Genomic DNA, 55817 nt, shown 5'->3' with positions numbered 1-55817 from the left:
CGCAGCGACCCAGATCACAGCGCCGGGACAGTACGGGCACAGAACGGAAGGGCAGGTTCAGGGCATGAGCATCATCAGCTGGATCATCCTCGGCCTGTTGGCCGGAGCCATCGCCAAGTTCCTGCTGCCGGGCCGTGACCCGGGCGGCTTCGTCGGTACGACGGTCATCGGGATCGTGGGCGCCTTCCTCGGCGGCTGGATCTCGGCCCGTTGGCTGGACCACCCGATCAGCAAGGACTTCTACGACGGCGCCACTTGGGCGGCGGCGATCGGCGGCTCGCTCGTCCTCCTCGTCGTCTACCGCCTCCTGTTCGGCAACTCACGCGACTGAGCGCGCCCCGACAGGCTTGCAGGACATCTGCCACGAGGTACTGCCCGCGGCGGCCGGACGTGCGGCCGATCGGTTACGCCCGGCGCGTGCTGCACGAGGTGCTCGCCGGGGAGCGGGTAAGGCTTCGACGGTACGTCCGGGCGCATCGCCCCGGAACTGCTGGCGGCGTCCGCCGACTTCGACGCTGAGTACGCCTAGTACGCGGACCCCGCGGAGCACGCCGGGCCCCAGCAGCGCCAACTCGAGCGTGAGAGCCGCCGCTCCGCTTCGCCCCCGCGGCCCATGGCCCCTGACACTCCGGCCGACTCTGTTGCCACCTCTACCTCCCAAGCCCCCGAAGAGGCCACGGAAACCGCTTCGCCACCAGCGTGACACCACGATCGACGACAGACCGTCGGCTCGTGCCAATTGCTGACGTTTCCGCGGCAGTTGACGAGGAGCGGACAGCGAAGGGCCGAACGGACCGGGGGAACCCGGGGAGAAGGAGGAAGAGGGTGCGACGAGGGCGAGCAGCCCAGGTCACACCCTCCGGTGATCACTCAACGGTGGCTACCGGTAGTTCACGAACTGCAGGGCGAAGTCGAAGTCCTTGCCCTTCAGGAGGGCGATGACGGTCTGCAGATCGTCGCGGCTCTTCGAGCTGACCCGCAGCTCGTCGCCCTGCACCTGGGCCTTGATGCCCTTCGGACCCTCATCGCGGATGATCTTCGCCACCTTCTTCGCGTTGTCCTGGGAGATGCCCTCCTCGATCGACGCGAAGATCTTGTACTCCTTGCCGGAGAGCTGAGGCTCACCCGCGTCCAGCGCCTTCAGCGAGATCCCCCGCTTGATCAGCTTGGACTGGAACACGTCGAGGATGGCCTTCACCCGGTCCTCGGAGTTCGCCTCCATCAGGATCTTGTCGCCGGACCACGAGATCGAGGCACCCACGCCCTTGAAGTCGTAGCGCTGCGAGATCTCCTTGGCGGCCTGGTTGAGGGCGTTGTCGACCTCCTGCCGCTCGACCTTCGAGACGATGTCGAAACTGGAGTCGGCCATGTCCTGTGGCTCCTTGTATCGGGGTGCGTATAGGGGTGCGTACAGGTACGTATCGGCGTACGTGGGGGCGGGCGCCGAGCCCGGCAGTCCCGGGCCGCATCCGGACAAGCCTAGCCACCCACCGGCGTCCGAGCGCAGATCAATCGGGTGGCGAAGCACCCCACCGCATCGGGTATTGTTTACGTCGTTGCCACGGAGCGCCGCCGAAAAGCGGTTCGAAGGGCAGCAACCCCGGCGGTGTGCCCGAGCGGCCAAAGGGAGCAGACTGTAAATCTGCCGGCTCAGCCTTCCCAGGTTCGAATCCTGGCGCCGCCACGCTGAGAAAGGACCCCTCCGATCTGCGGAAACGTAGATCGGAGGGGTCCTTTGCGTGCCGTGCCGCGTGGTCGGCGTCGAGGATTCGGCGTCCCCGGTGCCGTCGTCCGAGGCGCACCCGCGCGACGCCCCCCATCGCAGCCCCAGAGCAGACCACCACCCGCAGACCACCACCCGCAGACCACTCCACTGAAGTCGCCCTGCGAACCCGCGCACCCGAAGTCACACAACCCCCCGCTCCCACCAGCCCCAGCCCCCACCCGCGCCGGGCACACTGATCCCATGTCCACCCGCCGCAGACACTGTCCCGAATGCCGTCGCGAGATCGCCGTCGTCGCCGGCCGCTTCGCCCGGCACGACCCGCCCGGCGCACGGGGGAGCGGGGAACTCGTCTCCTGCCCCGGCTCCCGGCGGCAGGCCGAACTCGGGGCGGCGCAGCCCACGTTGGACGGCTACACCGTCCCGGAGTTCCCCGGTCAACTCCCCCTGTTCTAGGCGGGGTTCACGGGTGGACTCGCGGATCCCGCGGGCCCGCCCCGCACGTCCATCCGCGTCACCAGCCCGTCCCCACCGAAGCGGTACACATGCTCGACCGTGCCGGCCCAGTGCTCCCCGTCCGCGTCCCGCATCCCCTGCCGAACAGTCGCCACCACCGCCTCGCCGTCCCCGTCGAGCCGCAGCCCCTCCAGCCGTACGAGGGGATGACCAGCCGCGAACTGCCGTGACCAGTACGCCCGTACCTCGTCATGTCCTCGCAGCCGGACCCCGTCCAGTACGTTCGGCCAGTCCACATCCGGCGCCAGGCAGCGCGGCACGAACGTGTCCCGCTCGTCGGTCGAGAAGACCTCGTACATCCGCCGCAACAGCGCCTCCCGCGCCGCCGGCACCCCATTGTCGGTCAACGTCAGTTTCCTGCCACCGACTTGACCGCCACCGACACCGGCGTCGATCCACCGACCAGCTCCAGGACCAGACCGGCCGTCGCCGACGTGTCCAGCAACTCCGCCAGTACGGCGGCCACGTCGTCGCGCGTCACCGCGCCCCGCCCCGTGTGCGCCTCCAGCCGTACGAGTCCGGTACCGGCGTCGTTCGTCAGCGAACCGGGACGCAGGACCGTCCAGTCCAGGCCGTCCAGACCGGTCACGTACGCGTCGGCCTCGCCCTTGGCCCGCAGGTACACGTCGAACACCCCGTCGCCCTGGTGCGCCGGATCCGCGCCCATGGACGACACGACGACATAGCGCCGTACACCCGCCCGAACCGCCGCGTCGGCGAACAGCACCGCCGCACCCCGGTCCACCGTGTCCTTGCGGTCCACCCCGCTGCCCGGACCGGCACCCGCGGCGAAGACCACCGCGTCCGCGCCCCGCAGGCGCTCCGCGACCTCCTCGACCGAGGCCGACTCCAGGTCCAGCAGCACCGGTTCGGCGCCCGCCTGCCGCAGATCGTCGCCCTGTTCGGCGCGGCGGATGATTCCCGCGACCTCGTCCCCGCGCGCGGCGAGCAACCGCTCCAGCCGTAGCGCGATCTGACCATGACCACCAGCGATGACAATGCGCATGTTTCCGACCGTACGCCCGCCCGCCCGCCTCCGCCGCACAACCTCGGCCACACCTCAGCGGGCACACACAAACCACACACCCACGATCCCCACGCCCTACGGCAACTGCCCGCGCCCCTGCCTCGGCAGCCCCGACTCCGTCGCCGCGGCCGAGTCGCAGTACTCCCGTACCGCGCTGGTCCGCGCCACCACCCGCCCCCGATGGATCACGATCCGGCTGTACGCCAGCGACAACGCCCCCGCCAGCCGATCGCCCCGCAATGCCAACAGCTCGGCCGGGAAACCGGCCTCCACCCGAACCCTGGGCAGCCCCAGCACCGTGCGCGCGGACGCGCTCACCGCGTCGTACGCGTCCTCGGGCCGCAGACCCTGGCGGGACGCCAACAGGTACGCGGCCTCCAGTGGATCGCCGCGCCCCACCGGATTCGACACGTCCCTCAGAGCCCCGCTTCCGGCAGCCACTCGCACCCCGGCCGCACGCAACAGCCGTACCGGAGCCGTGCCCCGCCGTTCCGCACCCGCGCAGCCGCCCTGTGGCAGGCACACCACCGCCACGCCGGCCGCGGCCAGCTGGTCGGCGGTCCGGCAGGCCACCTCGGTGGGCAGCCGGTCCAGCCCGCCGCACGGAGCGAGGGCCACCCCGGGGCGCAGCCCACCGGCCATCGCCGAGATCCGGGCCAGCCGAGCCGGGTCGGTGGCGTCGGTGTGCAGATCGACCGGGCAGCCGTGCTCGGAGGCCACCTCCAGGACCGCCTCCACATAGCCGGTCGGATCGGGGTCCAGATCCGGACAGCCACCCACCACGGACGCGCCCATCTTCATCGCGTCCCGCAGCATCGCGAGCCCGTCGGCACCGGCCACCCCGGTCAGCACCCTCGGCATCGCCACGGTCGTCAGCTCGGTCAGCCCGCGCAGCGAACGCCGTGCCCGCAGGACGGCGGCCAGCGCGCCGAGCCCCTGGACGTCGCCCACCCGCACATGCGCCCGTACCGCGGTCGACCCGTGCCCCAGCTGCAGCAGGGCCGCCTCCGTGGCCCGGCGCTGGACGTCCTCGGCGTCGTACGAGACCGGTCCCTCGTCGTCCGCCGACAGGGCGGTGTCGCTGTGGGCGTGCGGCTCGGCCGGGGCCGGCAGGAGCAGATAGCCACCCAGGTCCATCCGCGTGCCGAACGGACGCGTGCCACGCGCCGCGAGGCTCCCGACCGTACCGACCGCCTCGATCCGCCCGCCGACCAGCCGTACGTCCACGGTCCGGCCGTCGGCGAGTCGCGCCCCGCAAAGCAGGAGGGCCGCGCCCTCGGCCGAGCCCTGGCGGGATGAGGCCCCTGACGAGAAGCCCGACGAACCGGACGCGGAGCCCGACGACGAGTGGGGCGGCTGCGGCTGGCTGTCGGGCATCGCGCTCCAGGGGCTCGGGCTGCGCAAGCTCGGGGACTGCGCAAGGGACGCAAGATCACTCAGAGTGAGTCGAGCCTAGGGCGGGGCCACGCTGCCGACGGGGAGGAGCGCAATAGTCGTACCGGTGTGGTCCGCCGTGCCGAAGAGGCCTCCGAGGCTCCTGTGAGGAGCGTGGAACAGCCCGTCACGAGGGCCGCGAAACGGATTTGGGCGAACGGCTGCCGAGCGTGTAATGTCTTCATCGCTCGCCCCAATAGCTCAGTCGGCAGAGCGTCTCCATGGTAAGGAGAAGGTCTACGGTTCGATTCCGTATTGGGGCTCTGGTGTGAATGGTTCCCGTCGAGAGGCGGGGGCCGATCGCATCTCAGCGGTGTAGCTCAGTCGGTAGAGCAAGCGGCTCATAATCGCTGTGTCACCGGTTCAAGTCCGGTCACCGCTACTGACAGTAGCCGATTGTGGGGTCGGTCCTTCGATCGGCTACTCTTCTATGTGTTAATGCCTTAATCGTCCCATCCGTTCGTCAAGGAGCACTCCTGTGGCTGCCACCGACGTCCGCCCGAAGATCACGCTGGCCTGCGTGGAGTGCAAGGAGCGGAACTACATCACCAAGAAGAACCGGCGTAACAACCCGGATCGAATGGAGATGAAGAAGCACTGCCCGCGTTGCAACGCGCACACCGCGCACCGCGAAACGCGATAATTCAGGCTCGTACGTGAGGCCGCCCCCGCAGTCGGGGGGCGGCCTCACGTCGTTCCGGTCCCGGTTACCGGCCGGTCAACCACAGCAGACACAGGAGGTGCCGGGGCATGGCGCTCGACCAGTCCTTCGTGGGGCGGACCTATCCGCCCACCGAGCCCTACGAGGTGGGCCGGGAGAAGATCCGCGAGTTCGCCGAGGCCGTGGGCGAGACCAACCCGGCGTACACGGACCCGGAGGCCGCCAAGGCGTTCGGGCACCCCGATGTGATCGCCCCGCCGACCTTCGTGTTCTCGATCACCTTCAGGGCCGCGGGCCAGGTCGTCCAGGACCCCCAGCTCGGCCTGGACTACAGCCGGGTGGTGCACGGCGACCAGAAGTTCGCCTACGTGCGCCCCGTGCGGGCCGGCGACCGGCTCACCGTCACCTCGACCATCGAGGCCGTCAAGTCCATGGCGGGCAACGACATCCTGGACATCCGCGGCGAGGTCCACGACGAGGCCGGCGAGCACGTCGTGACCGCCTGGACCAAGCTGGTCGCCCGCGCGGCCGAGGAGGCGTGAGCATTCGATGACGGCGAAGATCGCTTACGAAGATGTCGAGGTCGGCACCGAATTGCCCGCCCAGTCCTTCCCTGTGACCCGCGACACCCTCGTCCGGTACGCGGGCGCCTCCGGGGACTTCAACCCGATCCACTGGAACGAGAAGTTCGCCAAGGAGGTCGGGCTGCCGGACGTCATCGCGCACGGCATGTTCACCATGGCCGAGGCGATCCGCGTGGTCACCGACTGGACCGGCGACCCCGGCGCGGTCGTCGAGTACGGCGTCCGCTTCACCCGCCCCGTCGTCGTCCCGAACGACGACCAGGGCGCCACGATCGAGGTCAGCGGCAAGGTCGCGGTCAAGCTCGACGACAACACCGTCCGCGTGGACCTCACGGCCACCAGCGCCGGCCAGAAGGTACTGGGAATGTCCCGGGCGGTCGTACGCCTGGCCTGAGCGAGCGCGCGAAGGAAGTCCGGAGGCGGGCCCCCTGACTCATCCGGCCCCCGCGCCGACGCGAGCGCCCCTGGGGGCTCCGCCCCCAGACCCCCGCTTCTCGCCCACCACACCCACCCGTCTCGGTGGGTCAAGAAGTGGGCCTCGGACCCGGGACAGTGGTCGCCGGTTGTCGTACTCGCGGACGGCGCGAAGGGGACGGGTCGGGGGTGTCCGCCCGCAGCGGTTGTCGCGTCAACACCGCCCGCCCCCCAAGAAACCGATTCCGCGACGTTCCGAGGACGGACACCCCCGACCCGGCCCCGACCCACCCCCGAACCGCAGGCGCAACACACACCCGCACCCCCGCCGCCAGCGTCTCGTAGTCTTGGGCCCGTGCAGGAACTCCACGACGCCCCCCTAGCCCCCCTGACCACCTTCCGCCTGGGCGGCCCGGCCACCCGGTTGGTCACCGCGCAGACCGACGCCGAAGTGATCGCCGTCGTCCGCGAGGCCGACGACACCGGAACGCCGCTGCTGATCATCGGCGGCGGCTCCAACCTGGTCATCGGCGACAAGGGCTTCGCCGGCACCGCACTCGTCATCGCCACGAAGGGCTTCACCCTCGACGGCACGAGCCTGGAGCTGGCCGCCGGCGAGGTGTGGACCGACGCCGTCGCCCGCACCGTCGACGCCGGACTAGCCGGCGTCGAGTGCCTCGCCGGGATCCCCGGCTCAGCCGGCGCGACCCCCATCCAGAACGTCGGAGCCTACGGCCAGGAGGTCTCGTCGACGATCACAGAAGTGATCGCCTACGACCGCACCACCCACACCACGGTCACCCTCACCAACGACGAGTGCGCCTTCTCCTACCGCCACAGCCGCTTCAAGGCCGACCCCCAGCGCTACGTCGTCCTGCGCGTCCGCTTCGCCCTGGAGAACGCGAACGGCCTCTCCGGCCCCATCAGGTACGCCGAGACCGCCCGAGCCCTCGGCGTCGAACCCGGCGCCCGCGCACCACTGTCCGCCGCCCGCGAGACCGTGCTCAAGCTCCGCTCCGGCAAGGGCATGGTCCTCGACCCCGAGGACCACGACACCTGGTCCGCCGGTTCCTTCTTCACCAACCCGATCCTCACCGACGAGGAGTTCGCCGCGTTCCGAGCCCGCGTCCGGGACCGGCTCGGCGAGGACGTACAGCCGCCCGCGTACCCGGCCGGGGACGGCCACACCAAGACGAGCGCCGCCTGGCTGATCGACAAGGCCGGCTTCACCAAGGGCTACGGCACCGGCCCCGCCCGCATCTCCACCAAGCACACCCTCGCCCTCACCAACCGAGGCAAGGCAACCACCGAGGACCTCCTCACCCTGGCCCGCGAGGTCGTCACCGGCGTCAAGAACGCCTTCGGCATCACCCTGGTCAACGAACCGGTGACCGTAGGCGTAACCCTCTGAAAGCAGCCCGGCAGCCCGCTTCAGCCGACCGGCGGCCCGCTCAACCAGGCGTCGATCCCCGCCAACAGCCCGCCCCGCACATCATCCGGCGCCGCCGAAGCCCGCACCGACTGCCGCGCCAGTTCCGCCAGTTCCTGGTCGGTGAAGCCATGGTGCTCCCGCGCGATCTCGTACTGGGCCGCGACCCGTGAGCCGAACAACAACGGGTCATCGGCGCCCAGCGCCATCGGAACACCCGCCTCGAAGAGCTTCCGCAGCGGAACGTCCTCGGGCTTCTCGTAGACGCCCAGGGCCACATTCGACGCCGGGCACACCTCGCACGTGACCCCCCGGTCGGCGAGCCGCTTCAGCAGGCGCGGATCCTCCGCCGCCCGCACCCCGTGGCCGATCCGGTGCGCGTGCAGGTCATCGAGGCAGTCCCGCACCGACGAGGGTCCGGTCAGCTCCCCGCCGTGCGGCGCCGACAGCAGCCCACCGTCCCGCGCGATCCCGAACGCCCGGTCGAAGTCCCGCGCCATGCCCCGGCGCTCGTCGTTCGACAGACCGAAGCCGACGACCCCCCGGTCCGCGTACCGCACCGCCAGCCGGGCCAGCGTCCGCGCGTCCAGCGGGTGCTTCATCCGGTTCGCGGCGACCAGGACACGCATCCCGAGCCCGGTCTCCCGCGTCGTCGTGTCCACCGCGTCCAGGATGATCTCCAGAGCCGGGATCAGACCGCCCAGCCGTGGGGCGTACGACGTCGGATCCACCTGGATCTCCAGCCAGCCCGAGCCGTCGCGCAGGTCCTCCTCGGCCGCCTCCCGCACCAGGCGCTGAATGTCCTCGGGATCCTGCACGCACGAGCGTGCCGCGTCGTACAGCCGTTGGAAACGGAACCAGCCGCGTTCGTCCGTGGCCCGCAGTCTCGGCGGCTCCCCGCTGGTCAGCGCCTCGGTCAGGGAGTCGGGCAGCCGCACACCGTGCTTGTCGGCCAGTTCCAGCACGGTGGTGGGCCGCATCGACCCGGTGAAGTGCAGGTGCAGATGGGCTTTCGGCAGCTCAGAGACATCACGTACACGCTCCATCCCAAGATCCTGCCGTACACCCCCACCGTCCCGATAGCACTTTCCCCTTTAGTGGCATTGCTCGCACAAGCGCACCCCCCACCACCCGCACCCCCACACCCGCACCCCACCCACCCCCAACAAAAAGCAGGACCCCGCCTACGACAACACGTAGCCGGAGCCCTGCGACGGGTGATACGGGTCAGTCCCGCGCCTCCGCCAGCAACTTCTGGATCCGCGAGACACCCTCGACGAGGTCCTCGTCCCCCAGGGCGTACGACAGACGCAGGTACCCCGGCGTGCCGAACGCCTCGCCCGGGACGACCGCCACCTCGGACTCCTCCAAGATCAGCGCGGCCAGCTCGACCGTGTCCTGCGGACGCCTGCCGCGGATCTCCTTGCCGAGCAGGCCCTTCACCGACGGGTACGCGTAGAAGGCGCCCTCGGGCTCCGGGCAGACCACGCCGTCGATCTCGTTGAGCATCCGCACGATGGTCCGGCGCCGCCGGTCGAAGGCCTCACGCATCTCGGCGACGGCGTCCAGCCCACCCGACACCGCGGCCAGCGCCGCGACCTGGGCCACGTTCGACACGTTCGACGTGGCGTGCGACTGGAGGTTCGTCGCCGCCTTCACCACGTCCTTCGGGCCGATGATCCAGCCGACCCGCCAGCCCGTCATCGCGTAGGTCTTCGCCACTCCGTTGACCACGATGCACTTGTCGCGCAGCTCCGGCAGGATCGCCGGCAGCGAGGTGAACGTCGCGTCGCCGTAGACGAGGTGCTCGTAGATCTCGTCGGTCAGCACCCACAGGCCGTGCTCGACGGCCCAGCGACCGATCGCCTCGGCGTCCTCGGCGCTGTAGACCGCGCCGGTCGGGTTGGACGGCGACACGAAGAGGACGACCTTCGTCTTCTCCGTACGAGCCGCCTCCAGCTGCTCCACGCTCACCCGGTAACCGGTCGTCTCGTCCGCGACGACATCCACCGGGACACCGCCGGCCAGCCGGATCGACTCCGGGTACGTCGTCCAGTACGGCGCCGGCACGATGACCTCGTCGCCCGGGTCGAGGATCGCGGCGAAGGCCTCGTAGATCGCCTGCTTGCCACCGTTGGTGACGAGGATCTGCGACGGGTCGACCTCGTAGTTCGAGTCGCGCAGCGTCTTCGCGGCGATCGCGGCCTTCAGCTCGGGCAGACCACCGGCCGGGGTGTAGCGGTGGTACTTCGGGTTCTTGCAGGCCTCGACGGCCGCCTCGACGATGTAGTCCGGGGTCGGGAAGTCGGGCTCACCGGCGCCGAAGCCGATCACCGGGCGCCCGGCGGCCTTGAGTGCCTTGGCCTTGGCGTCCACGGCGAGGGTGGCGGACTCGGAGATCGCGCCGACTCGGGCGGAGACCCGGCGCTCGGTGGGAGGGGTTGCAGGGCTCATGGACCCCATCGTTCCAGACCGGAAACTTCCCCGGCACGCGGGTTTCACAGACTGAACAACCGCTGAACAACCGTCCGGATCCGGGCCTCACGCTGGGCGATCTTCCGCGATCAACGTCCCTACGCGCACTTTCTGTTCGACCTCCGGCCGCGGAACACGTACACTCTCACCTCGTTGGCCTTCAGCGGGCTGCGCTCAACCGGTGCACACCGAGCACTCGGGCGGATGCGGTACGTTGGGTGGCACACAAAGGGTCGTAGCTCAATTGGTAGAGCACTGGTCTCCAAAACCAGCGGTTGGGGGTTCAAGTCCCTCCGGCCCTGCTACACACACCTTCGCCAGGATGTGTGCACGCATGTACGTACAGCAATGCACCGCCGTGCGGCTCAGACCGGGCGCGGCACGGCCACGACCCGGAATCAGGTGAGGACGAGTGACGGACGCCGTGGGCTCCATCGACATGCCTGATGCCCAGGACGAGGCGCCGGAGTCCAAGAAGACTCGTAAGGGCGGCAAGCGGGCCAAGAAGGGTCCGCTGAAGCGTCTCGCGTTGTTCTACCGCCAGATCGTCGCGGAGCTCCGCAAGGTCGTCTGGCCGTCACGCAGCCAGCTGACGACGTACGCGACCGTGGTGATCGTCTTCGTGCTCGTCATGATCGGACTTGTGACCGTGATTGACTATGGTCTCAACCACGCCGCCAAGTACGTATTCGGCTGAGCACAGAGCGAAGGGCGCCGCGGTTACCGGCGCCCGTTTTCGCATGTTCCACCCCTATGTATCCAGGAAGAAGCAGCCACCGTGTCTGACCAGAACCTGAACGACGCCATCGAGCCACACGGGCAGGACGTCGAGTCCGTGGAAGACGAGCTCGAGATCGTCGAGGGTGCGGACGAGGACCTGGACGAGGTCGAGGCTGCCGACGCCGACGCGGGCGAGCCCGCGGAGGAAGCCGCGCTCCACGCCGAGGACGAGGGCGACGAAGCCGCCGAGGACGACGAGGCCGCCGCCGACACCGACGGTGAGCTCACGGACGAGGCCGGGGAAGAGGCCGAGGACGAAGAGCCGGCCGAGCCCGTCGACCCCGTGGCCGCCCTGCGTGAGGAACTGCGCACCCTCCCCGGCGAGTGGTACGTCATCCACACCTACGCCGGCTACGAGAACCGCGTGAAGACCAACCTGGAGCAGCGCGCCGTCTCGCTGAACGTCGAGGACTACATCTTCGCGGCCGAGGTTCCGCAGGAAGAGGTCGTCCAGATCAAGAACGGCGACCGCAAGACCATCCGGCAGAACAAGCTCCCCGGCTACGTGCTGGTGCGCATGGACCTGACGAACGAGTCCTGGGGCGTCGTCCGCAACACCCCCGGCGTCACCGGCTTCGTGGGCAACGCCTACGACCCGTACCCGCTGACCCTGGACGAGATCGTCAAGATGCTCGCCCCGGAGGCCGAGGAGAAGGCCGCCCGTGAGGCCGCCGAGGCCGAGGGCAAGCCGGCTCCGGCCCGCAAGGTCGAGGTCCAGGTCCTGGACTTCGAGGTCGGCGACTCGGTCACCGTCACCGACGGCCCGTTCGCCACGCTGCAGGCGACCATCAACGAGATCAACGCCGACTCGAAGAAGGTCAAGGGCCTCGTGGAGATCTTCGGCCGCGAGACGCCGGTCGAGCTGTCCTTCGACCAGATCCAGAAGAACTAAGCTCCTCGGGGTCTTCTGGGCCTACCGCTTCCGACCAGGTCAGACGGGCTGCCAAAAGCTTGTCTGACCTGCTCGGTTTTTGGCCGCGCAACTATACCCGTTATCGTTGTGCGGTATGCCTTCATCCGGGACGCGACCCGGACGCAGGCACATCCGATTCGAAAGGACCCGGAGAGCAATGCCTCCCAAGAAGAAGAAGGTCACGGGGCTCATCAAGCTCCAGATCCAGGCCGGTGCCGCCAACCCGGCTCCGCCGGTCGGCCCCGCGCTGGGTCAGCACGGCGTCAACATCATGGAGTTCTGCAAGGCCTACAACGCCGCGACCGAGTCGCAGCGTGGCTGGGTGATCCCGGTGGAGATCACGGTCTACGAGGACCGCTCCTTCACCTTCATCACCAAGACGCCGCCGGCCGCCAAGATGATCCTCAAGGCTGCGGGCGTGGAGAAGGGCTCCGGCGAGCCGCACAAGACCAAGGTCGCCAAGATCACCCAGGCGCAGGTCCGCGAGATCGCCACGACCAAGCTGCCCGACCTCAACGCCAACGACCTGGACGCCGCCGCGAAGATCATCGCGGGCACCGCGCGTTCCATGGGCGTCACGGTCGAGGGCTGAACCCCAGCCCCGTAGCACCTTCGTAGAACCAATGCGGTCTCGGCCGCACGTGGCAGGGCCTGCTCGGCCCGTACCACGACTCCTTTCAGAACACACAGGAGCAGTTGTGAGCAAGCGCAGCAAGGCTCTCCGCGCTGCGGACGCCAAGATCGACCGGGAGAAGCAGTACGCCCCGCTCGAGGCCGTCCGTCTCGCCAAGGAGACCTCCACGACCAAGTTCGACGGCACCGTCGAGGTCGCCTTCCGTCTGGGTGTCGACCCGCGCAAGGCCGACCAGATGGTCCGTGGCACCGTGAACCTCCCGCACGGCACCGGTAAGACCGCCCGGGTCCTGGTCTTCGCGACCGGTGACCGTGCCGAGGCCGCGACCGCCGCGGGCGCCGACATCGTCGGCGCCGACGAGCTCATCGACGAGGTGTCGAAGGGCCGTCTGGACTTCGACGCCGTCGTCGCCACCCCGGACCTCATGGGCAAGGTCGGCCGCCTCGGCCGCGTCCTCGGCCCGCGTGGTCTGATGCCGAACCCGAAGACCGGCACCGTGACCCCGGACGTGGCCAAGGCCGTGACCGAGATCAAGGGCGGCAAGATCGAGTTCCGCGTCGACAAGCACTCGAACCTGCACTTCATCATCGGCAAGTCGTCCTTCGACGACAGCAAGCTGGTGGAGAACTACGGCGCGGCCCTGGAGGAGATCCTCCGTCTGAAGCCGTCCGCCGCCAAGGGTCGCTACATCAAGAAGGCCGCGATCAGCACCACGATCGGCCCCGGCATTCCGGTCGACCCGAACCGCACCCGCAACCTCCTCGTCGAGGAGGACCCGGCGGCTGTCTGATCTGGCAGAACCTGCCGGATCGCCGAGTCGGCGACGGGCCCCGCACCTTCGAGGTGCGGGGCCCGTTCCCATGTGCGGGTGGCGTGCCCTGGGTTAGCGTGCGGACAGGGCAACGGCACAGGGGGACGTATGAAGTGCAGGAACGGGTGCCGGATCGCCCTCGCGGCCGTGACCGCGGCCGCGCTGACGGGCCTGGCCGCCTGCACCTCCTCCGGGTCGTCCGACGAGCCCGAGGGGGAGCGCCGGACGAGTTCCGCGTCCCACGCGGCCCTGCGCCTGGCCGAGCGGTCCACCGACCGCGCCGAGTCGGTACGCGTACGGTCCACGACCGTCATGGGCACCCAGCTGTCCCTCAAGGCCGACGGCGCACTCGACTGGGACCAGGGGCTCACCGGCACGCTGACCATCACGTACACCGGCGGCACGACGGCCGAGACGATGCGCGCGCTCGGCATCACCTCGATGGATGCGCGCTATCTGCCCGACGCCTACTACGCGCACATGGGCGACGCGTTCGCCCGGAAGGCCGGCGGCAGGCACTGGATCAAGTACGCCTACGACCACCTCGCGGACCTCGGCGGCGGCGCGACCTTCGGCGACCAGATGCGCACCACCACGCCGAACCAGTCGATACGGCTGCTGCTCGACTCCGAGGACCTGCGCGAGGTCGGCGAGGAGCAGGTCGACGGGCGGGCCACCACCCACTACTCGGGCACGGTGGCCGTGGGCGAGGTGGCCGACGCGCGGCTGCGCGAGCAACTCCAACAGGCCGGCGTCACCACCGAGACCGTGGACGTCTGGGTCGACGACCGGGACCTGCTGGTCAAGAAGGTCGACCGGGGCAGGACCGCGACCGGCGAGCTGACCCAGACCGCCCACTACAGCGACTACGGCGTGCGGGTCTCCACCCGCAGGCCCCCGGCCGACGACACCGAGGACTTCAGGAACCTGCTGGCGCAGCAAGGCGGTTCGGCCTCCTGAGGCCCCGGGAATTGGTGGGTCCCGTGCCGCCTCCTGGGATACGCTCACGGCCTTGCTGTGAGTAGTCCATGTGTTCCTTGGGGGGAATCAGTGGTGTCTTCCATACGTACGTCCTTGCGCCATAAGACCGCCGGTGCCGGCCTCGCCGCCCTGCTCCTCGCCGCGGGGGCGGTGGGATGCGGCACGGAGAAGTCGCCGAGCATGTCGCCCGCCGCGGCTGTCGCCAAGGCGGCGAAGAACACGGAGGACATCACGTCCTTCCGGTACCGCATGACCGGCAAGGTGCCCGAGCAGGGCCGGGTCAAGGCCGAGGCCTCGATGCGCATCAAGCCCACCGTGGCCATGAGCATGAAGATCACGGCGCTCGACCAGGGCGCGGACGGCACCGCGGAGATCCGCCTCGTCGACAAGGCCATGTACATCGGCGGGGGAGCCGCCGCGGCCAAGGAGATGGACGGCAAGAGCTGGATCAAGTTCGACATGTCCGCGCTGGGCGACAAGGGCGGCCTCGGCGATGGCACGCCGGGCGCGGGCCAGGCCGACAAGAACCCGGCGACCGAGTCCACCTTCCTCACCGGCGCCAAGGACGTGAAGAAGGTCGGCACCGAGACCGTCGAGGGCACCGAGACCACGCGCTACTCCGGCGTCGTCACCCTCGAGGACCTCAAGGCCTCCGTGAAGAACAAGGACAAGGCCACCCGCGAGCGGCGCGAGAAGAGCATCAAGCAGTACGAGAAGCTGGGCGTCGACGAGCTCACGATGGACATGTGGGTGGACGGCGACGACCACACCAAGCAGTTCCGCATGCAGGGCGACGCCGCCAAGGGCCCGCTCGACATGACCATCACCTTCCTCGACGTCAACAAGCCGGTGAGCGTGACGGCGCCGCCCGCCAAGGACACGGCGGACCTCGCCGAGATGATGAAGAAGGCCCTGGACAGCTGATCCGGCGCGGGGCGCCCAGCCCCGTGCGACCGGATTTGCCTGACGGCGATCGGGTCACGTACTCTCCTACAGAAGCCAAAGACCGCTGGTCGTTGCCGTGCGCTCGTGAGAGGGCCCGGTGACCGAAGGATCCGCTGCAAACCGCGGACGACCCGCGTAGGTGACCGTGGAAGTACTCCCGGAGTCCGCTGCTAGCGCTGCGGAAACCGGTTGAGTTACGCCCCGTGCGCCTGCGCCGGGGCGTTTCGTTTCTCCCAGCCCCTTCCGAGCGGTCGTCATCACCCGGAAGGAGGCCGACGCTCATGGCAAGGCCCGACAAGGCTGCCGCGGTAGCCGAGCTCGCGGAGCAGTTCCGCAGCTCGAACGCCGCTGTGCTGACCGAGTACCGGGGTCTCACCGTCGCGCAGCTCAAGAACCTGCGCCGCTCGCTCGGTGAGAACGCCCAGTACGCCGTGGTGAAGAACACGCTGACCAAGATTGCGGCCAACGAGGCCGGGATCACGACGCTCGACGACCTGTTCAACGGTCCGACGGCAGTTGCCTTCGTCGCCGGTGACCCGGTGGAGTCGGCGAAGGGTCTTCGTGACTTCGCCAAGGACAACCCGAACCTCGTCATCAAGGGCGGTGTCCTTGACGGCAAGGCGCTGTCCGCCGACGAGATCAAGAAGCTCGCGGACCTCGAGTCCCGCGAGGTTCTGCTCGCCAAGCTGGCGGGTGCCTTCAAGGGCAAGCAGACCCAGGCTGCGCAGCTCTTCCAGGCGCTTCCCTCGAAGTTCGTCCGCACCGCGGAGGCGCTTCGTGCCAAGCAGGCCGAGCAGGGCGGTGCCGAGTAATTCGGCTCGCGCATTGACCGCCGCCTAGGCAGTGGTCGCAGCGGGCCGAAAGTACGCCCGCCTCACATGTACATCCGGCACCAGCCGATTTAGTGGAAGGATCGCCCCCATGGCGACGAAGCTGTCCCAGGAAGAGCTGCTCGAGCAGTTCGAGTCCCTCACCCTCATCGAGCTCTCCGAGTTCGTGAAGGCGTTCGAGGAGAAGTTCGACGTCACCGCCGCCGCCGCGGTCGCCGTCGCCGGCCCGGCCGGCCCGGCCGCCGCCGCCGAGGCCGTTGAGGAGCAGGACGAGTTCGACGTCATCCTCACCGGTGCCGGCGACAAGAAGATCCAGGTCATCAAGGTCGTGCGTGAGCTGACCTCGCTGGGTCTGAAGGAGGCCAAGGACCTCGTGGACGGCGCCCCGAAGCCCGTCGTCGAGAAGGTCTCCAAGGAGGCCGCTGAGAAGGCCGCCGAGTCCCTCAAGGGCGCCGGCGCCTCCGTCGAGGTCAAGTGACCTCACGGAGTCCGCAGGACTCTCTGGTCGGCTGACACGGTTCCTCTGAGAGGGCTGTAACGCTGACGCGTCGAAGAGCGATCATCCATCCGGGTGGTCGCTCTTCGGCGTTCGAGGAGCCGGGCGGCGGCAACCTTGCACCGAGGTCCGCGCGGAGTATGGTGATCTTCATCGTGCCTCCGGGCGGTCCCCGGTACGGGCTGTACGTGACGAGCGCAGCACCCGGTTCGGGCAAGGGGGCCTTGACGAACCGCACGCAGCGCGCAATTCTCAGGACGCGTCGTCACAACGATCCGAATCCGAGGCATGGATCGGCGACGAAGAGGGCAGTATCAACGTGCGTTGAGGGCGTGAGCTTGCCGAAGGTGTTGAGAACAACGAGGGTCTCAAAAACCCGCACTGGACATCAGTGTGCCAAGTGGCTACACTGACCCTTTGCGCTGCCTGTTAGCTGTCCCCTGCCCGTCACCAGGGGCATGCCCTCGATTGAGCACCGACGATCAGACCGAATCCGACCTGGCCATTTGAGCCGGAGAAGGAAACGGCTGTCTCTGTGTCCTTGAGAGGGACCGGTACGCGCGTAGTGAGTCCGAGCCCTCGGAAGGACCCCCTCTTGGCCGCCTCGCGCACTGCCTCGACCGCGAATACGAACAACGCCGCCAGCACTGCCCCGCTGCGCATTTCCTTTGCAAAGATCAAGGAGCCCCTCGAGGTTCCGAACCTTCTCGCGCTGCAAACCGAGAGCTTTGACTGGCTGCTCGGCAACGACGCGTGGAAGGCTCGCGTCGAGGCGGCTCTCGAGTCCGGTCAGGACGTCCCCACCAAGTCCGGTCTGGAGGAGATCTTCGAGGAGATCTCCCCGATCGAGGACTTCTCCGGGTCGATGTCGCTGACGTTCCGCGACCACCGTTTCGAGCCTCCGAAGAACAGCATCGACGAGTGCAAGGACCGTGACTTCACGTACGCGGCCCCGCTCTTCGTGACGGCCGAGTTCACCAACAACGAGACCGGCGAGATCAAGTCCCAGACCGTCTTCATGGGCGACTTCCCGCTCATGACGGGCAAGGGCACCTTCGTCATCAACGGCACCGAGCGTGTCGTGGTGTCCCAGCTGGTCCGCTCGCCGGGTGTCTACTTCGACTCCTCCATCGACAAGACGTCCGACAAGGACATCTTCTCCGCCAAGGTGATCCCGTCCCGGGGTGCCTGGCTGGAGCTGGAGATCGACAAGCGCGACATGGTCGGTGTCCGCATCGACCGCAAGCGCAAGCAGTCCGTCACCGTCCTGCTCAAGGCTCTCGGTTGGACGACCGAGCAGATCCTCGAGGAGTTCGGCGAGTACGAGTCGATGCGTGCCACCCTGGAGAAGGACCACACCCAGGGCCAGGACGACGCGCTGCTCGACATCTACCGCAAGCTGCGTCCGGGCGAGCCGCCCACGCGTGAGGCCGCGCAGACGCTGCTCGAGAACCTCTACTTCAACCCCAAGCGCTACGACCTCGCCAAGGTCGGCCGCTACAAGGTCAACAAGAAGCTGGGTGCGGACGCTCCGCTGGACGCGGGTGTCCTGACCGTCGAGGACGTCATCTCGACGATCAAGTACCTGGTGAAGCTGCACGCCGGTGAGACCGAGACGGCCGCTGACAACGGCACCACGATCGTCGTCGAGACCGACGACATCGACCACTTCGGCAACCGTCGTCTGCGCAGCGTCGGCGAGCTCATCCAGAACCAGGTCCGTACGGGTCTGGCGCGTATGGAGCGAGTCGTCCGTGAGCGCATGACGACCCAGGACGTCGAGGCGATCACGCCGCAGACCCTGATCAACATCCGGCCGGTCGTCGCCTCCATCAAGGAGTTCTTCGGCACCAGCCAGCTGTCGCAGTTCATGGACCAGAACAACCCGCTGTCGGGTCTCACCCACAAGCGCCGCCTGTCGGCTCTTGGCCCGGGTGGTCTCTCCCGTGAGCGGGCCGGCTTCGAGGTCCGTGACGTGCACCCGTCCCACTACGGACGCATGTGCCCGATCGAGACGCCCGAAGGCCCGAACATCGGTCTGATCGGTTCGCTCGCCTCCTACGGTCGCGTCAACGCCTTCGGTTTCGTCGAGACGCCCTACCGCCGGGTCACCGACGGTGTCGTCACCGACGAGGTCGACTACCTGACGGCCGACGAAGAGGACCGCTTCGTCATCGCGCAGGCCAACGCCACGCTCGACGACACGCTGCGCTTCACCGAGAACCGCGTCCTGGTCCGCCGCCGTGGCGGCGAGGTCGACTACGTCCCCGGTGACGACGTGGACTACATGGACGTCTCGCCGCGCCAGATGGTGTCGGTCGCGACCGCCATGATCCCGTTCCTCGAGCACGACGACGCCAACCGTGCCCTCATGGGCGCGAACATGATGCGCCAGGCCGTGCCGCTGATCAAGTCCGAGGCCCCGCTCGTCGGCACCGGCATGGAGTACCGCTCCGCGGTCGACGCCGGCGACGTGGTCAAGGCCGAGAAGGACGGTGTGGTCCAGGAGGTCTCCGCGGACTACATCACCACCACCAACGACGACGGTACGTACATCACGTACCGCCTGGCCAAGTTCTCCCGCTCCAACCAGGGCACCTCGGTCAACCAGAAGGTCATCGTCAACGAGGGAGACCGGATCATCACCGGCCAGGTCCTCGCCGACGGTCCGGCCACCGAGAACGGCGAGATGGCGCTGGGCAAGAACCTGCTCGTGGCGTTCATGCCGTGGGAGGGTCACAACTACGAGGACGCGATCATCCTGTCGCAGCGCCTCGTGCAGGACGACGTCCTCTCCTCGATCCACATCGAGGAGCACGAGGTCGACGCCCGTGACACCAAGCTCGGCCCCGAGGAGATCACCCGGGACATCCCGAACGTCTCCGAGGAGGTCCTCGCCGACCTCGACGAGCGCGGCATCATCCGTATCGGTGCCGAGGTCGTCGCCGGAGACATCCTGGTCGGCAAGGTCACGCCCAAGGGTGAGACCGAGCTGACCCCGGAGGAGCGCCTGCTCCGCGCGATCTTCGGTGAGAAGGCCCGTGAGGTCCGTGACACCTCGCTGAAGGTGCCGCACGGCGAGATCGGCAAGGTCATCGGCGTCCGCGTCTTCGACCGTGAGGAGGGCGACGAGCTTCCCCCCGGTGTGAACCAGCTGGTGCGCGTGTACGTGGCGCAGAAGCGCAAGATCACCGACGGTGACAAGCTCGCCGGCCGTCACGGCAACAAGGGCGTCATCTCGAAGATCCTGCCCATCGAGGACATGCCGTTCCTCGAGGACGGGACCCCGGTCGACATCATCCTCAACCCGCTCGGTGTCCCGTCCCGAATGAACCCGGGACAGGTCCTGGAGATCCACCTCGGCTGGCTCGCCAGCCGCGGCTGGGACGTCTCCGGCCTCGCGGACGAGTGGGCGCAGCGCCTGCAGGTCATCGGCGCCGACCAGGTCGACGCGGGCACGAACGTCGCGACCCCCGTCTTCGACGGTGCGCGTGAGGACGAGCTGGCCGGCCTGCTGCAGCACACCATCCCGAACCGCGACGGCGAGCGCATGGTGCTCCCGTCCGGCAAGGCGAAGCTGTTCGACGGCCGCTCCGGCGAGCCGTTCCCGGAGCCGATCTCGGTCGGCTACATGTACATCCTGAAGCTGCACCACCTGGTCGACGACAAGCTGCACGCCCGTTCGACCGGCCCGTACTCGATGATCACCCAGCAGCCGCTGGGTGGTAAGGCTCAGTTCGGTGGCCAGCGCTTCGGCGAGATGGAGGTGTGGGCGCTGGAGGCATACGGCGCCGCGTACGCCCTCCAGGAACTGCTGACCATCAAGTCCGACGACGTCACCGGCCGCGTGAAGGTCTACGAGGCCATCGTCAAGGGCGAGAACATCCCCGAGCCCGGCATCCCCGAGTCCTTCAAGGTGCTCATCAAGGAGATGCAGTCGCTCTGCCTGAACGTGGAGGTGCTGTCCAGCGACGGTATGTCCATCGAGATGCGTGACACCGACGAGGACGTCTTCCGCGCGGCGGAGGAGCTCGGCATCGACCTGTCCCGGCGCGAGCCGAGCAGCGTCGAAGAGGTCTGACGGGAGTCCGGCACGGAGGTTCTGCGACACGATCCAGAACCTCCGGCCGGCCCCAGGACCCCCGTTTCAGACCCCACAGACTTACAACCCTGAGAGGGATTGACGCATAGTGCTCGACGTCAACTTCTTCGATGAGCTCCGGATCGGTCTGGCCACCGCTGACGACATCCGTCAGTGGAGCCACGGCGAGGTCAAGAAGCCCGAGACCATCAACTACCGCACCCTCAAGCCCGAAAAGGACGGACTCTTCTGCGAGAAGATCTTCGGTCCGACCCGGGACTGGGAGTGCTACTGCGGCAAGTACAAGCGCGTTCGCTTCAAGGGCATCATCTGCGAGCGCTGTGGCGTCGAGGTCACGCGCGCCAAGGTGCGTCGTGAGCGGATGGGCCACATCGAGCTGGCCGCGCCCGTTACGCACATCTGGTACTTCAAGGGTGTTCCTTCGCGCCTTGGCTACCTGCTGGACCTGGCGCCGAAGGACCTCGAGAAGGTCATCTACTTCGCGGCGTACATGATCACGTTCGTCGACGAGGAGCGCCGTACCCGCGACCTGCCCTCCCTGGAGGCGCACGTCTCCGTCGAGCGGCAGCAGATCGAGAACCGCCGCGACGCCGACCTCGAAGGCCGGGCCAAGAAGCTCGAGACCGACCTGGCCGAGCTGGAGGCCGAGGGTGCCAAGGCCGACGTGCGCCGCAAGGTGCGCGAGGGTGCCGAGCGTGAGATGAAGCAGCTGCGTGACCGTGCGCAGCGCGAGATCGACCGTCTCGACGAGGTGTGGACCCGCTTCAAGAACCTCAAGGTCCAGGACCTGGAGGGCGACGAGCTCCTCTACCGCGAGCTGCGTGACCGCTTCGGCACGTACTTCGACGGCTCGATGGGTGCCGCGGCGTTGCAGAAGCGCCTGGAGTCCTTCGACCTGGACGAGGAGGCCGAGCGCCTCCGCGAGATCATCCGTACCGGCAAGGGCCAGAAGAAGACCCGTGCGCTGAAGCGGCTGAAGGTCGTGTCTGCCTTCCTGCAGACCTCCAACAGCCCCAAGGGCATGGTCCTCGACTGCGTCCCGGTCATCCCGCCGGACCTTCGCCCGATGGTGCAGCTGGACGGTGGCCGCTTCGCGACCTCCGACCTCAACGACCTGTACCGCCGTGTGATCAACCGGAACAACCGCCTGAAGCGCCTTCTCGACCTCGGTGCGCCCGAGATCATCGTGAACAACGAGAAGCGCATGCTCCAGGAGGCCGTCGACGCGCTGTTCGACAACGGTCGTCGTGGCCGTCCGGTCACCGGTCCCGGTAACCGCCCGCTGAAGTCCCTCAGCGACATGCTGAAGGGCAAGCAGGGTCGATTCCGTCAGAACCTGCTCGGTAAGCGTGTGGACTACTCCGCGCGTTCCGTGATCGTCGTCGGTCCGCAGCTGAAGCTGCACCAGTGCGGTCTGCCGAAGGCGATGGCGCTGGAGCTCTTCAAGCCGTTCGTGATGAAGCGCCTGGTCGACCTGAACCACGCGCAGAACATCAAGAGCGCCAAGCGCATGGTGGAGCGCGGCCGCACGGTCGTGTACGACGTCCTCGAAGAGGTCATCGCCGAGCACCCGGTTCTGCTGAACCGTGCTCCCACCCTGCACCGCCTCGGCATCCAGGCCTTCGAGCCGCAGCTGGTCGAGGGCAAGGCCATCCAGATCCACCCGCTCGTCTGCACCGCGTTCAACGCGGACTTCGACGGTGACCAGATGGCCGTGCACCTGCCGCTGTCCGCGGAGGCGCAGGCCGAGGCCCGCATCCTGATGCTGTCCTCGAACAACATCCTCAAGCCCGCCGACGGCCGTCCGGTGACGATGCCGACCCAGGACATGGTCCTCGGTCTGTTCTTCCTCACCACCGACGGTGCCCTGCGCAACGTCAAGGGCGAGGACCGGTCCTTCGGCTCCGCGGCCGAGGCGATCATGGCGTTCGACGCCGGCGAGCTCTCGCTGCAGTCGCGCGTGGACATCCGCTTCCCGGTGGGCACCATCCCGCCGCGCGGCTGGACCCCGCCGGCCCGCGAAGAGGGTGAGCCGGAGTGGCAGCAGGGTGACACCTTCCGTCTGCGGACGACCCTGGGCCGCGCGCTCTTCAACGAGCTGCTGCCCGAGGACTACCCGTTCGTCGACTACGAGGTCGGCAAGAAGCAGCTCTCCGAGATCGTCAACGACCTCGCCGAGCGCTACCCCAAGGTCATCGTGGCGGCGACGCTCGACAACCTGAAGGCGGCCGGCTTCTACTGGGCGACCCGTTCCGGCGTCACCGTGGCCATCTCCGACATCGTCGTTCCCGAGGCGAAGAAGGAGATCGTCAAGGGCTACGAGGCGCAGGACGAGAAGGTCCAGAAGCAGTACGAGCGTGGTCTGATCACCAAGGACGAGCGCACGCAGGAGCTCATCGCGATCTGGACCAAGGCGACCAACGAGGTCGCCGAGGCGATGAACGCGAACTTCCCCAAGACGAACCCCATCTTCATGATGGTTGACTCGGGTGCCCGAGGAAACATGATGCAGATGCGTCAGATCGCCGGTATGCGTGGTCTGGTGTCGAACGCGAAGAACGAGACCATCCCGCGTCCCATCAAGGCCTCGTTCCGTGAGGGTCTGTCGGTGCTGGAGTACTTCATCTCCACGCACGGTGCCCGTAAGGGTCTGGCGGACACCGCCCTGCGTACCGCCGACTCGGGTTACCTGACCCGTCGTCTGGTGGACGTCTCGCAGGACGTCATCATCCGCGAGGAGGACTGCGGCACCGAGCGCGGTCTGAAGCTGAAGATCGCCACCCGCGGCGCCGACGGCGTGCTGCGCAAGACGGACGACGTCGAGACCAGCGTCTACGCCCGCATGCTCGCCGAGGACGTCGTCATCGACGGCAAGGTGATCGCGCCGGCCAACGTGGACCTCGGCGACGTGCTCATCGACCAGCTGGTGCACCACGGTGTGGAGGAGGTCAAGACCCGCTCGATCCTGACCTGCGAGTCCCACGTCGGCACCTGCGCGATGTGCTACGGCCGTTCGCTGGCCACCGGCAAGCTGGTCGACATCGGTGAGGCGGTCGGCATCATCGCCGCCCAGTCCATCGGTGAGCCCGGCACCCAGCTGACGATGCGTACCTTCCACACCGGTGGTGTGGCCGGTGACGACATCACCCAGGGTCTGCCCCGTGTCGTCGAGCTCTTCGAGGCTCGTACGCCGAAGGGTGTCGCCCCGATCTCCGAGGCCAACGGCCGCGTCCGGATCGAGGAGACCGAGAAGACCAAGAAGATCGTCATCACGCCGGACGACGGCAGCGACGAGACGGCGTTCCCGATCTCGAAGCGCGCCCGACTCCTGGTCAGCGAGGGCGAGCACGTCGAGGTGGGCCAGAAGCTCACCGTGGGTGCCACCAACCCGCACGACGTGCTGCGCATCCTGGGCCAGCGTGCCGTCCAGGTCCACCTGGTCGGCGAGGTCCAGAAGGTCTACAACTCGCAGGGTGTGTCGATCCACGACAAGCACATCGAGATCATCATCCGGCAGATGCTGCGCCGTGTGACGATCATCGAGTCCGGCGACGCCGAGCTGCTGCCCGGCGAGCTGGTCGAGCGCTCGAAGTTCGAGCAGGAGAACCGTCGTGTGGTCCAGGAGGGCGGTCACCCGGCCTCCGGTCGTCCGCAGCTCATGGGTATCACCAAGGCCTCGCTGGCCACGGAGTCCTGGCTGTCGGCGGCGTCCTTCCAGGAGACGACCAGGGTCCTGACGGACGCGGCGATCAACGCCAAGTCCGACTCCCTGATCGGCCTCAAGGAGAACGTCATCATCGGTAAGCTCATCCCGGCCGGTACGGGTCTGTCCCGCTACCGCAACATCCGGGTCGAGCCGACCGAGGAGGCCAAGGCCGCCATGTACTCGGCCGTCGGCTACGACGACATCGACTACTCGCCGTTCGGCACGGGCTCCGGGCAGGCTGTGCCGCTGGAGGACTACGACTACGGGCCGTACAACCAGTAGGCGGACCTGTGAGGCCCCGTTGGGCCTCACCCGGTCGTCACGCACGTCGTCAAGGCGGTCACCCTTCACCGGGTGGCCGCCTTGCGGCGTTTGTCCGCTCCCTTCATTTCCCCCTCCTGCCGTCATGAGAACGGCTAATATGGCCAAATCGCGCCACAGGCAGGGCATTTGACCCTGCCTCGGCCTGCGGGGACCGGGAAGTGAAACGCCGGCGGGGGGCACCGGATGGGGAGCGGAAAGCGGCTGCGTACCTGCCCCTGCGGGGTCACGGCGGCCACCGCCGCGCAGTTGGTGTGCCGGGGGTGCCTGGCACCACTCCACCTCACGGTCCGCCCGGCGGCCTCGTCGGCCGAGCCGCCGGTGAAGAAGGCCGCGGCCGCCCCCAAGACGGTGCGCGATCCGGTCCGGCCCGCCCCATCCGCAGGGCTCAGGCTCCAGTTCTCCTCAGGGGCCATCGACGTACCGGCGGGGAGGACGCTGATCCTGGGGCGAGGGCGTCAGGAATGCCCCGACACCGAGATCCTGGAGCGGTTCGGCAACCTCTCCCGTCGGCACGCCACGGTTTTCGTGGACGTGGACGGCACCGGCTGGATCCGGGACGAGGACTCCACCAACGGCACGTTCCTGGACGGACGGCGGCTCAGCCCGGGCAGCAGGGTGCGGCTCAAGCCGGGCAACTCCCTGCGACTCGCCGCCGACGTGCCCGTCCGGGTGCTCCGGAGCGGACGTCGATGAGCCGAACCTCCCCCGACATGGGCATGACGCTCCCGCAGCCGCTCCACATGTACGAACTCCTCGCCCCGCTGCCGGGGCAGGGTGCCGAGGCCGATGTCTACCGGGTGCGCGACCTGGCGGGCCGGGATCGGGTGGTGAAGCTCTACCGGTGGGGATTCGGCGCCCAGCGGGAGGTGTGGCGCAAACTCCACCTGCTGCAGCACAGCGCGCTCATGCCCATTCTCAAGAAGGGCACCATCCAGGGCGGCCGTGACGAAGGCCGTGACTACGAGGTCATGCCGTACCTGTCCGGAGGCACCGTCGGCGGACTGCTTCGCGGGGGCCCGCTGCGCAGCGCGTTCGTCGTAGGGCTGGTGAACCAACTGGCCGGCGGGATCAACGCACTGCATGCCGCGGGCATCGTCCACCGCGATCTGAAACCGGCCAACCTGCTCCTCGAGGCGGACCGCCGCCATGTGGTGATCGCCGACTTCGGCATCAGCCGGGATCAGTCCCTGGTGCAGGGCACGACCTCCAGGACGCCCGCCTACGCGCCGCCGGAGGTCTACGACAGAACGGTCACGCACGCGTGGGACTGGTGGTCCCTCGGCATGATTGTCCGTCAACTCGTCACCGGGGCACCGCCGTTCGCCGGGATGTCCGAGGGGGAAATCCACCGGGCCCTGCTCGAACGGGACATCGACCTGCGGCAGATGCCCGACGGGCCGCTGCGTGCGCTGTGCCGGGGGCTGCTGATACGCGATCCGGCGAAGCGGTGGGGCGCACAACAGGTGCTGACCTGGCTCGACGGCGAGAGCCGGGAACGGGGCCCGGCGCCCCAGGCGGATCCGGCCGCGGCCTCCACCCGGGTCGACCCGAAACCGCCCGCGGCATCCGGCCCGGGCAAGCAGAGCGCGGGGAAGGCGGCCCCGGTCAAGGCGACCCCGGTGAAGGCGGCCCCGGTCAAGGAGGCTCCGCCGAAGGCCGGTCCCGCGCAGGTCCCCGCGAGCAAGGCGTTCTCGTTCGCCGGGGAAGTGCACCGTACGGCGGCGGAACTCGCCCGCACCCTGCGGGAGTGCGGCACCGACCCGGCCAAGAAGCTGTTCGGCGCCCCCGAACCCAACGAGAACCAGCGCCGCCGTCTGAAGGAACTGCGGTCCTGGACGGAGCAGTTGCCCCGAACCGCCGACCGCACCGACATGAACGCGGTGTACAGCAGGCTGCTGGGGAACGCGCCGCCCGAGATGAAGGCGCTGCATCTGCTTCGCTGGTTGGAGCCGTCGGGCCACGCCGCCTACCGCGGCCGCGCCCTGACCCCGGCCCACCTCGCGCAGACGTGCGCGGCCTCGGTCAGGGGCGGCAGCCCCGAGGCCGACAAGCTCGTCGCCGATCTGATCGGCCAGCAGATGGTGCAGGTCCTTGAGGGCTTCGCCCCGCTGCGTCGCCTCAAGGGTGTCCAAGCGGCCCATGCCGAACTGGTCAAGCAGTGGCGCGTGTCTGTGGGCCGCCGCGCCACGGTGCCCGACGAACTTCGCGACCCCACAGCTCCCGCGGTACGGGCCGGGCTGCTGCTCGCCCTGATGCCTTGGCCGGAGGCGTCCAAGAAGCTCGAGGAACTGAAGGCTGAGCTCTCGCTTCCGGCGGGGGCCGACGTGGAGTGGTTCAACGGGCTCATCAAGGACCTGGGCGGCAAGGGCTCCGCCGGCGAGCAGGCCGTACGTGCCGTGTGCACCAAGTACGCGGTGCGTGAGGTGCGGCAGCGCGAGGCGAAGAAGCAGGCCGCCGCCAAGCAGAAGCAGGAACAGACGGCCGTCAAACAGAAGCCGAAGCAGAAGCCGGCGGTACCCGCGCAGAAACCGGCGGCACCGAAGCAGAAGCCGGCGAAGCACAAGCAGAGCGGTACGACGGTGAGGGCCCCGGCGGCGGCCAAGCCCCCGCTGCCGAGGACGCAGCGCCGCGAAGCCCTCCGTCGCGCCGGTGAGTGGACGATGGTGTGGACGGCACTGTGGGCGGCGCTGGCCTGGCTCGGCTGGGGGTGGTTCAACGCGCACATCAGCGTGCTGCTGACCGTGCAGATCCTCGCCCTGATGCTCGTGCCGCTGGGCGTGCGGCTGCGTACGGCAGGCGGGCTGGGGAGCGCCTACCGGCCGCCGCTGCACCAGCCCCTCCGCTGGCTGCACGAGCCGCGGAAGTCCCCCTGGCGGCCAGGGAACCGTCTCCAGTTCGCCGTCGGCTTCGTCGCCTGTTCCGGTGCGCTGATCAGGGGCGCCGCGTACTACGAGGCCAAGGGCACGCAGGACCCCTTCGTCGTCGCTGACGTCATCCTGTGGGTGGCGGCGCTGATCTGGCTCTTCTCCAGGGACCGCAAGCATCTGCGGACCTGGGACTCCCGCCACCCGATGTGGCGCCCGCAGCCGCGGCGGCGGGGCCACAAGCATTAGGGCCACCCACGAAAGACCCTAGCCGCGGGCCCGCTCCATGCCCTGCGTCCCGCTGTCGCGCAGATACCTCGCCACCGCCACCGTCAACTGGTGTCCGGGGCCGAGCGCGCCGACCACACGGTCGTTGAGCCTGGTCAGCCGGTTGCGGGCGGTGGTGTGCTTGCCCAGGGCGTCCAGGGCCCTGGCGCGTCCGAAGAGGGCCGCGAAGAAGGCCGGGTGGGCCGAAGCGCTCAGTGCGGTCAGCTTGGCGGAGATCTGGGCGAAGGACTTCTCGGCCGCAGCGGCCTCCTTGTTCACCAGCAGCCGTTCCGCGTCCTCTAAGCCGGGCCAGAAGCGCTCGGCCAGACACCCGACGGCGGCACCGGCCCGCTTGCCGGACGAACCCGGAACACGCTCCGGGGCACGCTCATTGCCGGACGGAGTCGGGATGCCCCGCTTGCCGGGGGCCCGCACGGCTTCAGGTCTCCCGGGGCCTTTCGGCACGCCGGTGGCGATGTCCCGTTCCCGGTCCACCAGCCGCTGGGCGGAAGCGGCGGCCCGCGGACGCGCCGCAGGCGCGCCCCCGGAGGCGGCGGACGCGGGGCCAGGTGGTCCCGCGGAGGCGCCCGGCGACAGGGCACCGCCCAGCGCCCAGGTGGCGTGCCGGGCCAAGGCCGCGAGTGCGCCGCGCACCTCCTCGATCCCGGGCCGCCGTTCCGGGGCCCGCTCCAACATCCGGCCGACGAGTAAGGAGAGCGGGGCCGGAACATCCGGACGCCAGTACGTGACCGGCTCCGGGGGAGCGCCCAGCACCCGCATCACGGCGGCGGCCGGATCCGGGGCGGCGAACGGAGAGCCTCCGACGAGCAGGGCGTACAGCGTCACGCCGAAGGAGAAGATGTCGGAACGGGCGTCCCCCGGCCCGCCCGCGGCCTGCTCCGGTGACATGTAGCCGGGGGAGCCGAGCACACTGCCGCGGACCGTGTAGCCCGGTGCGTGCGGGGACACCTGGGTGACGAGGCCGAAGTCGCAGATCTTCACCCGCCGCTCCGAAGTCAGCAGCAGGTTCGTCGGCTTGATGTCCCGGTGCGCGATCTTCGAGGTGTGGGCGGCCTCCAGACCCTGCGCGATCTGCCCGGCATGGCGCACCACCTCGTCGACGGGCAGTGGCCCGCGGGACTCCAGCTCCGCCGCGAGGCTCCGGCCCACCAGGAACTCCATCACGATGTACGGCGTGCCCTCGTGCTCGCCGCGGTCGTGGATGGTCACCACGTACGGATGCTCCAGACGGGCCAGGGCCCGGGCCTCACGGTCGAACCGGCCGTACGCCATCGCCCGGTGGGTGACGCCCCCACCGGTGGTCACGGTCAGCGTCTTCACCGCGACCGTACGCTGAAGGTTCTCGTCCCAGGCCTCGTAGACGGTGCCCTGGCCACCGCTGCCGAGGCGTCGCACCAGTCGGTACCGGCCGGCCAGCAGGGTCTCGCTCATCGCCGCCCCCGCTTCCCACCGGATCCCCGGCCTCCACGACCCCGCCCTGGTTTACGCCCGGGGTTTCCGCCGCCCGCCCGGCCGCGTTCCGGACCCGGCGCGAGCATGGTCGGCTGGGCCGCCTCGCCGGCCACGGGCGTCGGCCGGGCGATTCCGGGACCCTCGCGCGGGTACTGAACGCCGTCCTCGTCGAAGACGTCGAACACGAAGTTCCGGCCGCTGAGTTCCAGCGAGACGCTGTCGTGCAGCACGACCGACTCGCTCCGACCCAGTCGCCGCGCCATTCCGGGCGGCAGCCGCACGTCCTCGCCCCGGGGCCCGCGGACGCGCGTCCCGTTCGCGCTGATGTCGCGGACCATCAGGGTGCGGCCGGACAGTTCCAGGACGACGTGGTTGCGGCTGATCCAGTGGAGCGCCGCCTCTCCCAGGTGGGCGGCGAGCGGCACCCCGCCGCCGGGCACGGTCGGGGCGCGGCCGACCGTCAGACTCTCGCCCTCCACCAGCAGGAAGCGGTGCCGTACCGCTCCCTCGCTGCGCACCTTCAGCTGGACCTGGTGCGGCCGGGCACCCATGTCCTGAAGCTCCACGCCGTGCGTCGGACAACGGACCGTGCCGCCGCGCCGGGTGGGACAGGGCTGGCCGCCGCTGCGGGCGGGACCGAACAGCGGGCAGCCGGGCTCGGGGCACAGCCAGCGCCGCAGCAGCAGATCCTGACGGGCCCCGCCGCGCCGCCGGTCGTACAGGCCCGCGGCGAGCAGCGCGCTCTCCTCCTCCTTGCGGGAGATCTGCCAGTCCTCCGGCTCCGGCATGATCCGGGGCCGCACCAGGACCGTGCCGTCCGGGCCCGCGACGGCCCGGAGGAAGTGGCGCCGGTCGCCCGGCAGCCAGGGGTGTTCGCGGTAGTAGTCGAGGAAGTTGTCGTCGGTGACCACCCGTAACCGGGCCGCGGAGGCGAGTTCGACCAGTCGGTCGTCGGCGACCGGCCGGACCTCCAGCAACCCGTCGGCGTACCAGCTCTCCAGCGTCCCGCGCTCGCTCGCCGTCAGTCGCTCGTCGGTCATCAGCGAACGGTCGGTGACGCAGTACACCTGTACGGCGTCGTCATGGTGGAAGAGGGCCAGGGCGTCCAACAGGCTCAGCAGCCGCCCGAGTTCGGCACCGCGCCGACCGCCCAGTGAGATGTTGCGCACGATGTTCGCGACGTCGATGGCGAAGTCAGCCGTCGACGCGTCCAGGGTCAGCCGCCGATCGGGTCGCATGGGCCCCGAAGCTAGCAGCAGGGAGGTTCCGGGACCGGACGTTCCACCGGGTACGCTCGGCGACAGGAGAAGAAATCCCGGTCGGCCAGGGGGCCGTCTCCGGTTGTTTTGACCCAGGCGCATGAGGTAGGTACGCTCAGACCTTGTGCCTGGGGTGTGCCCTGGCTCTCGTGCGTGCCTTCAAACCGCATAGCGAGCCGTCATTGGCCACCGTGATCTGTGCCCTTCTCGCCTGGCGGCGAGGGTCTGCCGGATTCGACACACCCGACCGCGTGGGTCGGCGACGTTCCAGGTTAGCTTCACCATTCGGCACACAGAAACCGGAGAAGTAGTGCCTACGATCCAGCAGCTGGTCCGCAAGGGCCGGCAGGACAAGGTCGAGAAGAACAAGACGCCCGCACTCGAGGGTTCCCCTCAGCGTCGCGGCGTCTGCACGCGTGTGTTCACGACCACCCCGAAGAAGCCGAACTCGGCCCTGCGTAAGGTCGCGCGTGTGCGTCTGACCAGCGGGATCGAGGTCACTGCTTACATTCCGGGTGAGGGACACAACCTGCAGGAGCACTCCATCGTGCTCGTGCGCGGCGGCCGTGTGAAGGACCTGCCCGGTGTTCGCTACAAGATCATCCGCGGTTCGCTCGACACCCAGGGTGTCAAGAACCGCAAGCAGGCCCGCAGCCGCTACGGCGCCAAGAAGGAGAAGTAGAAATGCCTCGTAAGGGCCCCGCCCCGAAGCGCCCGGTCATCATCGACCCGGTCTACGGTTCTCCTCTGGTGACCTCCCTGATCAACAAGGTGCTGCTGAACGGCAAGCGCTCCACCGCCGAGCGCATCGTGTACGGCGCCATGGAGGGCCTGCGCGAGAAGACCAGCAACGACCCGGTCATCACGCTGAAGCGCGCGCTGGAGAACATCAAGCCGACCCTCGAGGTCAAGTCCCGCCGTGTCGGTGGTGCGACGTACCAGGTTCCGATCGAGGTCAAGCCCGGTCGCGCCAACACGCTCGCGCTGCGCTGGCTGGTCGGTTACTCCCGTGCCCGTCGCGAGAAGACCATGACCGAGCGTCTCCTCAACGAGCTCCTCGACGCCTCCAACGGCCTTGGTGCCGCTGTGAAGAAGCGCGAGGACACCCACAAGATGGCCGAGTCCAACAAGGCCTTCGCGCACTACCGCTGGTAGTCGCAACCCACATCGAGACCGAGAGAAGACGAAAGCCTTATGGCTACCACTTCACTTGACCTGGCCAAGGTCCGCAACATCGGGATCATGGCCCACATCGACGCGGGCAAGACGACCACCACCGAGCGGATCCTCTTCTACACCGGCGTCAGCTACAAGATCGGTGAGGTCCACGACGGCGCCGCCACCATGGACTGGATGGAGCAGGAGCAGGAGCGTGGCATCACGATCACCTCTGCTGCCACCACCTGTCACTGGCCGCTCGAGGACAACGACTACACCATCAACATCATCGACACCCCCGGGCACGTCGACTTCACGGTCGAGGTGGAGCGTTCGCTCCGCGTGCTCGACGGTGCCGTCACGGTGTTCGACGGTGTCGCGGGTGTCGAGCCGCAGTCCGAGACGGTGTGGCGTCAGGCCGACCGTTACGGCGTGCCGCGCATCTGCTTCGTGAACAAGCTGGACCGTACCGGCGCCGAGTTCCACCGCTGCGTGGACATGATCTCGGACCGCCTGGGCGCCCAGCCGCTCGTCATGCAGCTCCCGATCGGCGCCGAGGCCGACTTCAAGGGCGTCGTGGACCTGGTCCGCATGAAGGCGCTCGTGTGGTCCGCCGAGGCCGCCAAGGGCGAGATGTACGACACCGTCGACATCCCGGCCTCGCACACCGAGGCTGCCGAGGAGTACCGCGGCAAGCTGATCGAGGGCGTTGCCGAGAACGACGAAGAGATCATGGAGCTGTACCTGGAGGGCGTCGAGCCCACCGAGGAGCAGCTGTACGCCGCGATCCGTCGCATCACCATCGCGTCCGGCAAGTCCAGCGACACCACGGTCACCCCGGTGTTCTGTGGCACCGCGTTCAAGAACAAGGGCGTCCAGCCCCTGCTCGACGCGGTCGTGCGCTACCTTCCGACTCCGCTCGACGTCGAGGCCATCGAGGGCCACGACGTCAAGGACCCGGAGCTGGTCGTCAAGCGCAAGCCGTCCGAGGACGAGCCGCTGTCCGCCCTCGCGTTCAAGATCATGAGCGACCCGCACCTGGGCAAGCTCACCTTCGTCCGGGTCTACTCGGGCCGCCTGGAGTCCGGCACCGCCGTGCTGAACTCCGTCAAGGGCAAGAAGGAGCGCATCGGCAAGATCTACCGCATGCACGCGAACAAGCGTGAGGAGATCGAGTCGGTGGGCGCCGGTGACATCGTCGCCGTCATGGGCCTGAAGCAGACCACCACCGGTGAGACGCTGGCCGACGACAAGAACCCGGTGATCCTGGAGTCCATGGACTTCCCGGCGCCGGTCATCGAGGTCGCCATCGAGCCCAAGTCCAAGGGTGACCAGGAGAAGCTGGGTGTCGCCATCCAGCGTCTCGCGGAGGAGGACCCCTCCTTCCAGGTGCACACCAACGAGGAGACCGGCCAGACCGTCATCGGCGGTATGGGCGAGCTTCACCTCGAGGTGCTCGTCGACCGCATGAAGCGTGAGTTCAAGGTCGAGGCAAACGTCGGCAAGCCGCAGGTCGCTTACCGCGAGACGATCCGCAAGGCCGTCGAGCGCGTGGACTACACCCACAAGAAGCAGACCGGTGGTACCGGCCAGTTCGCCAAGGTGCAGATCGCGATCGAGCCCATCACCGAGGCCGACGGCCCGGCGTACGAGTTCGTGAACAAGGTCACCGGTGGACGTATCCCGAGGGAGTACATCCCCTCGGTCGACGCCGGTGCCCAGGAGGCCATGCAGTTCGGCATCCTCGCCGGCTACGAGATGACCGGTGTCCGCGTGACGCTGATCGACGGTGGCTACCACGAGGTCGACTCCTCCGAACTCGCGTTCAAGATCGCCGGTTCGCAGGCCTTCAAGGAGGCCGCGCGCAAGGCGAGCCCCGTGCTCCTGGAGCCGATGATGGCCGTCGAGGTCACCACGCCCGAGGACTACATGGGTGAGGTCATCGGCGACATCAACTCCCGCCGTGGTCAGATCCAGGCCATGGAGGAGCGGGCCGGTGCCCGCGTCGTGAAGGGCCTCGTGCCCCTCTCGGAGATGTTCGGCTACGTCGGAGACCTCCGCAGCAAGACGTCGGGTCGCGCGAGCTACTCGATGCAGTTCGACTCCTACGCCGAGGTTCCCCGGAACGTCGCCGAGGAGATCATCGCGAAGGCCAAGGGCGAGTAACGCAAGCCGTTCACACGCTTTAGGCTTGACTCCGGAGCCTCAGGGGCATTCCGCCACAATCATGGTGCGAATGCCCCCAGGCCCGGGCATTCCAGCAAAGATCACCTGGCGCCGATGAAGTAAGGCGTACCAGAACCACTCCCAGGAGGACCCCAGTGGCGAAGGCGAAGTTCGAGCGGACTAAGCCGCACGTCAACATCGGCACCATCGGTCACATCGACCACGGTAAGACGACCCTCACGGCCGCCATTACCAAGGTGCTGCACGACGCGTACCCGGACCTGAACGAGGCCTCGGCCTTCGACCAGATCGACAAGGCTCCTGAGGAGCGCCAGCGCGGTATCACGATCTCCATCGCGCACGTCGAGTACCAGACGGAGACGCGTCACTACGCCCACGTCGACTGCCCCGGTCACGCGGACTACATCAAGAACATGATCACGGGTGCGGCGCAGATGGACGGCGCCATCCTCGTGGTCGCCGCCACCGACGGCCCGATGCCGCAGACCAAGGAGCACGTGCTCCTGGCCCGCCAGGTCGGCGTTCCGTACATCGTCGTCGCCCTGAACAAGGCCGACATGGTGGACGACGAGGAGATCCTGGAGCTCGTCGAGCTCGAGGTCCGTGAGCTCCTCTCCGAGTACGAGTTCCCGGGCGACGACCTGCCGGTCGTCAAGGTCTCGGCGCTCAAGGCGCTCGAGGGCGACAAGGAGTGGGGCAACTCCGTCCTCGAGCTGATGAAGGCCGTCGACGAGTCGATCCCGGAGCCGGAGCGCGACGTCGACAAGCCGTTCCTCATGCCGATCGAGGACGTCTTCACGATCACCGGTCGCGGTACGGTCGTCACCGGCCGTATCGAGCGTGGTGTCCTGAAGGTCAACGAGACCGTCGACATCATCGGCATCAAGACCGAGAAGACCACCACCACGGTCACCGGTATCGAGATGTTCCGCAAGCTGCTCGACGAGGGCCAGGCCGGTGAGAACGTCGGTCTGCTCCTCCGTGGCATCAAGCGCGAGGACGTCGAGCGCGGCCAGGTCATCATCAAGCCGGGCTCGGTCACCCCGCACACCGAGTTCGAGGCGCAGGCCTACATCCTGTCCAAGGACGAGGGTGGCCGCCACACGCCGTTCTTCAACAACTACCGTCCGCAGTTCTACTTCCGTACGACGGACGTGACCGGCGTCGTGACCCTCCCCGAGGGCACCGAGATGGTCATGCCGGGTGACAACACCGAGATGAAGGTGGAGCTCATCCAGCCCGTCGCCATGGAAGAGGGCCTGAAGTTCGCCATCCGTGAGGGTGGCCGGACGGTCGGCGCCGGCCAGGTCACCAAGATCAACAAGTAAGCTTGTTGGCTTGACCTGGTAGCTCCAGCGCGAGCTCCTGAGGGGCCCGTACGACTTCGGTCGTGCGGGCCCTTTCGCGTGTCCGCGCCCGCGTGTCGGCGTGCGCTTGTCGCGTCGCCCCCGCGGGCGTCAGGTGAAGTGTCGGAGAACTCTCGGCGGCGGCGCGGCGAGAGTTGCGGCAACTCCCCGGCACCCCCGCGTGGAATGTTCTTGTCTGTTCGCTGTGGGGCGTTTGGGGCGGCCGTAGCGTGAGCTGTCCGGTGACCGCCCCGGCCCGGAACTCCCCTTGCGAGAACGGACGGACAGGTGTCGATGCACGGCGCGGACAGCAGGACGTCGATACCGCGACGGGTTGTCGGCGGCCTGCAGCAGCCACTTCCTCCGCTCGCCCTGACCGGACAGCAACGGCAACAGCCCCCGCAGTCCACCCGGACCGGCCGCCACGCCGTGGTACGGGACCGTGTGGGCCGCCGGTTGTACGCCATCGACGGCATCCGGCTGCTGGCCGCCCTGATGGTCGCCATGCACCACTACGCCGGCACCAACCGCCTCAACCAGCCGGGCAACGCGATCTGGGACCGCCCGGTGTCCGACGTCATGCCCACCGTGTTCAGATTCGCCTCCTACGGCTGGATCGGCGTCGAGATCTTCTTCGTGATCAGCGGCTTCGTGATCTGCATGTCCTGCTGGGGGCGTACGCCGAGACAGTTCTTCGTCTCCCGTGTGATGCGGCTCTACCCGGCGTACTGGTTCGCCGTCCTCTTCACGACGGCCGTCCTGGTGGCGGTCCCGGGCGTGTGGGAACGCCTGCGCCCACGCGAGGTCCTGCTCAACCTCACGATGCTGCAGTCCGGTTCGGGCGTGGCCAACGTCGACGGCGTGTACTGGACGCTCTGGTCCGAGCTGCGCTTCTACCTGCTGTTCCTGCTCGTGGTCGCGACCGGGCTGACGTACCGCAAGGTCGTGGTCTTCTGCTGCGTGTGGGGCGCGGCAGCGATGCTCGCGCCGGTCTCCGAGTTCCCCCTGCTGGAGCTGGTCGCCAACCCGGAGGGCGCCTGGTACTTCATCGCGGGCCTCGCCCTGTACCTCATGCACCGCTTCGGCCAGGACCTGCTGCTGTGGGGCATCCTCGCGATGGCCTGGCTGATGGGCCAACTGGAGCTGGGGCAGCGGATCGACGAGGTCGAGCACGTCTCCGGCTGGCGGGGGAGCGTAGTGATCTTCACGGTCTTCCTGCTGGCCATGGTGGCCATCGCCCTGGGCGCGACCGACCGCGTCCGCTGGAAGTGGCTGGTGACGGCGGGCGCGCTGACCTATCCGCTGTACCTGACGCACTACGCGGCGGGCACGACGATGATCAACCGCCTCCGCGACACGATGGACCCGCGTCTCCTGGTCGTCGTGGTGCTGGCCGGGTTCATGCTGCTGAGCTGGCTGGTGCACCGGTTCGTGGAGCGGCCGCTGGCGCAGCTGCTCAAACAGGGGCTGGCCACGTCGTTCGCGCGGCTGCGGAACGCGCAGGCCGGCTGACCATGGCACGAAGGGGCCGTACGACTTCTGGTCGTACGGCCCCTTCGTCGCCGTTGCCGTTGCCGTCTCCGTACCCGGCGCCGGTCGCGTCGGGCTACGGCGTCACCACCTTGCCGCCGAGGGTCACGTTGAGGCGGCCGTCCGAGGCGAAGGACCAGCCCAGGGCGCCGGAGTACGAGGAGCACCGGGAGCCGTTGGTGCCGGTCCAGAACTGGTTGGAACTGTCGGCGCTGCCGACCGTCTTGTCGTTCGAGCCGCTGACGCTGAACCGGCACGAGGTGTTGTTCCGGTACACATGGGTGCCGGCGTCGAACGAGAAGTTGCGCTGGGCGTTGTCGATGCTCGCGTTGTTCGAGATCGCCATCTTGCCCGGGTTGCTGTTGTACGTGAACCCGTGCTTGCCGTTGCGGTAGGCGATGCTGTGCTGCACCACGTGGTTGACGGCGATATCGTCGCCGCCGAGCTTGTACCCGTTGCGGTCGCCGTTGGAGTTCACGGTGCCGTTGCTCAGGGTGCCGTTGGTGTAGGCGAGGGAGTACTCGATGGTGACCGGGCCGATGGCGCCCGTGTCGGTCTTGGTGTAGAGGTCCCAGCCGTCGTCGATGTTGTTGTGGGAGACGTCGTAACGGAAGACGTTCCCGGTACCGGTGGTGAGCTTCGCGGCGAAGCCGTCGGCGTCCTCGCCGTCGGAGTCGGCGTTGTCGTGCGACTCCGAGCTCACGATCAGGTTGTTCGACGGCCACTGGGAGCTCGGGGTGCTGGAGGAGATGCGCCCCAGCTGCAGTCCGGTGTCGCGGTTGTACCTCGTCACCGTGCGCTCGACGACGTTGTTGCTGCCGCCGACGTAGATCCCGTTGTCCCCGGCACGCTCGACGGTGAGGCCGTAGAGGCGCCAGTAGTTGGCGTTCAGCTGGAGCCCGCGGTTCGACGAACTCTCGCTCTGCGCCGAGAAGTTGAGCACCGGTTTCTCGCCGGAGTACGCGGTCAGCGTGGTGCGGGCGCCGGCGGTGCCGTTGCTGCCCGCCGGGATCGTGATCGTCGACGAGTAGTTGTACGTCCCGCCGCGCAGGTAGATGGTGCCGCCGGGGGCGATGCGGCTGATCGCCGTGGCGAGCGTGGTGGGCGCGGACTGCGTGCCGGCCGCACTGTCGGTGCCGCTCGGCGAGACGTACTGGGTGGCGCTGGCGGCCTGAGCCGGGGTGCCGGACAGCGCGACGAGCGCGCCGGCCAGCAGGCTGACACATGCGATGACGGGTCTCACTTGCATGGTGGTGCCTCCGGGTTCGTCCGTGACCTGGGGTGCCGTGCAAGAGAAAGCGCTTTCTCGGTGTTCTCAGGTGGGAACGTATGGCGCTTGCCGTGGACGCGTCAATACGTGGGTACGTGATCCTTGTTCATACCTGCGAACGCGGGATGGCTGGCGCGGACCTCCTGAACTCGCCGTTGAGTCCCGAGGTGCGCGTTGTGGGGCCGACCGGAGCGGGGCCTGAGTATCGCCGTCGCGTGGGATCCTCTGGGGCGGCGGGGCGCCGTTGGAACGGCTCGTCTGCCGCCAGTGGTTCCGCTGCTTTGCGCCCACCAGCGGCCGCAGGCCGGCTACGTGCGCTCCCAGGTCTGGAGCACCGCCATGGCGTAGGCGACCCGGGGATCCAGACGCCCGGTGTCGAGGTGGTACGTCTTGGGGAAGCCCCGACGATCCAGGGCCTTGCCCGCCCCACGGGTGCGCCAGCGGGTGCGGGACGGACTGTCGAAACTGCTGTCGCTGGTCGTGCCGTCGAACAGGGAGTACAGGAAGAGGGCGAAGGAGAAGGAAAGCCAGAGGGGGGAGGTCACGACGTAGCAGAGCCAGGAGTACCAGGTGCCCACCTTCCCCGTGCACACCCACGCCGGGTTGTCGAGCCGCGCCGACCAGCGGATACGGCGCGGCCAAGGCAGCAGCCGGCCAGGGCGGCGGGTGATCTGGGCCAGCAGAGTTCCGTCGGGTGCGTGGACGTCGTACCCGCCGGGATCGCCCTGGGCCGACGGACGGACCGAGGACACGGAGCCGTGGTCCGGGCCGGTCAGGATCCAAAACGGTACGGGGGAGTGGCGGCTCCACTGTCGGGTGTCGCGGGCGACGAAGATCTGGGCCAGCGGCGGCTGCCCCTGCTGGGCGCCCGGTACCCGGACGGTCGTCGCCATTTCGGCGTCCGGCGGGAGGTGAGGCAGAAAGGGGGGAGACATCGGCAGGGGGTTGTTCACGATCACCGTGAACGGGTACCGGGCCGATGTGGTCGGGGCGGCGGACGGGTGCGGAGAGCTGCTCACGGTGTTGTCCAAGTCGTCCAGGTCATCTGACGCGTCCAGGCCCTACGGGCCGTACGAGGCCTTCAGGTCGTACAAGTCGTTGCGGGGGTTCGGGCGTCATCTGCGTGATCAGCCGAATGGGTTGACATCAGCCACGCGGCCGATGAACCTGCTCGCCGATTCGCGTGCGTGATCCACCTTTTCGTGGATCTTCTCGGATCCGTACTGGATGTCCTCGGTGCTGAGCCGCACCCCTTCCTTGGCGAGATCCTTCGCGCCCATGACCCCCTCGTAGCCGCGTGCCGTCCAGGACCGGGGGTCGATGTAGTGGTCCACCGTCCTGCCTGCGTTGTCGATGACGGGCTTGACGGAGTCCGCGAGTGCGGGAATACGGCTCAGCGGTGTGTTCTCGATCAGCCCGGGCATCGCCTTCTGGAAGAGCACGTCCGTGATTCCCGCGCCCGCGCGGTAGAGGTTTCGATCGCCGAATTCCTTGGCCACCGCGACCGCGAGACGGTCCGTCAGCTTGTTCGCGGTGACATGGATCGCATCCGCTTTGCGGCCGAGGGCGCTCGCGTTACGCGTCGTCCACTGCGCGGCTTCGCTGCCCAGCCGCGCCGTTCCGCCGACGTGCTGGATGATGTCTTCCGCCCGCTTCCAGGAGTCGGCTGCCTTGGCACCGAAATCCAGAACCTCCATCGGGATCTTGACGCCTTTGAGGGCGCCGACGCCGACCTTACCCATCCGCGCCATATCGGCGAACGGCACGAAGCCGGCGAGGTCCAGGCTGATGTCCAGCGCGTTGCCCTTCTTGGCGCCGGCCTTCCAGCCGACCGTGTGGAAGGTGAGGGCGCCGGCGTTGAGTGCCATGCCGATGGCCTCGAAGACGAGGGCGCCGATGATGGTCTCGGAGGTGATGAGGGCGAGGACGTCGCAGACGGCGCTGGCGTAGCCGAGCCAGTCGCCGATCTTGTAGATCGTGTCCGCGTGTTCCTGGATCCACTTCCAGAGGTCGCCCGCGAGGTCCTTGATCCGGTCGCCGAGGCCCTTGAGGGCGTCGGCGAGCTTGTCGAGCAGGGACTCGTCCGGCGCGACCTCGGCAGCCCTGCGTATCGCCCCGGCGGCGCGGCGTGCCGCCTCCTCGTGGTCGTTCAGCAGGGCCCGCGCCTTCTTGATGACGTCGTCCAACTCGGCGCCCGCCTCGTTCACGCGCTTCGTCGCGTAGTCCAGGCGCTGCTGGGCCTTCTGCAGTTCCGCCCCTGTGTCGAAGGTCCTGCCCGCGAGTTGCAGGTCCGGGGCGTTTCGCGCATCTTGCAGCGTCCGGCGAGCGGCCGCGGCTTCCTGTTCGTAGCGGCGGGCCAGCGTCTGGTGGTCCGTCAGCCGTGACTCCCAGGAGTGCAGGGCGTGCGCGGCGTCGGCCAGCGAGCTGTGGCCTTCCGCCAGGTACTTCGGCAGCGCGCCGGTCTGCTGGGCAAAGGCGGATGCCGCCTCACCCACCCAGGCTCCCTCCGCCCTGCCCAGCCTGCTCAGCGTGCCGTGCGCGTCGTGGAGCTGTCTGCCCACGCCAGTGAGCGTGGTGACCAGCCGGCGCACCGACTCCGGTACACCGGGAGCCGGGTCGAAGCCGAGGGCTTCGTACGTCTGTGTGGTCATGAGACGGTCTCTCCTCGACGCGATCAGTAGGAGCCGAAGGGGGAGGACGGGGCGGCTTCGCCGACGGCTCCGGGGTTCTCGGCCTCGGTGTCACCGAAGGTGAGGGTGTCGGCGATGTCCGAGAGGACCGCCTGGTAATGGAAAAGGTCCTGGGCGTCGGCCGTGCTCAGGCAGAGCAGCAGCAGGCGGTCCTCGCCGGAAACCGGCAGCCAGACCTCGATCCGGACGAAGAACCTCTCCTGATCACCTTCCGGCGTCTCCCACACGGCACGGGCCCCTGCGACATGGACGACCGCGGGGCCGGCGGGCAGCTGGATCAGCTGGGCCTCGCCACCCTGGCCCGCCTTGTCCAGCGTCTCCGCGATGCCCGCAGCCGTGAGATGCGGGTCGGGGTTGTCCAGGTCGCGCACACCGAGGGTGAGCGCGGCGCGGCTGACGCGTTCGGGAGGCCGGGAGCCGTCCGCGCTACCGCCGACGGGGAAAATGCCGAGCGCGTTGTAGACGGTTCCGCCCTCGACGAGGTTCTGGGCGTTTGCCGTGTACATGGCCCTGGTCAGCTCCCGCAGGGGTTCGAGGGCCTCGCGTTCGCCCCAGTAGTCCCGGGCGAACTGCCGCATCTGGTCCTCGAAGGCGTCCTCGTCCTCGCCGACGCCCAGCGGGATCGCGTGGAACTCAGGCTGCACCTGGAAGTGAAACGCGAGAGGCGCAGCGTCGGCGGCTGTGGCCTCCTCGGGTACGAAGGTCACAGGTCGGCCGGGTCAGGGGACTTCACGGACTGCGCGGCTGCGGCCACCTGGTCCTCCAGGTGCTGGTAGAGCCGGCCCGACTGTGCGGCCTTCTCGGTGACGCCGCCCGTGGCATCGGCGATCAGCTTGATGCCGTGACCCCACTTGTCCTGGAAGTCGTCGCAGGCCTCCTCCAGCTCGTCGGAGCCGGAGCCCTTGGGGCCGATGTCCTTCAGCTGCCTCATCGCGGACCGCATGCCGTCCGCGCACTCGCTGAGATCCGTGACGAGTCGAGAAAGTGCCTCGAACTCGACCTTGCAGTGCCCAGCCATTCGGTCGTGCTCCCCCGTGAAGTGTGCCGACCAGGGATTTTGGCACGGGGATACGGTGCGAGAGGGGGGCGGCGCTGCCTGTCCGCGAGGACGGCACAGAAGTCCCACAAGTGCACCACGGCGCAGCTGCGCACCTGGTGAGACCCCATAGGACCCTGTCGGGGCCCCGCAGGGTTTGACCTGCGTCACTCCCGGGGTAAGGTCTCCGGCCCGATTGGCCAGCCCCCTGCCCCATATGGCAGACTGTCGGAGTTGCTCGGTCGAGCGTTGATGCTGCGCGCCTCCCGCCGGGAGGACCGAAAGCGAGTCCCACAGTACTCGTCGTTCCAACTGCCAGGTGGCAGCGCTGGGGCGGACGTACGGGAATCTTTCGGGAAGTGTCAGTGCGGCGCCGTCCAGGCACCCGGTGGGTCACGCGTCAGCACGTCGGCGCCGTGCCCCCGGCCTGCGGTTCCGGAAGGGCCGTGTTTTCCCGGACGGGATGTTCCAGAGATGGGACATCTGTGTCAGTGAGAGCGCGACACACCCGACCGCGTGGGTCGGCGAAGGAGTGTTCGGAACACCGGGTTCCAGAGCGTTAAGAGAGAACAGGACTACTAGTAGCCATGGCGGGACAGAAGATCCGCATCCGGCTCAAGGCCTACGACCACGAGGTCATCGACAGCTCGGCGAAGAAGATCGTCGAGACGGTGACGCGTACTGGTGCGTCGGTCGCGGGCCCGGTGCCGCTGCCCACTGAGAAGAACGTGTACTGCGTCATCAAGTCGCCGCACAAGTACAAGGACTCGCGCGAGCACTTCGAGATGCGCACGCACAAGCGCCTGATCGACATCCTCGACCCGACCCCCAAGACCGTTGACTCTCTGATGCGACTCGACCTCCCGGCCGGTGTCGACATCGAGATCAAGCTCTGAGGCCGGTGATCTGAACGATGGCTAAGCAGATCAAGGGCATCCTGGGCGAGAAGCTCGGCATGACGCAGGTGTGGGACGCGAACAACCGTGTCGTCCCGGTCACCGTCGTCAAGGCCGGCCCGAACGTCGTGACCCAGGTCCGTACGAATGACAGTGACGGCTACGAGTCGGTCCAGATCGCCTTCGGCGAGATCGACCCGCGCAAGGTGAACAAGCCCCTCAAGGGTCACTTCGCCAAGGCCGACGTCACCCCCCGTCGCCACCTCGTCGAGATCCGCACCGCGGACGCCTCCGAGTACACGCTGGGCCAGGAGATCACCGCTGAGGTGTTCGAGGCCGGCGTGAAGGTCGACGTGACCGGCAAGAGCAAGGGCAAGGGCTTCGCCGGTGTCATGAAGCGTCACAACTTCAAGGGCCTCGGCGCCGGACACGGCACCCAGCGCAAGCACCGCTCGCCCGGTTCCATCGGTGGCTGCGCCACCCCCGGCCGCGTGTTCAAGGGCCTCCGCATGGCGGGTCGTATGGGCAACGAGCGGGTCACCACCCAGAACCTGACCGTCCACGCCGTTGACGCGGAGAAGGGTCTGCTGCTCATCAAGGGCGCGGTTCCCGGTCCGAACGGCGGCCTCGTCCTGGTCCGCACCGCGGCCAAGGGGGCCTGAGGTACCGATGAGCACTGTTGACATCCTTTCGCCTGCCGGCGAGAAGACCGGTAGCGTCGAGCTCCCCGCGGAGATCTTCGGCGTGGAGAAGATCAGCATCCCGCTGATCCACCAGGTCGTCGTCGCGCAGAACGCCGCTGCCCGCCAGGGCACGCACAAGACCAAGCGTCGCGGTGAAGTCCGTGGTGGCGGTAAGAAGCCTTACCGTCAGAAGGGCACCGGCCGTGCGCGCCAGGGTTCGACCCGCGCGCCGCAGTTCGCCGGCGGTGGCGTCGTCCACGGCCCGCAGCCGCGTGACTACTCGCAGCGGACCCCGAAGAAGATGAAGGCCGCGGCCCTGCGCCACGCCCTCACCGACCGGGCCCGCCATGACCGTATCCACGTCGTCTCCGGCGTCGTCGAGGGTGAGAACCCGTCGACGAAGGCCGCCCGGACGCTGTTCGGCAAGATCTCGGAGCGCAAGAACCTGCTCCTGGTCGTCGACCGCGCCGACGAGGCCGCGTGGCTGTCCGCCCGCAACCTGCCCCAGGTCCACATCCTGGAGCCGGGCCAGCTGAACACGTACGACGTTCTCGTCTCGGACGACGTGGTCTTCACCCAGGCCGCTTTCGAGTCCTTCGTGTCTGGCCCCAAGGCCGTTGACACCGAAGGGAGCGAAGCCTGATGGCTACGCGTCACCCGAGCATTGCCTCGAAGGCCGCCAAGGCCGCCAAGGCCGCGCGCGTCGCCAAGGCGCGCCGCCACGAGGCCGAGGGCAAGAACACCGTCGTCACCCCGGCGAGCAAGGCCTTCACGGACCACCGTGACGTCCTGCTCAAGCCGGTCGTGTCGGAGAAGAGCTACGCGCTGCTCGATGAGGGCAAGTACACCTTCATCGTCGCGCCGGGCGCCAACAAGACCCAGATCAAGCAGGCCGTCCAGGCGGTCTTCTCGGTCAAGGTCACCGGCGTCAACACGATCAACCGCCAGGGCAAGCGCAAGCGCACCAAGACCGGGTTCGGTCAGCGCGCGGGCACCAAGCGCGCGATCGTGACCCTCGCCGAGGGCGACCGTATCGACATCTTCGGCGGTCCGACCGCTTAAGCGGGTCGGATCGTCCGATATCGGACGAGGACTGAGAAATGGGAATCCGCAAGTACAAGCCGACTACGCCGGGCCGTCGCGGCTCCAGCGTCGCCGACTTCGTCGAGGTCACGCGGTCCACGCCGGAGAAGTCGCTGGTCCGCCCGCTGCACAGCAAGGGCGGCCGTAACAACGCCGGTCGTGTGACCGTTCGCCACCAGGGTGGCGGACACAAGCGCGCCTACCGAGTGATCGACTTCCGTCGTCACGACAAGGACGGCGTGCCGGCGAAGGTCGCGCACATCGAGTACGACCCCAACCGCACCGCGCGCATCGCGCTGCTGCACTACGCGGACGGCGAGAAGCGCTACATCCTCGCCCCGCGCAACCTGCAGCAGGGTGACCGCGTCGAGAACGGTCCCGGGGCCGACATCAAGCCGGGCAACAACCTGGCGCTCCGCAACATCCCGGTCGGTACCACGATCCACGCGATCGAGCTCCGTCCCGGTGGCGGTGCCAAGTTCGCCCGCTCCGCCGGTGCCTCCGTGCAGCTGCTCGCGAAGGAGGGCCAGATGGCTCACCTCCGCATGCCTTCCGGTGAGATCCGCCTGGTCGACGTGCGCTGCCGCGCCACCGTCGGCGAGGTCGGCAACGCCGAGCAGAGCAACATCAACTGGGGCAAGGCCGGCCGCAAGCGCTGGCTGGGCGTTCGCCCGACCGTTCGCGGTGTGGCGATGAACCCGGTCGACCACCCGCACGGTGGTGGTGAGGGCAAGACCTCCGGTGGTCGCCACCCGGTCTCCCCGTGGGGTCAGAAGGAGGGTCGTACTCGTTCGCCGAAGAAGGCTTCGAACAAGTACATCGTCCGCCGCCGCAAGACGAACAAGAAGCGCTAGGAGCGGGTTTAGATGCCGCGCAGTCTCAAGAAGGGGCCCTTCGTCGACGACCACCTGATCAAGAAGGTGGACGCCCAGAACGAAGCCGGCACCAAGAACGTCATCAAGACCTGGTCCCGTCGCTCCATGATCGTGCCGGCCATGCTCGGCCACACGCTCGCGGTGCACAACGGCAAGACCCACATTCCGGTGTTTGTCACCGAGTCGATGGTCGGCCACAAGCTCGGCGAGTTCTCGCCGACGCGCACCTTCCGGGGTCACGTCAAGGACGACCGGAAGTCGAAGCGCCGCTAACCGCGGGGTGGAATGACCATGACAGACACTGGAAGGACAACCATGGAAGCCAGGGCCCAGGCGCGGTACATCCGCGTCACGCCCATGAAGGCCCGCCGCGTGGTGGACCTTATCCGTGGCATGGATGCCACGGAGGCTCAGGCGGTCCTGCGTTTCGCCCCGCAGGCCGCGAGCGTGCCGGTCGGCAAGGTGCTGGACAGCGCCATCGCCAACGCCGCGCACAACTACGACCACACCGACGCCGACAGCCTCTTCATCTCCGAGGCGTACGTCGACGAGGGCCCGACCCTGAAGCGGTTCCGTCCGCGTGCCCAGGGCCGCGCCTACCGGATCCGCAAGCGGACCAGCCACATCACCGTGGTCGTCAGCAGCAAGGAAGGAACCCGGTAATGGGCCAGAAGGTTAACCCGCATGGGTTCCGGCTCGGTGTCACCACCGACTTCAAGTCGCGTTGGTACGCCGACAAGCTGTACAAGGACTACGTCAAGGAAGACGTCGCCATCCGTCGGATGATGACGTCCGGCATGGAGCGCGCCGGCATCTCGAAGGTGGAGATCGAGCGCACCCGTGACCGCGTCCGTGTGGACATCCACACGGCCCGTCCGGGCATCGTCATCGGCCGCCGTGGCGCCGAGGCCGACCGCATCCGCGGTGACCTCGAGAAGCTCACGGGCAAGCAGGTCCAGCTGAACATCCTCGAGGTCAAGAGCCCCGAGACGGACGCCCAGCTGGTCGCTCAGGCCGTCGCCGAGCAGCTCTCCTCCCGCGTCTCCTTCCGTCGCGCCATGCGTAAGAGCATGCAGGGCACGATGAAGGCCGGCGCCAAGGGCATCAAGATCCAGTGCGGTGGCCGCCTCGGTGGCGCCGAGATGTCCCGCTCGGAGTTCTACCGCGAGGGCCGTGTGCCCCTGCACACGCTCCGTGCGAACGTGGACTACGGCTTCTTCGAGGCCAAGACGACCTTCGGCCGCATCGGTGTGAAGGTCTGGATCTACAAGGGCGACGTCAAGAACATCGCCGAGGTCCGCGCCGAGAACGCTGCCGCCCGTGCGGGTAACCGCCCGGCTCGCGGTGGCGGCGCCGACCGCCCGGCCCGTGGTGGCCGTGGTGGCGAGCGCGGCGGTCGCGGTCGCAAGCCGCAGCAGGCTCCCGCTGCCGAGGCCCCCAAGGCCGAGGCTCCGGCTGCCGCTCCGGCTGAGAGCACCGGAACGGAGGCCTGACCGACATGCTGATCCCCCGTAGGGTCAAGCACCGCAAGCAGCACCACCCGAAGCGCCGTGGTCAGGCCAAGGGTGGTACGACGGTCGCGTTCGGCGAGTACGGCATCCAGGCCCTCTCGCCGGCGTACGTGACCAACCGCCAGATCGAGGCGGCTCGTATCGCGATGACCCGCCACATCAAGCGTGGCGGCAAGGTCTGGATCAACATCTACCCGGACCGCCCCCTGACCAAGAAGCCCGCCGAGACCCGCATGGGTTCCGGTAAGGGTTCGCCGGAATGGTGGATCGCGAACGTGCACCCGGGCCGGGTCATGTTCGAGCTGTCCTACCCCAACGAGAAGATCGCCCGTGAGGCCCTGACTCGTGCCGCTCACAAGCTGCCGATGAAGTGCCGGATCGTCAAGCGCGAGGCAGGTGAAGCGTGATGTCGGCCGGTACCAAGGCGTCCGAGCTGCGCGAACTGGGTGACGAGGAGCTTCTGGCGAAGCTCCGCGAAGCCAAGGAAGAGCTGTTCAACCTCCGCTTCCAGGCGGCGACGGGTCAGCTCGAGAACCACGGTCGGCTCAAGGCCGTCCGTAAGGACATCGCGCGGATCTACACCCTGATGCGTGAGCGCGAGCTGGGCATCGAGACGGTGGAGAGCGCCTGATGAGTGAGAGCAACGTGACTGAGCAGACCGAAGGGGCCCGCGGCTTCCGCAAGACCCGTGAGGGTCTCGTCGTCGGTGACAAGATGGACAAGACCGTCGTCGTCGCCGTCGAGGACCGCGTCAAGCACGCGCTGTACGGCAAGGTCATCCGCCGTACGAACAAGCTCAAGGCGCACGACGAGCAGAACGCCGCGGGCGTCGGCGACCGTGTCCTCCTCATGGAGACCCGGCCGCTGTCCGCGACGAAGCGCTGGCGCGTCGTAGAGATCCTCGAGAAGGCCAAGTAGTCCCCTCAGGGGATCTGGGCAGATGCAGCAAGCTCCTGCGGGCAAACCCGCAGGACAGTTCCGCCAGGCTCCGGGAGCCGCTCGCTGAGCGGCTCCCGGGGAACCGGCAGACAAACAGGAGATAGACGTGATCCAGCAGGAGTCGCGACTTCGTGTCGCCGACAACACTGGTGCGAAGGAGATCCTTTGCATCCGTGTGCTCGGTGGCTCCGGTCGCCGCTACGCGGGTATCGGTGACGTCATCGTCGCCACCGTCAAGGACGCGATCCCCGGTGGCAACGTGAAGAAGGGTGACGTCGTCAAGGCGGTCATCGTTCGCACCGTCAAGGAGCGCCGCCGTCCGGACGGCTCGTACATCCGCTTCGACGAGAACGCCGCCGTCATTCTGAAGAACGACGGCGACCCTCGCGGCACCCGTATCTTCGGCCCCGTGGGCCGTGAGCTGCGCGAGAAGAAGTTCATGAAGATCATCTCGCTCGCGCCGGAGGTGCTGTAAGCATGAAGATCAAGAAGGGCGACCTGGTCCAGGTCATCACCGGTAAGGACAAGGGCAAGCAGGGCAAGGTCATCGCGGCCTTCCCCCGCGAGGACCGTGTCCTGGTCGAGGGTGTCAACCGGGTCAAGAAGCACACCAAGGCCGGTCCCACGGCTCGTGGTTCGCAGGCCGGCGGCATCGTCACCACCGAGGCCCCTGTTCACGTGAGCAACGTTCAGCTCGTCGTGGAGAAGGACGGCAACAAGGTAGTGACCCGCGTCGGTTACCGCTTCGACGACGAAGGCAACAAGATCCGCGTTGCCAAGCGGACGGGTGAGGACATCTGATGACGACCACCACCAGCCCGCGTCTGAAGCAGAAGTACCGCGAGGAGATCGCGGGCAAGCTGCGTGACGAGTTCAAGTACGAGAACGTCATGCAGATCCCCGGCCTCGTCAAGATCGTGGTCAACATGGGTGTGGGCGACGCCGCCCGCGACTCCAAGCTGATCGACGGCGCGATTCGCGACCTCACCACGATCACCGGCCAGAAGCCGGCCGTCACCAAGGCCCGTAAGTCCATCGCGCAGTTCAAGCTGCGTGAGGGCCAGCCGATCGGTGCCCACGTCACGCTCCGTGGCGACCGCATGTGGGAGTTCCTGGACCGCACCCTGTCGCTCGCGCTGCCGCGCATCCGCGACTTCCGCGGCCTGTCCCCCAAGCAGTTCGACGGCCGTGGCAACTACACCTTCGGTCTCACCGAGCAGGTCATGTTCCACGAGATCGACCAGGACAAGATCGACCGCACCCGGGGTATGGACATCACCGTGGTGACCACGGCGACCAACGACGCTGAGGGCCGCGCGCTCCTTCGTCACCTCGGCTTCCCCTTCAAGGAGGCGTGAGCGAGATGGCGAAGAAGGCTCTGATTGCCAAGGCTGCTCGTAAGCCCAAGTTCGGTGTACGTGGCTACACGCGCTGCCAGCGCTGCGGCCGTCCGCACTCCGTGTACCGCAAGTTCGGCCTGTGCCGCGTGTGCCTTCGTGAGATGGCTCACCGTGGCGAGCTGCCGGGCGTGACCAAGAGCTCCTGGTAATCCCCCACTTCGGGATTCCAGAGGCTCTCGGTAAGTAAAGGGCGGTGTCAGGTGCCCACCCCTCCATGGCTTAGGCTAGGAGGGTTGGGCGCTTGGACGCCCATACGACTTACTACGCCGTAGGTCCACCGCGCCGCACCCGTCCCGTCTCGGATCGGGGAGAGGGATGGCGCACCAGGAAACCCCGGCGAGAGAGGCCGAAGGCCAATTCATGACCATGACTGATCCGATCGCAGACATGCTTACGCGTCTGCGGAACGCGAACTCGGCATACCACGACTCCGTGACGATGCCGGCATCGAAGATCAAGTCGCACATCGCGGAGATCCTCCAGCAGGAGGGCTTCATCACGGGCTGGAAGGTCGAGGACGCCGAGGTCGGCAAGAACCTCGTCCTGGAGCTGAAGTTCGGCCCCAACCGTGAGCGCTCCATCGCGGGCATCAAGCGGATCTCCAAGCCCGGTCTCCGGGTGTACGCGAAGTCCACCAACCTGCCGAAGGTGCTCGGCGGCCTCGGCGTGGCGATCATCTCCACGTCGCACGGGCTCCTCACCGACAAGCAGGCCGGCAAGAAGGGCGTGGGTGGGGAAGTCCTCGCCTACGTCTGGTAGCGGAAGGGAACGGAGGAAACAGCTATGTCGCGTATTGGCAAGCTCCCCATCACGGTTCCCGCCGGCGTGGACGTCACCATCGACGGCCGTACGGTCTCGGTCAAGGGCCCCAAGGGAACCCTGAGCCACACCGTTGTCGCGCCGATCGACATCGCCAAGGGTGAGGACGGCGTGCTCAGCGTCACCCGCCCCAACGACGAGCGTCAGAACAAGGCCCTGCACGGCCTGTCCCGCACGCTGGTGGCGAACATGATCACCGGCGTGACCCAGGGTTACGTGAAGAAGCTCGAAATCAGTGGTGTCGGTTACCGCGTCACGGCCAAGGGTTCGAACCTTGAGTTCGCTCTCGGCTACAGCCACCCGATCACCGTCGAGGCGCCCGAGGGCATCACCTTCAAGGTCGAGAACCCGACCCGGTTCTCGGTCGAGGGCATCGACAAGCAGAAGGTCGGCGAGGTTGCGGCCAACATCCGCAAGCTGCGCAAGCCCGACCCGTACAAGGCCAAGGGCGTCAAGTACGAGGGCGAAGTCATCCGCCGCAAGGTCGGAAAGGCGGGTAAGTAAGCCATGGCATACGGACAGAAGATCCTCAAGGGCGACGCCTACAAGCGCGCCGCGATCAAGCGCCGCCACATCCGGATCCGCAAGTCGATCAACGGTACGGCGGAGCGTCCTCGTCTGGTCGTTACCCGCTCCAACCGCCACATCGTGGCCCAGGTGATCGACGACCTCAAGGGTCACACCCTTGCGTCGGCGTCCACCCTGGACACCTCGATCCGCGGTGGCGAGGGCGACAAGTCCGCGCAGGCCAAGCAGGTCGGCGCCCTGGTCGCCGAGCGTGCCAAGGCTGCCGGTGTCGAGACCGTCGTATTCGACCGTGGTGGCAACCAGTACGCCGGGCGCATCGCCGCCCTGGCGGACGCCGCCCGCGAGGCCGGGCTCAAGTTCTAGAGCCGCCCGTCGCGGCAGCGACTGATCGTTGCTGCGTAGCTAGCGGAAAGAGAGAGGTAATCCAATGGCTGGACCCCAGCGCCGTGGAAGCGGTGCCGGTGGCGGCGAGCGGCGGGACCGGAAGGGCCGTGACGGCGGCGCTGCTGCCGCCGAGAAGACCGCGTACGTTGAGCGCGTTGTCGCGATCAACCGCGTCGCCAAGGTTGTGAAGGGTGGTCGTCGCTTCAGCTTCACCGCGCTGGTCGTGGTGGGCGACGGTGACGGCACCGTGGGTGTCGGTTACGGCAAGGCCAAGGAGGTGCCGGCCGCCATCGCCAAGGGTGTCGAGGAGGCCAAGAAGCACTTCTTCAAGGTCCCCCGTATCCAGGGCACCATCCCGCACCCGATCCAGGGTGAGAAGGCTGCCGGCGTCGTGCTGCTCAAGCCCGCGTCCCCGGGTACCGGTGTTATCGCCGGTGGTCCGGTGCGTGCCGTGCTCGAGTGCGCCGGTATCCACGACATCCTGTCGAAGTCGCTCGGCTCCGACAACGCGATCAACATCGTGCACGCCACCGTGGCGGCCCTGAAGGGCCTGCAGCGTCCCGAGGAGGTCGCGGCCCGCCGTGGTCTGCCGCTCGAGGACGTCGCTCCCGCGGCTCTGCTGCGTGCGCGTGCCGGGGCTGGTGCGTAATGGCACAGCTCAAGATCACGCAGACGAAGTCGTACATCGGCAGCAAGCAGAACCACCGTGACACCCTGCGCTCCCTTGGCCTCAAGGGCATCAACACGCAGGTCGTCAAGGAGGACCGCCCCGAGTTCCGCGGCATGGTGCACACCGTCCGCCACCTCGTGACGGTCGAGGAGGTCGACTGATCATGGCGGAGAACAACCCGCTCAAGATCCACAACCTCCGTCCCGCCCCGGGCGCCAAGACCGCCAAGACCCGTGTGGGTCGTGGTGAGGCGTCGAAGGGTAAGACGGCCGGTCGTGGTACCAAGGGCACGAAGGCCCGTTACCAGGTTCCGGAGCGCTTCGAGGGTGGCCAGATGCCCCTCCACATGCGTCTTCCGAAGCTGAAGGGCTTCAAGAACCCGTTCAAGACCGAGTACCAGGTCGTGAACCTCGAGAAGCTGGGCGCGCTGTACCCCGAGGGTGGCGAGGTCACCGTCGAGGGCCTGGTGGCCAAGGGTGCCGTTCGCAAGAACAGCCTCGTCAAGGTCCTCGGCCAGGGCGAGATCTCCGTGGCGCTGCAGGTGACGGTCGACGCCGTCTCCGGCTCCGCCAAGGAGAAGATCACCGCTGCCGGCGGTACGGTCACCGAGCTCATCTGAGCCCGGGCGGCCCCGCCGCACACGCACAGAGGCCGGGCAGTTCTCCCGCGGGGGAGCTGCCCGGCCTTTGCCGTGGGCCTGGGCGCCGGGTGAGAACGGCTCCGCGAGACGGCTCACGACAACCGTTCGCGGCCACGGCTCGCGGAAAACGGCCGAAAAGTGCCGCTGCCCGGCAGTTCATCCGCCCACCACCGGCGACAATGCCGGAAGATCTCCTTGTTTTCCCGATTACTCCCCGCTGGTCACTACGCACAGTCAATGTGATGTGACTCGCACCGGGTGATGACGGAGATCTTCACCGCCCCGTCCCTGACCGACCCTTGACCTGCCGCCTGTCAGGCAAGCTTCACCTGGCTGCGCAGCCGCTGTTAGAGTCCATGAGGTCCACCTGTGCCCGCGCGAGGTATGCCGTTCGGTGTCGGGGTGGTAGAAAACATCGTTCGGCCCGCTGGGCCCTGTTTATACGACTAGTCCCTGCCGCGCGCGGCGCGGGGGTCGCAGGAGGAACCGTGCTCACCGCGTTCGCCCGGGCGTTCAAGACGCCCGACCTGCGCAAGAAGCTGCTCTTCACTCTCGGCATCATCGTGGTCTACCGAGTGGGTACCCACGTTCCGATCCCGGGCGTCGATTACACGGCCGTCCAGCAGTGTGTGGACGAGGCGTCCGGCAACCAGGGCCTGTTCGGTCTGGTGAACATGTTCAGTGGTGGTGCGCTGCTCCAGATCACCATCTTCGCGCTGGGCATCATGCCGTACATCACGGCCAGTATCATCCTGCAGCTGCTGACCGTCGTGATCCCGCGTCTGGAAGCCCTGAAGAAGGAGGGGCAGGCCGGCACCGCGAAGATCACGCAGTACACGCGGTACCTGACGGTGGCGCTCGCCATCCTGCAGGGCACCGGCCTCGTCGCCACCGCCCGCAGCGGTGCGCTGTTCAGCGGCTGCCAGGTCGCCAGCTCGATCGTCCCGGACCGTGCGATCTTCACCACCATCGTCATGGTCATCTGCATGACCGCCGGTACGGCCGTCGTGATGTGGCTCGGCGAGCTCATCACCGACCGCGGCATCGGCAACGGCATGTCGATCCTGATGTTCATCTCGATCGCCGCGACCTTCCCGTCGGCGCTGTGGGCCATCAAGAAGCAGGGCACCCTGGCCGACGGCTGGATCGAGTTCGGCACGGTCATCGCGGTCGGCCTGGTCATGGTCGGCCTGGTGGTCTTCGTCGAGCAGGCCCAGCGCCGCATCCCGGTGCAGTACGCGAAGCGGATGATCGGCCGCCGTTCCTACGGCGGTACGTCGACGTACATCCCGCTCAAGGTGAACCAGGCGGGCGTGATCCCCGTCATCTTCGCGTCGTCGCTGCTCTACATCCCGGCTCTGGTCGCGCAGTTCTCGAGCGGTACGTCCGGTTGGAAGACCTGGATCGAGGGTCACCTCGTCAAGGGAAACCACCCGTACTACATCGTTTCGTACTTCCTGCTCATCGTGTTCTTCGCGTTCTTCTACGTGGCGATCTCCTTCAACCCCGAGGAAGTCGCCGACAACATGAAGAAGTATGGTGGCTTCATCCCGGGCATCCGGGCTGGCCGACCGACCGCTGAGTACCTGTCGTACGTGCTCAACCGGATCACCTGGCCGGGTTCGCTGTATCTGGGTCTGATCGCTCTCGTGCCGACGATGGCGTTGGTCGGCTTCAATGCGAGCCAGAACTTCCCCTTCGGCGGGACGAGCATCCTGATCATCGTGGGTGTCGGTCTCGAGACGGTGAAGCAGATCGAGAGCCAGCTCCAGCAGCGCAATTACGAAGGGTTCCTCCGCTGATGCGTATCGTCCTCGTCGGGCCGCCGGGCGCCGGCAAGGGAACGCAGGCCGCGTTCCTCGCCCAGAACCTGTCGATCCCGCACATCTCCACGGGCGACCTGTTCCGGGCCAACATCAGCAAGCAGACGGAACTCGGCAAACTGGCGAAGTCCTACATGGACGCGGGCAACCTGGTCCCGGACGAGGTCACCATCGGGATGGCCAAGGACCGCATGGAGCAGCCCGACGCGGAGAACGGCTTCCTGCTGGACGGCTTCCCGCGCAACGTGTCGCAGGCCGAGGCCCTGGACGAGATGCTGAAGTCCGAGGGCATGAAGCTGGACGCGGTGCTGGACCTGGAGGTCCCCGAGGACGAGGTCGTCAAGCGGATCGCCGGCCGGCGCATCTGCCGCAACGACTCCGCGCACGTCTTCCACGTGTCGTACAAGGCGCCGAAGCAGGAAGGCGTCTGCGACATCTGCGGCGGGGAGCTGTACCAGCGCGACGACGACTCCGAGGAGACCGTCCGTAAGCGACTGGAGGTCTACCACACGCAGACCGAGCCGATCATCGACTACTACAAGGCACAGGGCCTGGTGGTCACGATCTCGGCGCTCGGCAAGGTGGAGGACGTCACCGGACGCGCCATGGAGGCACTCAAGCGCGAGGACCACGCGGCGTAGCCCGCTCTTCGTAACCGTTCTTCGTACGTCGTCGCAGCCGCGGTTCCCCGGACAGGGGCCGCGGCTGTTGCGTGAGTGCACGTATCGTTGAGCACACCCGCCCTCTCCCGGTCCCAGAAAGGCTCCCGCCGCCATGGTGCAGATCAAGTCCCCCGAGCAGATCGCCAAGATGCGTGAGGCGGGGTTGGTCGTCGCAGCCATCCACGCGGCCACGCGAGAGGCCGCGGTGCCCGGGGCCACGACCAAGGATCTGGACCAGGTCGCGCGCAAGGTGCTCGCGGAGCACAACGCGAAGCCGAACTTCCTCGGCTACGGCGGCTTCCCCGCGACCATCTGCACCTCGGTGAACGAGGTCGTCGTGCACGGCATCCCGTCCGACGAGGTCGTCCTCAAGGACGGCGACGTCATCTCCATCGACTGCGGCGCGATCATCGACGGCTGGCACGGCGACGCGGCCTACACGGCCTTCGTGGGCTCCGGGCACGCTCCCGAACTCGTCGAGCTCTCCCGGGTGACCGAGGAGTCGATGTGGGCCGGCATCGCGGCCATGAAGCAGGGCAACCGCCTGGTGGACGTCTCCCGGGCCATCGAGACGTACATCCGCCGCCAGCCGAAGCCCGGCGGCGGCAAGTACGGGATCATCGAGGACTACGGCGGCCACGGCATCGGCACCGAGATGCACATGGACCCGCACCTGCTGAACTACGTCGACCGGCGGCGCGGGAAGGGCCCCAAGCTGGTACCCGGTTTCTGCCTCGCCATCGAGCCGATGGTCTCCCTGGGCACCCCGAAGACCGAGGTGCTCCAGGACGACTGGACGGTCATCACCACCGACGGCACCTGGTCGTCCCACTGGGAGCACTCGGTGGCGCTGACGGAGGAGGGCCCGCTGGTGCTGACGTCTCCCGACGGGGGCAGGGCCAAGCTGGCGGAGCACGGGGTCACGGCCGCGCCCGACCCGCTGGCCTAGGTGTATTGACCCGCAGGGTTGTTCACGCGGGTGATGGGTGGCTGGCCGCCGAGTGCGGTGTGGCAGCGGTGGTGGTTGTAGGTGTGCAGG

At 67.8% G+C, this 55817-nt stretch carries 59 protein-coding genes, 4 tRNA genes and 1 pseudogene; 51 read left to right on the top strand and 13 right to left on the bottom strand.

Features of this window, described 5'->3' with window-relative positions:
• Positions 1–64 precede the first annotated feature (64 nt).
• The gene (locus tag ABZ027_RS08900; protein WP_356765866.1) at positions 65–331 is read left to right on the top strand and encodes a GlsB/YeaQ/YmgE family stress response membrane protein; all 267 of its coding nucleotides are present in this window, start codon (positions 65–67) and stop codon (positions 329–331) included.
• A gap of 549 nt (positions 332–880) precedes the next feature.
• On the opposite strand, the gene ABZ027_RS08895 is transcribed toward ABZ027_RS08900, so the two are convergent.
• Positions 881–1369 (bottom strand): YajQ family cyclic di-GMP-binding protein, encoded by a 489-nt coding sequence (locus tag ABZ027_RS08895; protein WP_356765864.1) that lies wholly within the window; start codon positions 1367–1369, stop codon positions 881–883.
• Positions 1370–1602: 233 nt separating this feature from the next.
• Between ABZ027_RS08895 and ABZ027_RS08890 the strand changes: the two genes are divergently transcribed.
• Together ABZ027_RS08890 and ABZ027_RS08885 are read left to right on the top strand one after the other, a co-directional pair.
• Positions 1603–1684: transfer RNA gene (locus tag ABZ027_RS08890), tRNA-Tyr, on the top strand.
• 282 nt (positions 1685–1966) lie between these two features.
• Positions 1967–2179, top strand: a complete 213-nt coding sequence (locus ABZ027_RS08885; protein WP_356765862.1) for a hypothetical protein — start codon at positions 1967–1969, stop codon at positions 2177–2179.
• Here ABZ027_RS08885 and ABZ027_RS08880 read toward each other — a convergent pair.
• The 3 genes from ABZ027_RS08880 to ABZ027_RS08870 all read right to left on the bottom strand — a co-directional run bounded on the left by ABZ027_RS08880 (position 2176) and on the right by ABZ027_RS08870 (position 4643).
• Positions 2176–2586, bottom strand: a complete 411-nt coding sequence (locus ABZ027_RS08880) for a nuclear transport factor 2 family protein (protein WP_356765860.1) — start codon at positions 2584–2586, stop codon at positions 2176–2178. The genes ABZ027_RS08885 and ABZ027_RS08880 overlap by 4 nt on opposite strands.
• A 2-nt stretch (positions 2587–2588) precedes the next feature.
• Complete coding sequence (locus ABZ027_RS08875; RefSeq protein WP_356765858.1) at positions 2589–3245, bottom strand: SDR family oxidoreductase; 657 nt, start codon at positions 3243–3245, stop codon at positions 2589–2591.
• Positions 3246–3341: 96 nt separating this feature from the next.
• On the bottom strand, positions 3342–4643 hold the full coding sequence (locus tag ABZ027_RS08870) for an amidohydrolase family protein (protein ID WP_356765856.1): 1302 nt from the start codon (positions 4641–4643) through the stop codon (positions 3342–3344).
• Positions 4644–4890: 247 nt separating this feature from the next.
• Between ABZ027_RS08870 and ABZ027_RS08865 the strand changes: the two genes are divergently transcribed.
• From ABZ027_RS08865 to ABZ027_RS08840, 6 genes are all read left to right on the top strand, one after another.
• Positions 4891–4963, top strand: a tRNA-Thr gene (locus ABZ027_RS08865).
• 46 nt (positions 4964–5009) lie between these two features.
• A tRNA-Met gene (locus tag ABZ027_RS08860) sits at positions 5010–5082 on the top strand.
• Positions 5083–5178: 96 nt separating this feature from the next.
• Complete coding sequence (gene rpmG, locus ABZ027_RS08855; RefSeq protein ID WP_018834916.1) at positions 5179–5343, top strand: 50S ribosomal protein L33; 165 nt, start codon at positions 5179–5181, stop codon at positions 5341–5343.
• Between the two features lie 107 nt (positions 5344–5450).
• A complete protein-coding gene (locus ABZ027_RS08850) occupies positions 5451–5903 on the top strand; it encodes a MaoC family dehydratase N-terminal domain-containing protein (RefSeq protein WP_356765854.1) in 453 nt (150 codons plus the stop codon).
• Between the two features lie 7 nt (positions 5904–5910).
• Positions 5911–6339 (top strand): MaoC family dehydratase, encoded by a 429-nt coding sequence (locus ABZ027_RS08845; protein WP_356765852.1) that lies wholly within the window; start codon positions 5911–5913, stop codon positions 6337–6339.
• 375 nt (positions 6340–6714) lie between these two features.
• A complete protein-coding gene (locus tag ABZ027_RS08840; protein WP_356765850.1) occupies positions 6715–7770 on the top strand; it encodes a UDP-N-acetylmuramate dehydrogenase in 1056 nt (351 codons plus the stop codon).
• Between the two features lie 20 nt (positions 7771–7790).
• Here the strand turns inward: ABZ027_RS08840 and ABZ027_RS08835 are convergent, their stop codons facing one another.
• Together ABZ027_RS08835 and ABZ027_RS08830 are read right to left on the bottom strand one after the other, a co-directional pair.
• Positions 7791–8834, bottom strand: a complete 1044-nt coding sequence (locus tag ABZ027_RS08835; RefSeq protein WP_356765848.1) for an adenosine deaminase — start codon at positions 8832–8834, stop codon at positions 7791–7793.
• Positions 8835–9015: 181 nt separating this feature from the next.
• A complete protein-coding gene (locus ABZ027_RS08830) occupies positions 9016–10242 on the bottom strand; it encodes a pyridoxal phosphate-dependent aminotransferase (RefSeq protein WP_356765846.1) in 1227 nt (408 codons plus the stop codon).
• A 250-nt stretch (positions 10243–10492) separates the two neighbouring features.
• On the opposite strand from ABZ027_RS08830, the gene ABZ027_RS08825 reads away from it, so the two are divergent.
• The 13 genes from ABZ027_RS08825 (at position 10493) to ABZ027_RS08765 (ending at position 27898) form a co-directional block, all read left to right on the top strand.
• A tRNA-Trp gene (locus ABZ027_RS08825) sits at positions 10493–10565 on the top strand.
• 110 nt (positions 10566–10675) lie between these two features.
• Entirely contained in the window at positions 10676–10960 is a 285-nt protein-coding gene (gene secE, locus ABZ027_RS08820) for a preprotein translocase subunit SecE (RefSeq protein ID WP_356765844.1), read from the top strand.
• Positions 10961–11041: 81 nt separating this feature from the next.
• Positions 11042–11935, top strand: a complete 894-nt coding sequence (nusG, locus tag ABZ027_RS08815) for a transcription termination/antitermination protein NusG (protein ID WP_356765842.1) — start codon at positions 11042–11044, stop codon at positions 11933–11935.
• 178 nt (positions 11936–12113) lie between these two features.
• Positions 12114–12548 (top strand): 50S ribosomal protein L11, encoded by a 435-nt coding sequence (rplK, locus tag ABZ027_RS08810; RefSeq protein ID WP_356765840.1) that lies wholly within the window; start codon positions 12114–12116, stop codon positions 12546–12548.
• A 106-nt stretch (positions 12549–12654) separates the two neighbouring features.
• Positions 12655–13380, top strand: a complete 726-nt coding sequence (rplA, locus tag ABZ027_RS08805) for a 50S ribosomal protein L1 (RefSeq protein ID WP_356765838.1) — start codon at positions 12655–12657, stop codon at positions 13378–13380.
• Between the two features lie 129 nt (positions 13381–13509).
• Complete coding sequence (locus ABZ027_RS08800; RefSeq protein WP_356765836.1) at positions 13510–14361, top strand: LppX_LprAFG lipoprotein; 852 nt, start codon at positions 13510–13512, stop codon at positions 14359–14361.
• Between the two features lie 102 nt (positions 14362–14463).
• Positions 14464–15306, top strand: a complete 843-nt coding sequence (locus tag ABZ027_RS08795; RefSeq protein WP_356766132.1) for a DUF1396 domain-containing protein — start codon at positions 14464–14466, stop codon at positions 15304–15306.
• 302 nt (positions 15307–15608) lie between these two features.
• Positions 15609–16139, top strand: coding sequence for a 50S ribosomal protein L10 (gene rplJ / locus ABZ027_RS08790; RefSeq protein WP_356765834.1), 531 nt, complete (start codon positions 15609–15611; stop codon positions 16137–16139).
• Positions 16140–16248: 109 nt separating this feature from the next.
• Positions 16249–16635: a 50S ribosomal protein L7/L12 gene (gene rplL / locus ABZ027_RS08785; RefSeq protein ID WP_356765832.1), complete on the top strand. Its 387-nt coding sequence runs from the start codon at positions 16249–16251 to the stop codon at positions 16633–16635.
• Positions 16636–17248: 613 nt separating this feature from the next.
• Positions 17249–20734: a DNA-directed RNA polymerase subunit beta gene (gene rpoB, locus ABZ027_RS08780; protein ID WP_356765830.1), complete on the top strand. Its 3486-nt coding sequence runs from the start codon at positions 17249–17251 to the stop codon at positions 20732–20734.
• Between the two features lie 109 nt (positions 20735–20843).
• Positions 20844–24743 (top strand): DNA-directed RNA polymerase subunit beta', encoded by a 3900-nt coding sequence (locus ABZ027_RS08775; protein ID WP_356765828.1) that lies wholly within the window; start codon positions 20844–20846, stop codon positions 24741–24743.
• Positions 24744–24968: 225 nt separating this feature from the next.
• On the top strand, positions 24969–25478 hold the full coding sequence (locus ABZ027_RS08770; protein WP_356765826.1) for an FHA domain-containing protein: 510 nt from the start codon (positions 24969–24971) through the stop codon (positions 25476–25478).
• Positions 25475–27898: a serine/threonine-protein kinase gene (locus ABZ027_RS08765; protein ID WP_356765824.1), complete on the top strand. Its 2424-nt coding sequence runs from the start codon at positions 25475–25477 to the stop codon at positions 27896–27898. The genes ABZ027_RS08770 and ABZ027_RS08765 overlap by 4 nt, the downstream gene beginning before the upstream one ends.
• A gap of 18 nt (positions 27899–27916) precedes the next feature.
• On the opposite strand, the gene ABZ027_RS08760 is transcribed toward ABZ027_RS08765, so the two are convergent.
• A complete protein-coding gene (locus tag ABZ027_RS08760; RefSeq protein WP_356765822.1) occupies positions 27917–29368 on the bottom strand; it encodes a serine/threonine-protein kinase in 1452 nt (483 codons plus the stop codon).
• Positions 29365–30627 carry a hypothetical protein gene (locus ABZ027_RS08755; protein WP_356765820.1) on the bottom strand — a complete coding sequence of 421 codons (1263 nt, stop codon included), beginning with the start codon at positions 30625–30627 and terminating at the stop codon, positions 29365–29367. The genes ABZ027_RS08760 and ABZ027_RS08755 overlap by 4 nt, the downstream gene beginning before the upstream one ends.
• 331 nt (positions 30628–30958) lie before the next feature.
• Between ABZ027_RS08755 and rpsL the strand changes: the two genes are divergently transcribed.
• The 5 genes from rpsL (at position 30959) to ABZ027_RS08730 (ending at position 36851) form a co-directional block, all read left to right on the top strand.
• Entirely contained in the window at positions 30959–31330 is a 372-nt protein-coding gene (gene rpsL / locus ABZ027_RS08750; RefSeq protein ID WP_003948652.1) for a 30S ribosomal protein S12, read from the top strand.
• A 2-nt stretch (positions 31331–31332) separates the two neighbouring features.
• On the top strand, positions 31333–31803 hold the full coding sequence (gene rpsG / locus ABZ027_RS08745) for a 30S ribosomal protein S7 (protein WP_005481264.1): 471 nt from the start codon (positions 31333–31335) through the stop codon (positions 31801–31803).
• A gap of 39 nt (positions 31804–31842) precedes the next feature.
• On the top strand, positions 31843–33972 hold the full coding sequence (gene fusA / locus ABZ027_RS08740; RefSeq protein ID WP_356765818.1) for an elongation factor G: 2130 nt from the start codon (positions 31843–31845) through the stop codon (positions 33970–33972).
• A gap of 155 nt (positions 33973–34127) precedes the next feature.
• On the top strand, positions 34128–35321 hold the full coding sequence (gene tuf / locus ABZ027_RS08735) for an elongation factor Tu (protein ID WP_356765816.1): 1194 nt from the start codon (positions 34128–34130) through the stop codon (positions 35319–35321).
• Positions 35322–35627: 306 nt separating this feature from the next.
• Positions 35628–36851 carry an acyltransferase gene (locus ABZ027_RS08730; protein WP_356765814.1) on the top strand — a complete coding sequence of 408 codons (1224 nt, stop codon included), beginning with the start codon at positions 35628–35630 and terminating at the stop codon, positions 36849–36851.
• A gap of 94 nt (positions 36852–36945) precedes the next feature.
• On the opposite strand, the pseudogene ABZ027_RS08725 reads toward ABZ027_RS08730, so the two are convergent.
• The 5 genes and pseudogenes from ABZ027_RS08725 to ABZ027_RS08705 form a co-directional block, all read right to left on the bottom strand.
• A pseudogene (locus ABZ027_RS08725) lies at positions 36946–38031 on the bottom strand (right-handed parallel beta-helix repeat-containing protein); the annotation flags it as partial.
• A 416-nt stretch (positions 38032–38447) separates the two neighbouring features.
• Complete coding sequence (locus ABZ027_RS08720; RefSeq protein WP_356765812.1) at positions 38448–39158, bottom strand: hypothetical protein; 711 nt, start codon at positions 39156–39158, stop codon at positions 38448–38450.
• 108 nt (positions 39159–39266) lie between these two features.
• Complete coding sequence (locus ABZ027_RS08715; protein ID WP_356765810.1) at positions 39267–40790, bottom strand: putative T7SS-secreted protein; 1524 nt, start codon at positions 40788–40790, stop codon at positions 39267–39269.
• Between the two features lie 23 nt (positions 40791–40813).
• Positions 40814–41473 carry a hypothetical protein gene (locus ABZ027_RS08710; protein ID WP_356765808.1) on the bottom strand — a complete coding sequence of 220 codons (660 nt, stop codon included), beginning with the start codon at positions 41471–41473 and terminating at the stop codon, positions 40814–40816.
• A gap of 59 nt (positions 41474–41532) precedes the next feature.
• Positions 41533–41847 carry a hypothetical protein gene (locus ABZ027_RS08705; RefSeq protein WP_356765806.1) on the bottom strand — a complete coding sequence of 105 codons (315 nt, stop codon included), beginning with the start codon at positions 41845–41847 and terminating at the stop codon, positions 41533–41535.
• Positions 41848–42452: 605 nt separating this feature from the next.
• On the opposite strand from ABZ027_RS08705, the gene rpsJ reads away from it, so the two are divergent.
• From rpsJ to map, 24 genes are all read left to right on the top strand, one after another.
• Positions 42453–42761: a 30S ribosomal protein S10 gene (gene rpsJ / locus ABZ027_RS08700; protein ID WP_003948644.1), complete on the top strand. Its 309-nt coding sequence runs from the start codon at positions 42453–42455 to the stop codon at positions 42759–42761.
• Between the two features lie 17 nt (positions 42762–42778).
• Positions 42779–43423, top strand: a complete 645-nt coding sequence (rplC, locus tag ABZ027_RS08695) for a 50S ribosomal protein L3 (protein ID WP_232031828.1) — start codon at positions 42779–42781, stop codon at positions 43421–43423.
• Between the two features lie 7 nt (positions 43424–43430).
• On the top strand, positions 43431–44087 hold the full coding sequence (rplD, locus tag ABZ027_RS08690) for a 50S ribosomal protein L4 (RefSeq protein ID WP_356765804.1): 657 nt from the start codon (positions 43431–43433) through the stop codon (positions 44085–44087).
• The gene (gene rplW / locus ABZ027_RS08685; protein ID WP_356765802.1) at positions 44087–44506 is read left to right on the top strand and encodes a 50S ribosomal protein L23; all 420 of its coding nucleotides are present in this window, start codon (positions 44087–44089) and stop codon (positions 44504–44506) included. The genes rplD and rplW overlap by 1 nt, the downstream gene beginning before the upstream one ends.
• 38 nt (positions 44507–44544) lie before the next feature.
• Positions 44545–45381: a 50S ribosomal protein L2 gene (gene rplB / locus ABZ027_RS08680; protein WP_059192905.1), complete on the top strand. Its 837-nt coding sequence runs from the start codon at positions 44545–44547 to the stop codon at positions 45379–45381.
• A 12-nt stretch (positions 45382–45393) separates the two neighbouring features.
• Complete coding sequence (gene rpsS, locus ABZ027_RS08675) at positions 45394–45675, top strand: 30S ribosomal protein S19 (RefSeq protein ID WP_003992359.1); 282 nt, start codon at positions 45394–45396, stop codon at positions 45673–45675.
• Between the two features lie 42 nt (positions 45676–45717).
• A complete protein-coding gene (rplV, locus tag ABZ027_RS08670) occupies positions 45718–46065 on the top strand; it encodes a 50S ribosomal protein L22 (RefSeq protein WP_003974262.1) in 348 nt (115 codons plus the stop codon).
• Positions 46065–46895: a 30S ribosomal protein S3 gene (gene rpsC / locus ABZ027_RS08665; protein ID WP_356765800.1), complete on the top strand. Its 831-nt coding sequence runs from the start codon at positions 46065–46067 to the stop codon at positions 46893–46895. Before rplV ends, rpsC begins: the two co-directional genes overlap by 1 nt.
• Positions 46896–46900: 5 nt before the next feature.
• On the top strand, positions 46901–47320 hold the full coding sequence (gene rplP / locus ABZ027_RS08660; protein ID WP_356765798.1) for a 50S ribosomal protein L16: 420 nt from the start codon (positions 46901–46903) through the stop codon (positions 47318–47320).
• A complete protein-coding gene (gene rpmC, locus ABZ027_RS08655; RefSeq protein ID WP_003998824.1) occupies positions 47320–47544 on the top strand; it encodes a 50S ribosomal protein L29 in 225 nt (74 codons plus the stop codon). The genes rplP and rpmC overlap by 1 nt, the downstream gene beginning before the upstream one ends.
• Positions 47544–47831, top strand: coding sequence for a 30S ribosomal protein S17 (gene rpsQ, locus ABZ027_RS08650; RefSeq protein WP_356765796.1), 288 nt, complete (start codon positions 47544–47546; stop codon positions 47829–47831). Before rpmC ends, rpsQ begins: the two co-directional genes overlap by 1 nt.
• A 127-nt stretch (positions 47832–47958) precedes the next feature.
• A complete protein-coding gene (gene rplN, locus ABZ027_RS08645) occupies positions 47959–48327 on the top strand; it encodes a 50S ribosomal protein L14 (RefSeq protein ID WP_003998823.1) in 369 nt (122 codons plus the stop codon).
• 2 nt (positions 48328–48329) lie between these two features.
• Positions 48330–48653: a 50S ribosomal protein L24 gene (gene rplX / locus ABZ027_RS08640; protein WP_052839850.1), complete on the top strand. Its 324-nt coding sequence runs from the start codon at positions 48330–48332 to the stop codon at positions 48651–48653.
• Positions 48653–49210, top strand: coding sequence for a 50S ribosomal protein L5 (gene rplE / locus ABZ027_RS08635; protein ID WP_356765794.1), 558 nt, complete (start codon positions 48653–48655; stop codon positions 49208–49210). Before rplX ends, rplE begins: the two co-directional genes overlap by 1 nt.
• 5 nt (positions 49211–49215) lie before the next feature.
• Positions 49216–49401: a type Z 30S ribosomal protein S14 gene (locus ABZ027_RS08630; protein ID WP_003948630.1), complete on the top strand. Its 186-nt coding sequence runs from the start codon at positions 49216–49218 to the stop codon at positions 49399–49401.
• Positions 49402–49612: 211 nt separating this feature from the next.
• Positions 49613–50011 (top strand): 30S ribosomal protein S8, encoded by a 399-nt coding sequence (gene rpsH / locus ABZ027_RS08625; RefSeq protein ID WP_007384075.1) that lies wholly within the window; start codon positions 49613–49615, stop codon positions 50009–50011.
• A 24-nt stretch (positions 50012–50035) separates the two neighbouring features.
• Entirely contained in the window at positions 50036–50575 is a 540-nt protein-coding gene (gene rplF, locus ABZ027_RS08620) for a 50S ribosomal protein L6 (protein WP_356765792.1), read from the top strand.
• Between the two features lie 3 nt (positions 50576–50578).
• Positions 50579–50962 (top strand): 50S ribosomal protein L18, encoded by a 384-nt coding sequence (rplR, locus tag ABZ027_RS08615; RefSeq protein WP_356765790.1) that lies wholly within the window; start codon positions 50579–50581, stop codon positions 50960–50962.
• 64 nt (positions 50963–51026) lie between these two features.
• Positions 51027–51632, top strand: coding sequence for a 30S ribosomal protein S5 (gene rpsE / locus ABZ027_RS08610; RefSeq protein ID WP_108014598.1), 606 nt, complete (start codon positions 51027–51029; stop codon positions 51630–51632).
• Entirely contained in the window at positions 51632–51814 is a 183-nt protein-coding gene (rpmD, locus tag ABZ027_RS08605; protein WP_005481207.1) for a 50S ribosomal protein L30, read from the top strand. The genes rpsE and rpmD overlap by 1 nt, the downstream gene beginning before the upstream one ends.
• A 2-nt stretch (positions 51815–51816) precedes the next feature.
• Positions 51817–52272 (top strand): 50S ribosomal protein L15, encoded by a 456-nt coding sequence (gene rplO, locus ABZ027_RS08600; protein ID WP_356765788.1) that lies wholly within the window; start codon positions 51817–51819, stop codon positions 52270–52272.
• A gap of 509 nt (positions 52273–52781) precedes the next feature.
• A complete protein-coding gene (gene secY / locus ABZ027_RS08595) occupies positions 52782–54095 on the top strand; it encodes a preprotein translocase subunit SecY (protein ID WP_356765786.1) in 1314 nt (437 codons plus the stop codon).
• A complete protein-coding gene (locus tag ABZ027_RS08590) occupies positions 54095–54757 on the top strand; it encodes an adenylate kinase (protein WP_356765784.1) in 663 nt (220 codons plus the stop codon). The genes secY and ABZ027_RS08590 overlap by 1 nt, the downstream gene beginning before the upstream one ends.
• A gap of 133 nt (positions 54758–54890) precedes the next feature.
• Positions 54891–55727, top strand: a complete 837-nt coding sequence (gene map, locus ABZ027_RS08585; RefSeq protein WP_356765782.1) for a type I methionyl aminopeptidase — start codon at positions 54891–54893, stop codon at positions 55725–55727.
• Positions 55728–55817 lie beyond the last annotated feature (90 nt).

The organism is Streptomyces sp. NPDC006332 (genome assembly GCF_040612855.1).
In the GTDB taxonomy this organism is placed as follows: domain Bacteria; phylum Actinomycetota; class Actinomycetes; order Streptomycetales; family Streptomycetaceae; genus Streptomyces.
This window is presented reverse-complemented; position numbering and strand designations above follow the sequence as displayed.

Coding starts and splice junctions, on each gene's coding strand:
- rplO (WP_356765788.1), top strand. CDS start 51,817: ATGGCGGAGAACAACCCGCTCAAGATCCACAACCTCCGTCCCGCCCCG.
- rplE (WP_356765794.1), top strand. CDS start 48,653: ATGACGACCACCACCAGCCCGCGTCTGAAGCAGAAGTACCGCGAGGAG.
- ABZ027_RS08830 (WP_356765846.1), bottom strand. CDS start 10,242: ATGAGCCCTGCAACCCCTCCCACCGAGCGCCGGGTCTCCGCCCGAGTC.
- rpsQ (WP_356765796.1), top strand. CDS start 47,544: ATGAGTGAGAGCAACGTGACTGAGCAGACCGAAGGGGCCCGCGGCTTC.
- ABZ027_RS08895 (WP_356765864.1), bottom strand. CDS start 1,369: ATGGCCGACTCCAGTTTCGACATCGTCTCGAAGGTCGAGCGGCAGGAG.
- rplB (WP_059192905.1), top strand. CDS start 44,545: ATGGGAATCCGCAAGTACAAGCCGACTACGCCGGGCCGTCGCGGCTCC.
- rplW (WP_356765802.1), top strand. CDS start 44,087: ATGGCTACGCGTCACCCGAGCATTGCCTCGAAGGCCGCCAAGGCCGCC.
- rplX (WP_052839850.1), top strand. CDS start 48,330: ATGAAGATCAAGAAGGGCGACCTGGTCCAGGTCATCACCGGTAAGGAC.
- ABZ027_RS08845 (WP_356765852.1), top strand. CDS start 5,911: ATGACGGCGAAGATCGCTTACGAAGATGTCGAGGTCGGCACCGAATTG.
- rplF (WP_356765792.1), top strand. CDS start 50,036: ATGTCGCGTATTGGCAAGCTCCCCATCACGGTTCCCGCCGGCGTGGAC.
- ABZ027_RS08835 (WP_356765848.1), bottom strand. CDS start 8,834: ATGGAGCGTGTACGTGATGTCTCTGAGCTGCCGAAAGCCCATCTGCAC.
- ABZ027_RS08900 (WP_356765866.1), top strand. CDS start 65: ATGAGCATCATCAGCTGGATCATCCTCGGCCTGTTGGCCGGAGCCATC.
- ABZ027_RS08705 (WP_356765806.1), bottom strand. CDS start 41,847: ATGGCTGGGCACTGCAAGGTCGAGTTCGAGGCACTTTCTCGACTCGTC.
- ABZ027_RS08715 (WP_356765810.1), bottom strand. CDS start 40,790: ATGACCACACAGACGTACGAAGCCCTCGGCTTCGACCCGGCTCCCGGT.
- ABZ027_RS08765 (WP_356765824.1), top strand. CDS start 25,475: ATGAGCCGAACCTCCCCCGACATGGGCATGACGCTCCCGCAGCCGCTC.
- rplV (WP_003974262.1), top strand. CDS start 45,718: ATGGAAGCCAGGGCCCAGGCGCGGTACATCCGCGTCACGCCCATGAAG.
- rpsG (WP_005481264.1), top strand. CDS start 31,333: ATGCCTCGTAAGGGCCCCGCCCCGAAGCGCCCGGTCATCATCGACCCG.
- rpsH (WP_007384075.1), top strand. CDS start 49,613: ATGACCATGACTGATCCGATCGCAGACATGCTTACGCGTCTGCGGAAC.
- rplP (WP_356765798.1), top strand. CDS start 46,901: ATGCTGATCCCCCGTAGGGTCAAGCACCGCAAGCAGCACCACCCGAAG.
- rpsS (WP_003992359.1), top strand. CDS start 45,394: ATGCCGCGCAGTCTCAAGAAGGGGCCCTTCGTCGACGACCACCTGATC.
- ABZ027_RS08630 (WP_003948630.1), top strand. CDS start 49,216: ATGGCGAAGAAGGCTCTGATTGCCAAGGCTGCTCGTAAGCCCAAGTTC.
- rplR (WP_356765790.1), top strand. CDS start 50,579: ATGGCATACGGACAGAAGATCCTCAAGGGCGACGCCTACAAGCGCGCC.
- ABZ027_RS08885 (WP_356765862.1), top strand. CDS start 1,967: ATGTCCACCCGCCGCAGACACTGTCCCGAATGCCGTCGCGAGATCGCC.
- ABZ027_RS08870 (WP_356765856.1), bottom strand. CDS start 4,643: ATGCCCGACAGCCAGCCGCAGCCGCCCCACTCGTCGTCGGGCTCCGCG.
- rpsC (WP_356765800.1), top strand. CDS start 46,065: ATGGGCCAGAAGGTTAACCCGCATGGGTTCCGGCTCGGTGTCACCACC.
- ABZ027_RS08770 (WP_356765826.1), top strand. CDS start 24,969: ATGGGGAGCGGAAAGCGGCTGCGTACCTGCCCCTGCGGGGTCACGGCG.
- fusA (WP_356765818.1), top strand. CDS start 31,843: ATGGCTACCACTTCACTTGACCTGGCCAAGGTCCGCAACATCGGGATC.
- rplJ (WP_356765834.1), top strand. CDS start 15,609: ATGGCAAGGCCCGACAAGGCTGCCGCGGTAGCCGAGCTCGCGGAGCAG.
- ABZ027_RS08875 (WP_356765858.1), bottom strand. CDS start 3,245: ATGCGCATTGTCATCGCTGGTGGTCATGGTCAGATCGCGCTACGGCTG.
- rplL (WP_356765832.1), top strand. CDS start 16,249: ATGGCGACGAAGCTGTCCCAGGAAGAGCTGCTCGAGCAGTTCGAGTCC.
- ABZ027_RS08800 (WP_356765836.1), top strand. CDS start 13,510: ATGAAGTGCAGGAACGGGTGCCGGATCGCCCTCGCGGCCGTGACCGCG.
- ABZ027_RS08850 (WP_356765854.1), top strand. CDS start 5,451: ATGGCGCTCGACCAGTCCTTCGTGGGGCGGACCTATCCGCCCACCGAG.
- ABZ027_RS08760 (WP_356765822.1), bottom strand. CDS start 29,368: ATGAGCGAGACCCTGCTGGCCGGCCGGTACCGACTGGTGCGACGCCTC.
- rpsE (WP_108014598.1), top strand. CDS start 51,027: ATGGCTGGACCCCAGCGCCGTGGAAGCGGTGCCGGTGGCGGCGAGCGG.
- map (WP_356765782.1), top strand. CDS start 54,891: ATGGTGCAGATCAAGTCCCCCGAGCAGATCGCCAAGATGCGTGAGGCG.
- rplD (WP_356765804.1), top strand. CDS start 43,431: ATGAGCACTGTTGACATCCTTTCGCCTGCCGGCGAGAAGACCGGTAGC.
- ABZ027_RS08755 (WP_356765820.1), bottom strand. CDS start 30,627: ATGCGACCCGATCGGCGGCTGACCCTGGACGCGTCGACGGCTGACTTC.
- rpsJ (WP_003948644.1), top strand. CDS start 42,453: ATGGCGGGACAGAAGATCCGCATCCGGCTCAAGGCCTACGACCACGAG.
- rplK (WP_356765840.1), top strand. CDS start 12,114: ATGCCTCCCAAGAAGAAGAAGGTCACGGGGCTCATCAAGCTCCAGATC.
- rpmC (WP_003998824.1), top strand. CDS start 47,320: ATGTCGGCCGGTACCAAGGCGTCCGAGCTGCGCGAACTGGGTGACGAG.
- rplC (WP_232031828.1), top strand. CDS start 42,779: ATGGCTAAGCAGATCAAGGGCATCCTGGGCGAGAAGCTCGGCATGACG.
- rpmD (WP_005481207.1), top strand. CDS start 51,632: ATGGCACAGCTCAAGATCACGCAGACGAAGTCGTACATCGGCAGCAAG.
- ABZ027_RS08590 (WP_356765784.1), top strand. CDS start 54,095: ATGCGTATCGTCCTCGTCGGGCCGCCGGGCGCCGGCAAGGGAACGCAG.